Annotated in this window: 55 protein-coding genes (1 of these 55 running past the window's edge); 24 read left to right on the top strand and 31 right to left on the bottom strand. The window is 68.7% G+C overall.

Features of this window, described 5'->3' with window-relative positions:
- Both ACPYN9_RS14550 and ACPYN9_RS14545 read right to left on the bottom strand, forming a co-directional pair.
- Positions 1-396, bottom strand: the beginning of a protein-coding gene (locus ACPYN9_RS14550) for a sugar ABC transporter ATP-binding protein (protein WP_424467275.1). Its footprint begins 1113 nt before the window's first position; 396 of the gene's 1509 nt are visible here — the first part of the coding sequence; it begins with the start codon at positions 394-396; its stop codon lies off the left edge, out of view.
- A gap of 190 nt (positions 397-586) precedes the next feature.
- Positions 587-1210, bottom strand: coding sequence for a TetR/AcrR family transcriptional regulator (locus tag ACPYN9_RS14545; protein WP_424467263.1), 624 nt, complete (start codon positions 1208-1210; stop codon positions 587-589).
- Positions 1211-1383: 173 nt separating this feature from the next.
- Here ACPYN9_RS14545 and ACPYN9_RS14540 point away from each other — a divergent pair, with 173 nt between their 5' ends.
- From ACPYN9_RS14540 to ACPYN9_RS14530, 3 genes are all read left to right on the top strand, one after another.
- Positions 1384-4896, top strand: a complete 3513-nt coding sequence (locus ACPYN9_RS14540) for a glycosyl hydrolase (RefSeq protein WP_424467262.1) — start codon at positions 1384-1386, stop codon at positions 4894-4896.
- A gap of 732 nt (positions 4897-5628) precedes the next feature.
- Positions 5629-6711 carry an NADPH:quinone oxidoreductase family protein gene (locus ACPYN9_RS14535; protein ID WP_424467261.1) on the top strand — a complete coding sequence of 361 codons (1083 nt, stop codon included), beginning with the start codon at positions 5629-5631 and terminating at the stop codon, positions 6709-6711.
- Positions 6712-6825: 114 nt separating this feature from the next.
- Positions 6826-7953, top strand: a complete 1128-nt coding sequence (locus tag ACPYN9_RS14530; RefSeq protein ID WP_424467260.1) for a Gfo/Idh/MocA family protein — start codon at positions 6826-6828, stop codon at positions 7951-7953.
- Between the two features lie 144 nt (positions 7954-8097).
- On the opposite strand, the gene ACPYN9_RS14525 is transcribed toward ACPYN9_RS14530, so the two are convergent.
- The 5 genes from ACPYN9_RS14525 to otnK all read right to left on the bottom strand — a co-directional run bounded on the left by ACPYN9_RS14525 (position 8098) and on the right by otnK (position 12221).
- Positions 8098-8775 carry a hypothetical protein gene (locus ACPYN9_RS14525; protein ID WP_424467259.1) on the bottom strand — a complete coding sequence of 226 codons (678 nt, stop codon included), beginning with the start codon at positions 8773-8775 and terminating at the stop codon, positions 8098-8100.
- An 80-nt stretch (positions 8776-8855) separates the two neighbouring features.
- Positions 8856-9536, bottom strand: coding sequence for a GntR family transcriptional regulator (locus ACPYN9_RS14520; protein ID WP_424467258.1), 681 nt, complete (start codon positions 9534-9536; stop codon positions 8856-8858).
- On the bottom strand, positions 9533-10246 hold the full coding sequence (locus tag ACPYN9_RS14515; protein WP_424467257.1) for a substrate-binding domain-containing protein: 714 nt from the start codon (positions 10244-10246) through the stop codon (positions 9533-9535). Before ACPYN9_RS14515 ends, ACPYN9_RS14520 begins: the two co-directional genes overlap by 4 nt.
- Positions 10243-10896: a class II aldolase/adducin family protein gene (locus tag ACPYN9_RS14510; RefSeq protein WP_424467256.1), complete on the bottom strand. Its 654-nt coding sequence runs from the start codon at positions 10894-10896 to the stop codon at positions 10243-10245. Before ACPYN9_RS14510 ends, ACPYN9_RS14515 begins: the two co-directional genes overlap by 4 nt.
- Positions 10893-12221: a 3-oxo-tetronate kinase gene (gene otnK / locus ACPYN9_RS14505; protein ID WP_424467255.1), complete on the bottom strand. Its 1329-nt coding sequence runs from the start codon at positions 12219-12221 to the stop codon at positions 10893-10895. The genes ACPYN9_RS14510 and otnK overlap by 4 nt, the downstream gene beginning before the upstream one ends.
- A 102-nt stretch (positions 12222-12323) precedes the next feature.
- Between otnK and lhgO the strand changes: the two genes are divergently transcribed.
- Positions 12324-13514: an L-2-hydroxyglutarate oxidase gene (gene lhgO / locus ACPYN9_RS14500; protein WP_424467254.1), complete on the top strand. Its 1191-nt coding sequence runs from the start codon at positions 12324-12326 to the stop codon at positions 13512-13514.
- Complete coding sequence (locus ACPYN9_RS14495; protein ID WP_424467253.1) at positions 13511-14599, top strand: Ldh family oxidoreductase; 1089 nt, start codon at positions 13511-13513, stop codon at positions 14597-14599. The genes lhgO and ACPYN9_RS14495 overlap by 4 nt, the downstream gene beginning before the upstream one ends.
- A 15-nt stretch (positions 14600-14614) precedes the next feature.
- On the opposite strand, the gene ACPYN9_RS14490 is transcribed toward ACPYN9_RS14495, so the two are convergent.
- From ACPYN9_RS14490 to ACPYN9_RS14480, 3 genes are all read right to left on the bottom strand, one after another.
- Entirely contained in the window at positions 14615-15262 is a 648-nt protein-coding gene (locus ACPYN9_RS14490; protein ID WP_424467252.1) for a GntR family transcriptional regulator, read from the bottom strand.
- A 108-nt stretch (positions 15263-15370) separates the two neighbouring features.
- Positions 15371-16774 carry an MFS transporter gene (locus tag ACPYN9_RS14485; RefSeq protein ID WP_424467251.1) on the bottom strand — a complete coding sequence of 468 codons (1404 nt, stop codon included), beginning with the start codon at positions 16772-16774 and terminating at the stop codon, positions 15371-15373.
- A 187-nt stretch (positions 16775-16961) separates the two neighbouring features.
- On the bottom strand, positions 16962-17591 hold the full coding sequence (locus ACPYN9_RS14480) for a TetR/AcrR family transcriptional regulator (RefSeq protein ID WP_424467250.1): 630 nt from the start codon (positions 17589-17591) through the stop codon (positions 16962-16964).
- 75 nt (positions 17592-17666) lie between these two features.
- On the opposite strand from ACPYN9_RS14480, the gene ACPYN9_RS14475 reads away from it, so the two are divergent.
- From ACPYN9_RS14475 to ACPYN9_RS14455, 5 genes are all read left to right on the top strand, one after another.
- Positions 17667-18902: an MFS transporter gene (locus ACPYN9_RS14475; protein WP_424467249.1), complete on the top strand. Its 1236-nt coding sequence runs from the start codon at positions 17667-17669 to the stop codon at positions 18900-18902.
- A 648-nt stretch (positions 18903-19550) separates the two neighbouring features.
- Positions 19551-20297, top strand: a complete 747-nt coding sequence (locus tag ACPYN9_RS14470) for a DUF429 domain-containing protein (RefSeq protein ID WP_424467248.1) — start codon at positions 19551-19553, stop codon at positions 20295-20297.
- Positions 20294-20965 carry an alpha/beta hydrolase gene (locus tag ACPYN9_RS14465; RefSeq protein ID WP_424467247.1) on the top strand — a complete coding sequence of 224 codons (672 nt, stop codon included), beginning with the start codon at positions 20294-20296 and terminating at the stop codon, positions 20963-20965. The genes ACPYN9_RS14470 and ACPYN9_RS14465 overlap by 4 nt, the downstream gene beginning before the upstream one ends.
- A gap of 108 nt (positions 20966-21073) precedes the next feature.
- Positions 21074-21841, top strand: coding sequence for a class I SAM-dependent methyltransferase (locus tag ACPYN9_RS14460; protein ID WP_424467246.1), 768 nt, complete (start codon positions 21074-21076; stop codon positions 21839-21841).
- 47 nt (positions 21842-21888) lie between these two features.
- Positions 21889-22326 (top strand): VOC family protein, encoded by a 438-nt coding sequence (locus ACPYN9_RS14455; protein WP_424467245.1) that lies wholly within the window; start codon positions 21889-21891, stop codon positions 22324-22326.
- Between the two features lie 82 nt (positions 22327-22408).
- Here the strand turns inward: ACPYN9_RS14455 and ACPYN9_RS14450 are convergent, their stop codons facing one another.
- Positions 22409-23260 carry an SDR family oxidoreductase gene (locus tag ACPYN9_RS14450; RefSeq protein ID WP_424467244.1) on the bottom strand — a complete coding sequence of 284 codons (852 nt, stop codon included), beginning with the start codon at positions 23258-23260 and terminating at the stop codon, positions 22409-22411.
- Positions 23257-23628 (bottom strand): winged helix-turn-helix transcriptional regulator, encoded by a 372-nt coding sequence (locus ACPYN9_RS14445; RefSeq protein ID WP_424467243.1) that lies wholly within the window; start codon positions 23626-23628, stop codon positions 23257-23259. Before ACPYN9_RS14445 ends, ACPYN9_RS14450 begins: the two co-directional genes overlap by 4 nt.
- A 210-nt stretch (positions 23629-23838) precedes the next feature.
- On the opposite strand from ACPYN9_RS14445, the gene ACPYN9_RS14440 reads away from it, so the two are divergent.
- Complete coding sequence (locus tag ACPYN9_RS14440; RefSeq protein ID WP_424467242.1) at positions 23839-24483, top strand: NAD(P)-dependent oxidoreductase; 645 nt, start codon at positions 23839-23841, stop codon at positions 24481-24483.
- A 381-nt stretch (positions 24484-24864) separates the two neighbouring features.
- On the opposite strand, the gene ACPYN9_RS14435 is transcribed toward ACPYN9_RS14440, so the two are convergent.
- The 3 genes from ACPYN9_RS14435 to ACPYN9_RS14425 form a co-directional block, all read right to left on the bottom strand.
- Positions 24865-25890, bottom strand: a complete 1026-nt coding sequence (locus ACPYN9_RS14435; RefSeq protein WP_424467241.1) for an NAD(P)-dependent alcohol dehydrogenase — start codon at positions 25888-25890, stop codon at positions 24865-24867.
- 105 nt (positions 25891-25995) lie between these two features.
- On the bottom strand, positions 25996-26496 hold the full coding sequence (locus ACPYN9_RS14430; protein ID WP_424467240.1) for a hypothetical protein: 501 nt from the start codon (positions 26494-26496) through the stop codon (positions 25996-25998).
- 336 nt (positions 26497-26832) lie between these two features.
- Entirely contained in the window at positions 26833-27495 is a 663-nt protein-coding gene (locus ACPYN9_RS14425; RefSeq protein ID WP_424467239.1) for a GAP family protein, read from the bottom strand.
- Between the two features lie 457 nt (positions 27496-27952).
- Here ACPYN9_RS14425 and ACPYN9_RS14420 point away from each other — a divergent pair, with 457 nt between their 5' ends.
- The gene (locus tag ACPYN9_RS14420; RefSeq protein WP_424467238.1) at positions 27953-28111 is read left to right on the top strand and encodes a hypothetical protein; all 159 of its coding nucleotides are present in this window, start codon (positions 27953-27955) and stop codon (positions 28109-28111) included.
- Positions 28112-28119: 8 nt separating this feature from the next.
- Here the strand turns inward: ACPYN9_RS14420 and ACPYN9_RS14415 are convergent, their stop codons facing one another.
- On the bottom strand, positions 28120-29451 hold the full coding sequence (locus ACPYN9_RS14415; protein ID WP_424467237.1) for an aspartate aminotransferase family protein: 1332 nt from the start codon (positions 29449-29451) through the stop codon (positions 28120-28122).
- 233 nt (positions 29452-29684) lie between these two features.
- Here ACPYN9_RS14415 and ACPYN9_RS14410 point away from each other — a divergent pair, with 233 nt between their 5' ends.
- The 3 genes from ACPYN9_RS14410 to ACPYN9_RS14400 all read left to right on the top strand — a co-directional run bounded on the left by ACPYN9_RS14410 (position 29685) and on the right by ACPYN9_RS14400 (position 32645).
- Positions 29685-30734: a phosphotransferase enzyme family protein gene (locus ACPYN9_RS14410; RefSeq protein WP_424467236.1), complete on the top strand. Its 1050-nt coding sequence runs from the start codon at positions 29685-29687 to the stop codon at positions 30732-30734.
- A gap of 185 nt (positions 30735-30919) precedes the next feature.
- The gene (locus tag ACPYN9_RS14405) at positions 30920-32173 is read left to right on the top strand and encodes an ammonium transporter (protein WP_424467235.1); all 1254 of its coding nucleotides are present in this window, start codon (positions 30920-30922) and stop codon (positions 32171-32173) included.
- Positions 32174-32306: 133 nt separating this feature from the next.
- Complete coding sequence (locus ACPYN9_RS14400) at positions 32307-32645, top strand: P-II family nitrogen regulator (RefSeq protein WP_424467234.1); 339 nt, start codon at positions 32307-32309, stop codon at positions 32643-32645.
- A 458-nt stretch (positions 32646-33103) separates the two neighbouring features.
- On the opposite strand, the gene ACPYN9_RS14395 is transcribed toward ACPYN9_RS14400, so the two are convergent.
- Positions 33104-33649, bottom strand: coding sequence for a CGNR zinc finger domain-containing protein (locus tag ACPYN9_RS14395; RefSeq protein WP_424467233.1), 546 nt, complete (start codon positions 33647-33649; stop codon positions 33104-33106).
- Between the two features lie 38 nt (positions 33650-33687).
- On the opposite strand from ACPYN9_RS14395, the gene ACPYN9_RS14390 reads away from it, so the two are divergent.
- A complete protein-coding gene (locus ACPYN9_RS14390) occupies positions 33688-34728 on the top strand; it encodes an EamA family transporter (protein ID WP_424467232.1) in 1041 nt (346 codons plus the stop codon).
- A 107-nt stretch (positions 34729-34835) separates the two neighbouring features.
- Here ACPYN9_RS14390 and ACPYN9_RS14385 read toward each other — a convergent pair whose 3' ends face one another.
- From ACPYN9_RS14385 to ACPYN9_RS14375, 3 genes are read right to left on the bottom strand one after another with little or no spacing between them, the layout of a single operon-like run.
- Positions 34836-35399, bottom strand: coding sequence for a 2'-5' RNA ligase family protein (locus ACPYN9_RS14385; RefSeq protein WP_424467231.1), 564 nt, complete (start codon positions 35397-35399; stop codon positions 34836-34838).
- A 25-nt stretch (positions 35400-35424) separates the two neighbouring features.
- Positions 35425-36324: a dihydrodipicolinate synthase family protein gene (locus tag ACPYN9_RS14380; protein ID WP_424467230.1), complete on the bottom strand. Its 900-nt coding sequence runs from the start codon at positions 36322-36324 to the stop codon at positions 35425-35427.
- Positions 36317-37012 carry an NUDIX domain-containing protein gene (locus ACPYN9_RS14375; RefSeq protein ID WP_424467229.1) on the bottom strand — a complete coding sequence of 232 codons (696 nt, stop codon included), beginning with the start codon at positions 37010-37012 and terminating at the stop codon, positions 36317-36319. The genes ACPYN9_RS14380 and ACPYN9_RS14375 overlap by 8 nt, the downstream gene beginning before the upstream one ends.
- A 145-nt stretch (positions 37013-37157) precedes the next feature.
- Here ACPYN9_RS14375 and ACPYN9_RS14370 point away from each other — a divergent pair, with 145 nt between their 5' ends.
- Both ACPYN9_RS14370 and ACPYN9_RS14365 read left to right on the top strand, forming a co-directional pair.
- Positions 37158-37739, top strand: coding sequence for a nitroreductase family protein (locus tag ACPYN9_RS14370; protein WP_424467228.1), 582 nt, complete (start codon positions 37158-37160; stop codon positions 37737-37739).
- Positions 37740-37899: 160 nt separating this feature from the next.
- Positions 37900-38679 (top strand): isocitrate lyase/PEP mutase family protein, encoded by a 780-nt coding sequence (locus tag ACPYN9_RS14365; RefSeq protein ID WP_424467227.1) that lies wholly within the window; start codon positions 37900-37902, stop codon positions 38677-38679.
- Between the two features lie 126 nt (positions 38680-38805).
- Here ACPYN9_RS14365 and ACPYN9_RS14360 read toward each other — a convergent pair whose 3' ends face one another.
- From ACPYN9_RS14360 to ACPYN9_RS14350, 3 genes are all read right to left on the bottom strand, one after another.
- Positions 38806-40005 (bottom strand): hypothetical protein, encoded by a 1200-nt coding sequence (locus ACPYN9_RS14360; protein ID WP_424467226.1) that lies wholly within the window; start codon positions 40003-40005, stop codon positions 38806-38808.
- Positions 40006-40149: 144 nt separating this feature from the next.
- A complete protein-coding gene (locus ACPYN9_RS14355) occupies positions 40150-40677 on the bottom strand; it encodes a hypothetical protein (protein WP_424467225.1) in 528 nt (175 codons plus the stop codon).
- A 129-nt stretch (positions 40678-40806) separates the two neighbouring features.
- Positions 40807-42978, bottom strand: coding sequence for an ATP-dependent Clp protease ATP-binding subunit (locus tag ACPYN9_RS14350; RefSeq protein ID WP_424467224.1), 2172 nt, complete (start codon positions 42976-42978; stop codon positions 40807-40809).
- A gap of 197 nt (positions 42979-43175) precedes the next feature.
- Between ACPYN9_RS14350 and ACPYN9_RS14345 the strand changes: the two genes are divergently transcribed.
- Both ACPYN9_RS14345 and ACPYN9_RS14340 read left to right on the top strand, forming a co-directional pair.
- The gene (locus ACPYN9_RS14345; protein ID WP_424467223.1) at positions 43176-43745 is read left to right on the top strand and encodes a methylated-DNA--[protein]-cysteine S-methyltransferase; all 570 of its coding nucleotides are present in this window, start codon (positions 43176-43178) and stop codon (positions 43743-43745) included.
- Positions 43746-43880: 135 nt separating this feature from the next.
- Positions 43881-44738: a hypothetical protein gene (locus tag ACPYN9_RS14340; protein WP_424467222.1), complete on the top strand. Its 858-nt coding sequence runs from the start codon at positions 43881-43883 to the stop codon at positions 44736-44738.
- 49 nt (positions 44739-44787) lie between these two features.
- Here the strand turns inward: ACPYN9_RS14340 and ACPYN9_RS14335 are convergent, their stop codons facing one another.
- Positions 44788-45738, bottom strand: coding sequence for a hypothetical protein (locus tag ACPYN9_RS14335; RefSeq protein WP_424467221.1), 951 nt, complete (start codon positions 45736-45738; stop codon positions 44788-44790).
- Between the two features lie 145 nt (positions 45739-45883).
- On the opposite strand from ACPYN9_RS14335, the gene ACPYN9_RS14330 reads away from it, so the two are divergent.
- Entirely contained in the window at positions 45884-46663 is a 780-nt protein-coding gene (locus ACPYN9_RS14330; protein WP_424467220.1) for an L-threonylcarbamoyladenylate synthase, read from the top strand.
- An 87-nt stretch (positions 46664-46750) separates the two neighbouring features.
- Entirely contained in the window at positions 46751-48088 is a 1338-nt protein-coding gene (locus ACPYN9_RS14325) for an alpha/beta hydrolase (protein ID WP_424467219.1), read from the top strand.
- A gap of 117 nt (positions 48089-48205) precedes the next feature.
- Here ACPYN9_RS14325 and ACPYN9_RS14320 read toward each other — a convergent pair whose 3' ends face one another.
- The 6 genes from ACPYN9_RS14320 to ACPYN9_RS14295 form a co-directional block, all read right to left on the bottom strand.
- A complete protein-coding gene (locus ACPYN9_RS14320; RefSeq protein ID WP_424467218.1) occupies positions 48206-49423 on the bottom strand; it encodes a zeta toxin family protein in 1218 nt (405 codons plus the stop codon).
- A 26-nt stretch (positions 49424-49449) separates the two neighbouring features.
- Entirely contained in the window at positions 49450-49716 is a 267-nt protein-coding gene (locus tag ACPYN9_RS14315) for a hypothetical protein (RefSeq protein ID WP_424467217.1), read from the bottom strand.
- On the bottom strand, positions 49713-50159 hold the full coding sequence (locus ACPYN9_RS14310; protein WP_424467216.1) for a hypothetical protein: 447 nt from the start codon (positions 50157-50159) through the stop codon (positions 49713-49715). The genes ACPYN9_RS14315 and ACPYN9_RS14310 overlap by 4 nt, the downstream gene beginning before the upstream one ends.
- A 93-nt stretch (positions 50160-50252) precedes the next feature.
- The gene (locus ACPYN9_RS14305) at positions 50253-51815 is read right to left on the bottom strand and encodes a maltokinase N-terminal cap-like domain-containing protein (RefSeq protein WP_424467215.1); all 1563 of its coding nucleotides are present in this window, start codon (positions 51813-51815) and stop codon (positions 50253-50255) included.
- 103 nt (positions 51816-51918) lie between these two features.
- Positions 51919-53007, bottom strand: coding sequence for a class I SAM-dependent methyltransferase (locus ACPYN9_RS14300; protein WP_424467274.1), 1089 nt, complete (start codon positions 53005-53007; stop codon positions 51919-51921).
- Positions 53008-53039: 32 nt separating this feature from the next.
- A complete protein-coding gene (locus tag ACPYN9_RS14295; RefSeq protein WP_424467214.1) occupies positions 53040-53480 on the bottom strand; it encodes a pyridoxamine 5'-phosphate oxidase family protein in 441 nt (146 codons plus the stop codon).
- 221 nt (positions 53481-53701) lie between these two features.
- Between ACPYN9_RS14295 and ACPYN9_RS14290 the strand changes: the two genes are divergently transcribed.
- Positions 53702-53959, top strand: a complete 258-nt coding sequence (locus ACPYN9_RS14290; RefSeq protein ID WP_424467213.1) for a DUF6458 family protein — start codon at positions 53702-53704, stop codon at positions 53957-53959.
- A 31-nt stretch (positions 53960-53990) separates the two neighbouring features.
- Here the strand turns inward: ACPYN9_RS14290 and ACPYN9_RS14285 are convergent, their stop codons facing one another.
- The gene (locus ACPYN9_RS14285) at positions 53991-55367 is read right to left on the bottom strand and encodes an NAD-dependent succinate-semialdehyde dehydrogenase (protein ID WP_424467212.1); all 1377 of its coding nucleotides are present in this window, start codon (positions 55365-55367) and stop codon (positions 53991-53993) included.
- Positions 55368-55560: 193 nt separating this feature from the next.
- Here ACPYN9_RS14285 and ACPYN9_RS14280 point away from each other — a divergent pair.
- On the top strand, positions 55561-55862 hold a 302-nt coding region (locus tag ACPYN9_RS14280; RefSeq protein ID WP_424467211.1), incomplete at its 3' end, for an aldehyde dehydrogenase family protein.

Raw genomic sequence — 55862 nt, 5'->3', positions numbered from 1 at the left:
GAGTCGGGCGAACAGCGCTTTCGCCTCGTCGCGCATCGCGGCGCGGTTGATGCGGCCGAAGCGGTTCGTGGGCTGGCGGCCCATGAAGATGTTCTCGGTGACCGAGAGGTCGGGGAAGAGCGTCGGCTCCTGGTAGATGACCGCGACGCCCGCGGCCTTCGACTGGGCCGTGGATGTGAAGTTGACGTCTTCGCCGCCGAGCTGGAAGGTGCCGGCGTCGCGCTGGTAGAGGCCAGCGACGATCTTGACGAGCGTGGACTTGCCGGCGCCGTTCTCACCCACGAGTGCGTGGATGGAACCGGACTCGACGGCGATCGTGCCGGATCGGAGTGCGACGACGGATCCGAATGACTTCTGCACATCGCGCAGCTCGAGTACGACTTGCGAACTCGTCACGGTGGCTCCGTTCTCTTCGTTGAGTATTGCGAGGGTGTTGAGGGGATGCTCGGTGGTGAGCGTTGCTGAGCCGCTGGCGATCACCGACTTTGTGAATCGTTTCAAGCGACTGGTTGTGACACTACGCGACGCTCGCAGAAAACGTCAAGCGGAGGATGCGGAGTTGTTATGCGCGGGACCCGGCCGGCACTTAGAGCACCTCGGTCACGTACGACTGCAGGTGCACGCGGAACGCCTCGACGGGGTCGATCTCCGGCGCGAGCAGCCACTGCTGGGTCAGGCCGCTGCGCAGGCCCGCAATCTGGGTTGCGGCGATCTCGAGCGGAATGTGCTCCGCGGCGTACAGCCCTCGCACCTTGAGGTCGGTGAGCGCATCGAAGGCAGTCGACCGCAGAAACTCGTACCAGCGCGCGATCGAAGCGTGCGCCGGATGCGACGGGGCCAGCGCCTCGGCTGCCACGATGCTGAACATCAGCACCCCGTCCGGCTTCGCGACGTCGCGTGCGGCGAGCGCGAGCAGGCCGCGCAGATACGAGAGTCCAGTCGAGAAATCGAGGCCAACATCCGCAGCCGCCCGTTGCCCACGCCGCTCGAGGAGCGTCTCGAGGAGCACCGCCTTGTCGGGGAAGTGGTGCAGCACGCCCGTGTGAGACATGCCCGCCTCGGCGGCGATCTCTCGAATCGAGGCCGCATTGAACCCCTTCACGGTGAACACGCGCGTCGCCGCATCCATGATCTGGTCGCGCCTCGGGTGCGGGGTGACGTCTCGCTGCGAGAACCGCGGAACGTCAGGCTCGGTCGATTCGGGGCGCATGTGAACCATTCTCGCGCCTCGCCCTTGTCGCGATTACCTAACACGTGTTAGGTTCACGCCTGAATCGATTCAATGCCTGTCCGTTCGTCGCGCCGCACCGCATCCCCCTCCAGCGGACCGACACGGAACAGTTCACACCCCGTCATTGGCAAGGAAGCCAGAGAGGTCCAGAAATGAACGATCCACGACAACGAGGGCGGCGCGCGCTTGCGCTCGGCGCGGCCCTCTCGGTCGCCTGCACGCTCGCAGTCGCCGGCCCCGCTCTCGGAGACGAGTTCTCCACAACAACCAGCTCGATCGACCCCACGGAGTTCGCAGAACCGGGCATGGACTTCCGGCCAGGCGTGCGGTGGTGGTGGCCAGGCAACGCGGCCAGCCAAGAGGACCTGCTCGCGCAAGTCGACTACCTGCATGAGAATGGCTTCGGCGCCGTCGAGATCGTCGCCTTCTCGAAGGGGTTCCTTACAGAGGAAGGCATCGCTGGCAACGGCGGCAACGGTGGTTCCATCTACGACGCCGTCCCCGGCTACGACACCAAGGCCATCCTCGGCTACGAGTCGCCCGAGTACTTCGAGAAGCTCGACGCGGTCGTCGCGCGCGCCAACGAGCTCGGCATCACCGTCGACCTCAACATCGGCAGCGGCTACCTGGCGAGCGACGACTCCATCGACCTCGAAGACAGCCAGAACACCATGGCGCTCGGCCGCGCGACCGTCCGAGTGGATGCGGCGGGCGCCATCACGCTCGTGTCCGGCGACGTCGCCGTCCCGTCCGGGTCGGGCAAACTGACGCTCGGCATCCCCGAGGCCGAGGTGAGCCCGTTCTTCGCGTCCGAGAAGTTCGGTTTCGACTTCGGCGAATGGGACCCGGCAAACGTGCACCTGAACTCGGTCATGCTCGCGCCGATCACCGGACAGGGCGCGAAGCTGACCACGGCCAATCAGACACTCACCTCCGACTTCAGCTCCGTCAAGACGTACGAGCAGCAGCCTGTCCTTGACCTCGACGCCGCGCAGCTCTCCTACCCGAGCGACGGGGCGACCTCCTTCGCAGTCGACACGTCGACACTCGCCGAAGGCGACTACGAAATCGTCGCCCTCTACAGCGCGACGACGGGCGCGTACGGCTTCAATTCCATCATCGAGAACACGACGACCGATAAGCGCAACTACGTCGTCGACCACCTCAACCCGGTCGCGATCACGAAGCTCGTCAACGGCTGGCTCGGCGAAGCCGCGCTCAACGACATCGTCGAGTCGCGCGATGTCCGCGCCGCATTCAACGACAGCTACGAGTTCTACACCGACCGCCACTACAACGACCTCATCCAGGCCGCAGCCGAATCGCAGGAGCTGCTCGGCTACGACATCACCCCGTACCTGCCCTCGCTCTACTCCATCTACCAGGACTCGTTCCTCATCGACGGAACCCCGACGGTCAAGCCCGAGTACGCGGCCCTCGGCCTGGAGACACCGGAGGTCAGCCGATTCGGAGGCGGCAGCGGCACGCCACTCCTCGCCAGCAACCTGACCGAGGAGGAGTCGCAGCGCATCGTGCACGACTACGGCGTGCTCCTCAACGACTCGTTCTTGCAGGGCCTCGAGGCGTTCTCCACGACGCTCGGCGAGTACGGCATCGACTATCGCCAGCAGGCGTACAACCCGCCCATCGACACCCTGAAGTCGTCGCAATACGTCGACATCCCAGAAACCGAGGGGCTCGACGAGTACTCGCTGAAGCGCGTCGCGTCCGGCGCACACCTCTACGGCAAGAACCTCGTCACTTCCGAGGTCTACACGCTCGGGTCCGTGCCGTTCCGCATCACGCCAGAGTTCATGAAGCAGGGCTACGACCTCATGGCCACGAGCGGCGTGAACAACTTCTTCTACCACGGCCTCAGCGCCACCTACAGCGGCAACAACGACCCCGCGTTCACCTCCGACGACAACCTCTTCGCCGAAGAAGGCTGGCGTGCGTGGCCGACAATCGGCGTCGAGATGGCCGATACGTCCGGCATCGCCGACTACTACGACTCGATGAACGCCTACGCGTCGCGAGCCAACTACGTCATGCAGTCGGGCACCAACAGCAGCGACGTCGCGATCTACATGCCCCTCTTCGGAGCGCTCGCCAGCGGCGGCGGCTTCGGCGGTGGTTCGACGCCACTCGCATCCATCACCGCAGCCCAGACCAACGGCTGGGCGTGGGATGCGATCAACGACGACACGATCCAAACCGGACTCACCTGGGACGGCACGAATCTCGTCGCGAACGGCGGCAACGCATCCTTCGACGCCATGCTCGTCGAGAGCAGCACCGTGCCGCTCGAGACCATGCAGGCCCTACAGAAGCTGCAGGATGCGGGCGCCCCAATCGTGTTCGTCGGCGCGACGCCCTCGGCGCAGCCCGGCTACGCGGGCGGCGAGTACGCAGCCCTGGATGCGCAGGTGAGCGAGATCGCGGCAGCCATGGGCGGCGCGGTCGATGCCGCCGCGATCCCGTCGGCACTCGCAGCATCGGTCGACGCACCCATCTCCTACGAGCAGAACGCGGACCTCCGCTTCGGCCGCCGCACGCTGCCGACCGGGGGCGAGCTCGCCTACATCCGCAACACCTCCGCGGAGGGGGCGACGGGCGTCACCCTCACCGTGGGCGACGGCCTCGACACCTGCTGGTGGCTCGACCCGGAGACGGGAGAGATCTTCGACGCGGAGGTCAACGGCAACGCCGTCGCGGCGACCCTCGACGCGAGCGGCGCAGTCGTGCTGCTCTGCGAGCCAGCTGGGACCGGCATCGCCGACTCGGCCATCTCGGACGGTGCACCCTCCGTGCTCGACACCACCGAGCGGGGCGTCGCGCACGCCCTCGATCCCTTCACGCTCGAAGTGACCGCCGACAACATCGGCACGAACGCACCAGGCGAGGCGAGGACGTCCGAGTACACCGGCGAGGTGCTCGGAGACTGGAGCGCTGACGGCTTCCTCGGTAACGAGCTGCGCTACGTCACCGATTCAGGCACCTACCGCACTTCAGTCGACGTTCCGGATGCGGCCGACCTGCTGGAGGGTGGCGCCGTGCTCGACCTCGGTACCGTGCACAACGCGGCGACAGTGCGCGTGAACCCCGGCACTGAGCACGAGTTCGTGACACAGCTCTACGCCGCCCCCTACGAAGTCGACATCGCGCCGGCGCTCGTGAACGGATCCAACGTCATCGAGATTGACGTGCAACCCGTGCAGAGCAACCGCCGCGAAGGACTCAAGGAGCTGTACAACAGCGATCCGGTCGCGAACGTGAAGTACCAGGCCTACAACAGCGTGCACGGCGGCTCGGGCCTCGAGCCGGCTGGCCTCGTCGGCCCGGTCACACTGAACAGCGCGGTCGAGAGCATCGCCGAGCCGCAGCCCACTGGCACGGGCACCGCCGAGCCGACTCCGCAGCCCACCTCGACCGACGGCACGGGCGGCACGACCGCGCCGACCTCGACCCCCGGCAACGGCGGCCCCGGTAACGGCAACGGCAACGGCAACGGCGGCTCGGACGCCGGCGGTGACGACGGCGACCTCGCCACGACGGGCGTCGACGGCAGTATCGCGGGCTTCATCGCGCTCCTCGGGGCGTTGCTTGCGGGCACGGGAGCGGCCTTCCTCATCAAGAAGCGCCGAGGAGGCGTGACCAGCGAGTAACCGCAACCCGCACAACGGCCGCGGGGGGGGGGGGGGGGGGGGGCGCGGGCGCGGGCGGGGGGCGCGCCCGGGGCCGCCCCGCCCCCCCCCCCCCCCCCCCCCCCGCCGGCCCGCCCCCCCCCCCCCCCGGGGCGGGGGGCCCCCCCGGCCCCGCGGCCATGTGCACCCTGCACCCTGCACCCTCGCCTGCGCCTCGCCCAACCCCAGCCCCCACCTTCTCCTCGCCACTCTTCCACTCGCCGCGAGTCGCCCCAAAAGGTCGCTCTCAAGCCCTCCAGAACAACCATTCGTGGCATCTCGCGCCCCGAAGAACACGAACAACAACCATTTGCGGCATCTCGCGCCGCGACGACCCCGCACGAAGACCCCACCTCGAGCCAGACCTTCCCGAAACCACGAGTCGCCGCAAAAGGTCGCTCTCAAGCCCTCCAGAACAATCATTTGCGGCATCTCGCGCCCAGAAGAACACGACCAACAACCATTTGTGGCATCTCGCGCCGCACGACCCCGCCCACGAAAGCCCCACCTCACGCCAGACCTTCCCCAAACCACGAGTCGCCCCAAAAGGTCGCTCTCAAGCCCTCCACAACAACCATTCGCGGCATCTCGCGCCCAGAAGAACACGACCAACAACCATTTGCGGCATCTCGCGCCCAGAAGAACACGAACAACAACCATTTGCGGCACCTCGCGCCGCGACGACCCCGATACGCAGCGGCTACCGTGGCAGGCATGTCGGATGCACCGCCAGACCAGCCCACACAGGACCCGACGCATGACGTCGCCCGTGGCCATGCGGGTTCGATGAGGGCGATCGTCAACTCCACCGACGGCGGCCCCCGCAGCCTCGAGCTTCGCGAGCTGCACATCCCGCACCGGCCACCGGGCCACGTGCTCGTCGAGGTGCGCGCGGCCGGGATCGCGTTCCCGGATGTGCTGCAGTCGCGGAGCGAGTACCAGCACCGCATCCCGACGCCGTTTGCGCTCGGCAGCGAGTTCGCCGGCATCGTCGCAGAAGCAGGCGACGACTCAGGCTTCGCAGCAGGCGACCGGGTCTTCGGCGTCGCGAGTCACGGCGCGTTTGCGGACTTCGTCGTCGCGCCCGCCGACCGGGTGCTGCCGCTGCCCGACTCGATCGACTTCGTCGCCGCCGCAGCGCTGCCCATCAATCTCCTCAGCGCCGACTTCGCGCTCCGCGACCGCGGGCGGGTGGAAGCGGGCGAGACCGTGCTCATCCAGGGTGCTGCAGGCGGGCTCGGGGTGGCCCTCATCCAGCAGGCGAAGCTCATCGGCACCACCGTCATCGCCGTCGTCTCAACCGAGGAGAAGGCGACGCTCGCCAGGTCCGTCGGCGCCGACCACACCGTGTTCGCGGCTGACTTCCTCTACGAGGTGCGCCAGCTCACCGACCACCGCGGCGTCGACGTCGTGCTGGACCCCGTCGGCGGCGACCGGTTCACCGACTCGCTTCGTTGCCTCGCGCCCCGCGGCCGACTCGTGGTGCTCGGCTTCACCGGTGGGAGCATCCCCACCGTCAAGACCAACCGCCTCCTCCTCAACAACACCGCCGTCATCGGGGCGGCATGGGAGGGGCTCATGCCCGAGTGCCTCGCCTCACTTCCCGAACAGTGGCGGCGGCTCGCACCGGCCATCGAACGCGGCGGGCTGCGGCCCGTGATCAGCGAGGTCGTCCCGCTCTCGCACGCCCCTGAAGCCGTCGCGAGCCTCGACGATCGACGAGCCCGCGGGAAGATCGTCATCGATCTCAGCCTCGGCGCGCGAGCGAGCCGCACATCTCCGAACCTGTCGCGCTGACTGCAGCCCTCGACGACCGTCGACCACGCTGCCCAAGCGCTCGCGGTGAACGTGCTGCTCTGAACGGCCTTGGCACCCTCGCATCCTCAGCCCACCCGGTGCCAGACTCGGACGATGACCACCCCCGCATCCCCCACGTTCGTCGCCGAACTCCCCGCCCGGATCGCCCGCCTCGCGCAGGGGGTCGAGCTGCTCGATCCAGCGGATGCTCCCCCGTTGCGCTGGGGGATCCTCGGCGCCGGTCACATCGCGCGCAGGTTCGCGCGGGAAGTTCCCCAGCACACCCGGTCGACGATCGCGGCGGTCGGCGCGCGCGAGCTGGCTCGTGCCAAAACCTTCGCCACGGCGCTCGGCGTCGAGCACGCCCACGGCTCCTACGCCGAGCTCATCGCAGATCCGGACGTCGAGGCCATCTACCTCGCGACCATCAACTCCACGCACCACGACCTCGCACTCGAGTGCATCCGCGCGGGCAAGCCGGTGCTCGTCGAGAAGCCGCTCGCGCTCAACACCGACGAGGCCCGCGACATCTTCGCCGCAGCAGCAGAGCATGGGGTGCTCGTCGTCGACGGCATGTGGACGCGCTTCCTCCCCCAATTCACGGTGGCGCGGCAGATCGCCGCCAACGGAATGCTTGGCCGCCTCGTCACCGCCCACGCCAACTTCGCTGGGTTCATGCCTGCGCCCGTCGCCCGCATCGTCGAGGCCGACCAGGGCGGCGGGGCGCTGCTCGACATCGGCGTCTACTCGATCGCCGCGGTTCACGACCTCATGGGCCCGCCCATCGAGGTCGCCGCGGCAGGCAACCTGCTGCCCGGGTACGCCGTCGACGGCTCCGCATCCGTGGTCATGCGCACCGCGAGCGCCGTCGGCACGGCCCGCTGCAGCTTCGAGGGGCGAGCTCCGTCGCGCGCCGAGTTCGTGTTCGAGCGCGGCATCGTGGAGCTACCGCGAGAGTTCTTCGTTCCTGGGATGCTGCGCGTGAGCGAGTTCGACCGCGATGCTTCGGAAGCGGTTCCGGATGCATCGAGTGACGGCGTCAGCGGAGCCGGCGTCAGCGAGTGGGACGCGACCGTCCCAGGCGGGTTCCAGTTCGAGGCGACCGAGTTCGTACGCCTCCTTGCGAGCGGGGCCACGGAGTCGCCGGTCATGCCGTGGCAGGCGTCGGTCGAGATCATGGAGATCCTTGACCGGGCGAGGGCCGCGATCGGCGTCGTCTACCCGGGCGAGGTGCCCGCGTAGCGAGGCACTGCCGGCGACGGGGGCGTAGCTCAGGGCAGCCTGCGAGCCGCGCCCCGGCCCTCGCCCATGGCCCACGCGCGTGCCACGAGATCGCCCGAATGGTCGTTCTGACTTCAGAATGGTGACCGTTCGGGCGATCTCGCGTCAGGATGCGGCAGCGGTGACGAGCTCCGCGAGTCGCTCTCCTGCGGCGCCGGGGGTCGTGAAGACAGGCAGCCCGGTCGCCTGCTCCAGGGCCGGTGCACCGGGTGCGATCGAGTACTGGCCGAGGAGCACCGCGTCGTAGCGAGCATCCAGCCCCTCGACGACGCGCACGAGCAGTTCGCGGAGCGCGACCGTGCCGCGGCTGGCGGCGGCGTGCGCACCGTGCGCGACCGCACCCACGATCTCGAGCTCCTGCCCCGCGGCCTCTGCGGCGGCGGCCAACCTCGCCGTCGAATCGTCGAGTCCCTCCTGAATCGGACTGATCAGCAGCACTCGGTTGATGCCGGAGGCCAGCACGCGGTCGAAGCCGGCGTCGTCCGACGCGAGCACGGGAATCGTCTCCCTGGCGGCGCGGCTGCGCACCGCGTCGCCGTACACGGAGCAGGTCACGAGGATCGCGTCCGCGCCGCCCTCAAGGGCGTGGTCGATGAGGTGATCCATGCGGGCCGCCAGGTCCGGGCCGACCTCGCCGGCGGCTCGCGCTTCCACGAGCAGGCGGTCGTCGAGCAGGTTCCAGACGTCCGCGTCGGGGAGCTGTGACGTGATGGCATCACGGGCCGGGGCGATGCACGAGTCGACGGCACTGATGACGGCGACGCGAGGGGGAGTGACACTCATAGGGGTGGTCCTTTCTGCGGCCGGTGCGGCGCGGGCACGCGTTCGGCACCGGCGATGTGCGCGCGGGTGGCGCGCGGGAATCAGCGGCTGGCGATGAGCCGCTGGCGTGCGCCGTCGATGTGCGCGCGCATGTGTGTGGCCGCGGCTTCGGCGTCGCGGGCGTGGAGCGCGTCGAGCACCCGCCGGTGCTCGACGGCTGCGGCCTCGGATGCGCGCGAGGCGTAGCCGTGGGAGGCGATGACCCGGAAGCGCTGGATATGCGCCCCCATCGAGTCGTAGGCCGTGAAGAGATGCTCGTTGTCGGCCTGCTTGGCGATGAGTCGGTGGAACTCGTCGTCGGACGACCAGTAGGTTCGGAACGACTCCGGGTCCTCCGATCCCGCGGCGCCGGCGACACGCTCGAGGTCAACGACGGTCGACCCGAGCTCGTCGAGGAACTCCGGGGTGACGCGCTGCGCCGCCTCGTGGGCCATCGGCGGTTCGAGCACGAGCCGCGCCTCCATCAGCTTCAGCAGTTCCGCATCCGTGAACAGCGGGGCGACCCGGTAGCCGCGAAGCGCGTGGCGGCGCACGAGGCCGGTGTGCTCGAGACGCGCGAGGGCTTCCCTGATGGGGGTCTGGCTGACCTCGTAGCGTCGCTCGAGCTCGGTGATGCTGAGGACGGCGTCCGGCGCCTGCTCACCGGTCATGAGCTCGTCGAGGATGCGGGCGTAGACCACATCGACACGAGTCTTCCGGGACTCGGCTGCTCGGATCGTCATCGTTCCTCCGTTGCGTCGAAGAGCGGCTCGAGTCCCACCTCCGTGTAGGCAGCGGCCGCTCCGGCGGTGCTCAACGCAGAGTACAGCGCCACCGCGTGCGGGTTCGAGCGAGCCGCGACCGAGAGCAGGTACGAGAACTCGGTCGTGCGCTGCACCTCGTCTGGCAGCGGCCCGACGATCTCGACGCCTGGCACGAACCGGAGTTCGCTGATCTGCTGCACCGCGAGGTCCGCGCGACCGTCGATGACGGCCTCACCGGTGAAGCCCTTCGGCAGTACGGTGGCCTTCGCGTCGACCTCGTCGGCGATGCCGAGGCGGTCGAGCAGCTCCCGGAAATAGATGCCGCTCTGCCCTGTCTTCGAGTAGGCGACGGACCGCGCGCCGCGAAGGGTCTGCACGAGCTCGGAGACGGTGCCAATGGGCGGTTTGGGCGTGCCGGGGGCGACCCCCAGGCCGATCGCCGTTGAGATGAGCGGACGCACCGTCGACAGGTCGAGCAGATGCTCGGGCACCCCCTGCAGCGAGGCGGTCGTGGAGATGAGCACGTCTGGCACCCGTCCCGCCTCGATGTCGGACATGAGGACGGTCGTGGGATCGAAGCGCGCATCGACGCGCGTACCTGACGCCTCGACCGCTGGCAGAACTGATGACTCCAGTGGTCCGCGGACGACGAGGGCGCTCCAGAGCGAGGTGAGGGTTGATTCGGTCATTCGTGTGTTCCTTTCGTACTGCACGAGCAGGGGCTTGGGTTGAGGTCGGTGATCTGGTCGGCGGTCAGCCCCTCGTGGGGGAGGTGTCGAACGTCGAGGAACACGCGCGCCGTCGCCTCGATCTCCTCGATGACGTCGAGCGCGGCCATGACGGATGCGCCCCCGCCGATGGGGCCGTGGTTGCGCAGCAGCAGCGCCGGGTGGCTCTCGGCCGCCCGCTGCGCCACGTCGCCGATGCGCTCGTCGCCAGGTGCCGCGTAGGGCAGGAGGGGCAGGCACCCCACGCGCATGCTGAAGTAGGCGGTCAGTGGCGGAATGGCGCTCTGACCGGCCGGGCTGGCCAGAGTTGAGACGGCCGCCGCCGCGGCGGAGTGCGTGTGGACAACAGCCCTGGCCGTCGGCCGTGCCCGATACATGGCCAAGTGGAGAAAGGTTTCCTTCGACGCCTTGGGGCCGTCGAGGTGGCGCCCTTTCTCGTCGAGCAGCGAGAGCCCGTCCGGGGTGAGCCTACCGAGATTTGAGCCGGTCGGCGTCACGAGGAACCCGTCGTCCGTCCTCGCGGAGATGTTGCCGGTGCTGCCGTGCGAGAGCCCCCGGGCGTAAATGGCGTGCGCCGCCCAGACGATCTCTTCGCGGAGGTCGCTGCTCATGCCACCGCCCCCGAGGGTGCTGCGGCCGCCGCGCGCACCAGCAGGTCGGGGTCGCCGAAGTTACCGCTCTTGAGCAGCACTTCGAGCTCAGTGCTCGTGGGGTAGATCCACGGCACGCCTGGCGCCTCCTCGTCGCCGACGCGGGCGCTGCGGATGTCGAGCGCATCCACGACCGCACCCGAGGTCTCGCCGCCCGCAGCGATGATGCGGCGGACGCCGCGGTCGCGGAGTCCGACTGCGATCTGCCCGATGACGTCCTCGACCCGACGCGCGGCGAGGTCCCGGCCGAGGTCGGCGTGGATGCGCGCGAGCTCGCTCGCGGACGTCGAGGCGAAGAAGAACGGCGCGTCGGCGCGCGGCGTCGCCGCGTCGAACCAGGCCAGCGCCTCCGCGGCGATGTGCTCTGCAGACCCCGTCCTGGGGTCGATCCTGAACCCGTCATGGCCGGCGTCCTTGAGCCGCTCGAGCTGGCCGAGCGTGGCCGTCGAGCAGCTCCCGGCCAGCACGACCGCCGCCGGGGCCTCCGCCGGAACCGACGCGCGAGCATCCGCACGGCCACGCACCGCAACCGAAACGGCGGCTTTCGCGGAAGCCCCCGCAAGCGCCGTCGCGCGTTGGCGAGCGAGCCTGCGACCGATCGCCGCAGCGAAGCCGGCCGCCCCCGCGACGACGGGGAGCCCGGCCGTCGCGGCCGCAATCGCGTCGAGATCAGCCTCGTCGACGGCGTCGGCAATCAGGTGCATCGCACCCTCGCGCCGCCGCTGCTCGATCCGCTCAACGAGCGCCTCTTCCGGGCCCCGAACCTCCTCGAGGTGCAGCGCGGCGACCTCGCTCGACGACTGCTCTGCGAGCAGCGCCACCAGGTCGGACTTCGTCATCGGCGTCACCGGGTGGTGGCGCATGTGCGACTCGGCGAGGGGAACCCCGTCCACGAAGAGTGTGGATGCGGAGACCGTGCGCCCGTGCTGCGGCGTGGCCGGGGTGCCAACGGTGATCGCGGCCTCGGCTTCCTGCCGGAGCAGATCGAGCACCGGTCCGATGTTGCCGTCGCGCGTCGAATCGAAGGTCGAGCAGTACTTGAAGTAGACCTGCTCAGCGTGCCCACGCAACCAGTCGTTGGCCGCACGAACTGCTGCGACCGCCTCGCAAGCGCCGAGCATCCTGCTCTTGAGGGCGATGACCACCGCGTCGTACTCGGCGGGCACCTCGGGGAGTTCGGGATGGTCGAAGCAGAGCAGCACGCGGAGGCCGCTGTTGCCCAGTGCCGCGGCCACGTCGGTGCCGCCTGTGTGGTCGTCGGCGATGACTCCCAGGCTCAACTTCACAATCGCTCCTCTGATCGGTGTGCGGTCGTCGTCATCGACGGCCCACCAGAAATCCTATAGTATTTTCTACAGACGGGAAATATAGAACAACTGGGAGACCTCATGAGCAATCACATCGCCGTGATCGGAGCAGGGATCGTCGGGCTGGCAACGGCCTGCGAACTCGGGAAACGCGGTCACCGCGTGACCGTCCTCGAGAAAGAGGACAAGATCGCCGACCACCAGACCGGAAACAACTCCGGCGTCATCCACTCCGGGCTCTATTACACGCCCGGGAGCCTCAAGGCCAAGTTCGCCGCCGCCGGCGCCGAATCCATGCGAGCCTTCGCCAGCGAGCACGACGTCACCGTCGACATCTGCGGCAAGCTCGTCGTCGCCACCTCGGAATCGCAACGCGGGCGCCTGCAGAACCTCCTCGAACGCGGCCAAGCCAACGGCGTGCCCTGCCGACTCATCTCGGCGGCGGAAGCGAAAGAGTTCGAGCCGCACGTCAACGCCGTCGCAGCCCTGCGCGTCGAATCAACCGGCATCGTCGACTACCGCGGCGTCTGCCAGAAGCTCCGCGAGCTCATCGTCGAGCAAGGCGGCGAGGTGCTGCTCGGCCAAGAGGTGCGCGCCATCCGCTCCTTCCGAGACCGAGTCGTCATCAAAACCGCCACCAAGGAGATCAGCGCCGACAACCTCGTCAACTGCGCAGGACTCCACAGCGACCGAATCGCACGCCTCGCCGGCACCAACCCCAGCGTGCGCATCATCCCCTTCCGCGGCGAGTACTTCGAACTCACCCCCGCCGCCCAGCACCTGGTCCGCGGCCTCATCTACCCCGTGCCGGACCCCGCGTTCCCCTTCCTCGGCGTGCACTTCACCCGCATGTTCGACGGCACCGTCCACGCCGGCCCGAACGCCGTCTTCGCCCTCGCCCGCGAAGGCTACTCGTGGAGCCGCATCAACATCGGCGACGTCATCGATAGCGCACGCTGGCCCGGACTGTGGCGACTCGGCAAGCGGTTCTGGCGCACCGGACTCGACGAAACCGCGCGCTCGCTCTCGAAGCGCAAGTTCCTGGCGAGCCTCAACGAGCTCATCCCCGAGCTCCAACTCGACCAGATCACCCCCACCCACGCCGGCGTCCGCGCCCAGGCGATGCGCCGAGACGGCAGCCTCGTCGACGACTTCCACATCGAACGCGGCCACCGGCAGATCCACGTCCTCAACGCCCCCTCCCCAGCAGCGACCGCAGCCCTCGAAATCGGCCGCTCCATCGCCGACGAACTGGCAGGAGTCGCCGCATGAGCGCATCCATCACCCCGCAGCGCTTCACCGAAGACCAGGTGCGGCAGCAGATCCTCGAGATCCTCACCGCGTGGGGAATGACTGCCGAGGCCGCCGCCATCAGCGCCGAAGTCATGGTCGACACCGACCTCTCCGGCATCGACTCGCACGGCATTTCAATGCTCATGCTCTACGAGAAGCTGGCGCGCACCGGCCGCCTCAACATCAACGCCCGGCCCGAGATCGTGCACGAAGGACCAGCCTTCGCGATCGTCGACGGCCATGACGGTCTCGGCCACCCCACGGCCGTCACCGCGATGCACACCGCCATCGACAAAGCCCGCCGCGAAGGGGTCAGCGTCGTCGCAGCACGCTCCTCGTCACACTTCGGCGCCCTCGGCTACTACGCGCGGCTCGCATCCGACCAAGGCCTCGTCGCGCTCATCACGACAACAACCCGCACCCCAACGACCTCCGCAACCAACGGCACCACGGCGGTGCTCGGTACGAACCCGATCTGCTTCTCCGCACCCCGCGCCGACGGAGCCCCACTCGTCGTCGACATCTCTACGAGCGTCGTCGCCCTCAACAAGGTCAAGACCTACGCGCTCAAAGGCTGGCCGCTGCCCGTCGGCTGGGTCACTGACAGCACCGGGGCAGACCTCGTCGACGCCAAAGTCGCCTACGAGCTCCTCTCCACGGGACGCGCGACCATCAGCCCGCTCGGCGGACCCGGCACCGAATCCGGCGGACACAAGGGCTTCGGACTCAGCCTCATGGTGCAGATCCTCAGCGCGGCGCTCGCAGGCGCATCCGGGGTCGGGCTCGGCGCAGACGCCGACAACCTCGGGCACTTCTTCCTCGTCATCGACCCCGAGCGGCTCAGACCAGACGGCACGATGTCGAGCGCCGTCGAGGAGATCCTCAGCGCAACAAGCGCAGAAGCAGGAGTGCGCGTGCCCGGCGAGCCGGAAGCCGACGAGCGCGCGGCACGCACGGCACACGGCATCCCGCTACCCGCCACCCTGCTCGAACTCCTCGAGGAGATCTGCACCCGCGCCGAAGCGCCATTCCTCCTCGCCCCCACGGTGGCCGCAGTGCACTGACGCCCCAGAACCGAACTACGCAGACACCTCCTGAAGCGCTCGCCCACGCGAGCTCTCCAGGAGGTGCTTCGTCGTCGAAGCCGCCAATTCGGGGTCGCGCGCAGCCAGCGCGTCATACACGGCCCGCAGCTCCGCATCCGTCGCCGCGTGCGACCCGCCCTCATCGCGAAGCTCGATCGCGAGCCGCTGATTCTGGCCAGCGAGCGACGCAGCCGCAGCCCCCAAGAACGGGTTGCCCGACTGCGCCGAGACGAGCGCAAAGAAACGCTCCTCACGCTCCACGCCGAACGACGGCACCTCCCCGCGCCCCTCGATAACCTCCAGCAGCGACTCCAAGAAGTCAGGCGTCACGCGCAGACTCGCCTCCCGAGCGAGCGCCGGCTGCACGACGAGCCTCGCCTCGATGAGCTTCTTCACGTCTCTCGCCGTGAACGGCATGGCCACGAAATAGCCGCGCAGCGCCTCACGGCGCACGAGCCCCGTGTGCTCAAGTCGCGCCAGCGCCTCACGGATCGGGGTCTGGCTAATCTCGAACTCCCGCGCGAGCGACGGGATATTCAAGGGCGCGCCCGGCGCAAGCTCACCACGACTGATCACCTCGACGATGTGCTCGTAGGCGGCATCAGACCGCGTCCTCGCCTGTCTTTTCGTGCTGTTGTTCACCGCTCTGCCTCCCTGCACAGGGTAGACGATGGCGGCTGACGCGAAAGCGGGGGAGGTGGCCGATGCCACCTCCCCCGCCGCCGTCCGCTGGACGCTGGGCGCTGGGCGCTACATGGCGTCTTTCATCGAGTAGAGATCACGGTCGGTCGTGTCACGCATGAACACCGAGGCGATAAACGCCGGCAGCGTGTAGACGATCGTGAGGATCGCGAGCGGAACCCAGCTGTCGCTGTACGCGGCCAGCAGCGCGGCACCGATCGTGGGAACGAGGCCACCGGCGAAGATCGACGGGAGCTCCCTGGAGAGCACGACGCCCGTGTAGCGATGCTGCACGCCGAAGAGCTCCGGGATAGTCGCGCCCTGCAGCGCCAGCCCCGACCACACGCCGACGCCAAGTGCGACGGACATGCTGATGATGATCTCGACGCTGTTGCCGTTGGCGAGCAGCCACCAAATCGGGAAGGCCGCGCAGATCTGGAACAGCGTGCTCACCCGGAACATGGTGCGCCGACCGAAGCGGTCGGACAGTGCTCCCACGATCGGCACGACGACGATGCCGACAGCGGAGGCGATGAGGATCGACAGCGAGACGATCGACGTCGCATCCTCCCGCCCCGAGAGCGCCACACCGGCGACGTAGCTCGCCCCGAGGCTCTTGTAGATCGACGAGCCGGCGCTCTCTGCCGTGCGCAGGCCGATGCCAACAAGCAGCGACTTCTTGCTGTGCTTGAAGACCGACTTCATCGGCGACTTGATGACGTGCTGCTGCTCCTTCATCTTCTCGAAGGTTGGCGAGTCCTTCACCTTGGAGCGCAGGTAGAGGGCGACCACGACGAGCACCGCGCTCGCAATGAACGGGATGCGCCACAGGCCGTCGAGCACCGCGGCATCGCCTGCCGACGAGATCCAGAGGAAGACCAGCGAAGCCAGCGCCGTGCCGGCCACGAGTCCCGAGTATTGCAGCGAGGAGTACCAGCCGCGCTTCCCCTTCGGGGCGAACTCCGTCATCATCGTGCTCGCGCCCGCGGCCTCAGCACCGGCGCCGAAGCCCTGGAAGATGCGGAGCAGAACCAGGATGATGGGCGCCCAGATGCCGATGGTGTCGTACGTGGGCAGCAGGCCGATCGCGAGGCTCGAGACCCCCATGATGAGGATCGTGAGCACGAGGATGTTCTTGCGCCCGATCTTGTCACCGAAGTGGGCGAACACCACGCCACCGACCGGCCGTGCCGCATAGCCCATGAAGAGCGTCACGAAGCTCAGGATGCGCCCCGTCGTGGGGTCGAGGTCGGAGAAGAACAACTGCGCGAAGATCAGCGAGGCCGCGAGCGTGTAGAGGGAGAAGTCGAAGTACTCGAGCATGCTCCCGATGAAGGTGCCGCCTGCGACGCGCCTGAGGTCTTTCTTGGTGACGGGCTCGGGTGGGGCTCCGTCGGATCCTGGCTTTCTGGGGTCGGTCACTGCGGTTGACGTCGGCGACGAGGGTTCCATCTTGACTCCGTTCTTCTCCATTGAAGGGCGATAGGGGATCGGTCGCAAGAACTATACTATTTTTTCGAGGCTAGAGATATAGCCGTGCCAATGCGGCACAATCCGGTGCCGACAGTCACCGCAGAGCGCGCCAAAACGCAGCGCCGAGAATCAGACAGAGCTCACGCCGCACACGGCACCACCGATGGTGTCGCGGGCCCTCGACGGCCTAGACGGAGTCGAACGACTCGGACGACCTGGCTGCCTCGGCTGACGCGGACCTCTCCTCCGCGTCAGCCCCCACCCCGCTGGCCACGATCGCGCGCACCGCGGCGACCACCGCATCCCGATCAATCGCGCCACCACGGAACACCCGGTGGATCGCCCACCCCTCGATGAGCGCATCCAATGCCCGCGCCGTCGGCTCAGGGAAGTGGCGACTCAGGCTCACGAGGCTCACGTCCAGCCACGCCCGCGCCGTCTCGGCAGCCGCGCTGTTGTGGTTGCCGTACGCGTACATCTCAAACAGCAGCGACACCCGCTCGTCGTCGGCGTACGCCTCCCCGGCGATGAGCTCGACCACAGCCGCCTGCGCCTCCGCCGGCGACGTCGCCGCCTCGAGCATGTCTCGGTACTGCTCCGCCATGCGGTCGGCGAGCATCGCGAACGCCTCAGCGATCAACTCATCCTTGCCCGCGAAGTAGTACGTCAGCGACCCGAGCGGAACACCTGCTCGCTTCGCCACGGACCGGTAAGTCAGCGCCGCCGTTCCCGCCTCGACAATGCCTCCGAGCGCAGCATCGAGGATTCTCTGCCTGCGGTTGGGGTCGTTGGGGACCTCTTTGCGAGAGCCACTCATCAGACCTCCTCCCGTCGACGCCTGCAAAGTGTGTACGCTTGAACACACTTCCCCTTCTCCGAGACGGATCCTCTCATGCGCACCACACCCCAACGTCGCCGCGTCGCGCTCTTCGTGCTCTTCTTCCTCCCAGGCCTCACCATCGCATCCTGGGTCACGCGCACCCCCGACGTCCGCGACGCGCTCGGCGCCTCGACCGCAGAGATGGGCCTCATCCTCTTCGGGCTCTCCGTCGGATCCATGGCGGGCATCCTCAGCTCGGGACGACTCGTGAGCAGGTGGGGCGCACGCCCCGTGATCGCCGTCGGCATGACCCTCGTAGCACTCAGCGCCCTCACCATCGGCAGCGGAGCCGCCACCACCTCGAGCGTGCTCGTCGGCGTCGGCCTCGGCCTCTTCGGGCTCGGCATGGGCGGAGCCGAAGTCGCCCTCAACATCGAGGGCGCCGACGTCGAACGACAACTCGGCAAATCGACGCTGCCGGCCATGCACGGCTTCTTCAGCCTCGGCACCACCATCGGCGCCGTCGGCGGCATGATCGCCACCGCCACCGCCTTCCCCATCCTCGCGCACCTCAGCGTCGCAGCCGTCGCCGTGACCATCGGCCTCATCGCGTCAATCCGACTCCTGCCGCCCGCCACCGGGCAGACCTCCCGCGCCGCATCCGACGACAGCGCACCCGCCGCGAGCAGCCCGCTCTGGCGAGACAAAACCCTGCTGCTCATCGGGCTCGTCGTGCTCGCCCTCGCCATGGCCGAAGGCAGCGCCAACGACTGGCTGCCCCTCGTCATGGTCGACGGCCACGGATTCGACGCCGCCTGGGGGTCCGGCATCTTCGCCGTCTTCGCACTGTCGATGACAATCGGACGCTTCATCGGCGGGGCCTTCGTCGACCGCTTCGGACGCATGAAAGTGCTCTGCACCAGCGCACTCATCGGTGGGGCAGGCATCGCGCTCATCATCTTCGTCGACAACCAAGCGGTCGCAGCTGCCGCCGCCATCCTCTGGGGTGTCGGCACGGCGCTCGGATTCCCCGTGGCGCTGTCAGCCGCTGGCGCCTCCGGCGATCGGCCAGATGCGCGGGTCGCCTTCGCCGCCACGCTCGGCTACATCGCCTTCCTCGTCGGGCCGCCCGCACTCGGGTTCCTCGGCGAGGACTTCGGCCTCAGGCCTGCGCTTGGCGTTGTACTGGCACTCGTGGCCCTGGCAGCCGTTGCGAGCTGGGCGGCAGGCCGGCGGGAGGCGAGGACGCCGGCGCGGGCACCCGAGGCGATTGCTTCGGAGACGCACGTCAGCGCGCCCGTCGACTGACACGCAGCCCCGACCGGCGGGCCGGCACGGCGGGGCTTGGGGCCGGCGTGAGCGGCGGAAGCGGCGTGAGCCGGCGCCGGCCACACGGCGCCGCCAGCTGCGCGCAATCAGCGTGACGACAGCGCTGAAAACCCTCCGCCCGCGACCGAAACCGCCATGACGTCACTCTGAGTGTCAGCAGCGCGAGCAGCAGGCACGGCGCGAGCGGGCAGCCGACAGGCACGGCGCGAGGGGCAGCCGACGGGCACGGCGCGAGGGGCAGCCGACAGGCACGGCGCGAGCAGGACGCCCGGCCACACGGCACCGCCAGCTGCGCGCAGTCAGCGTGACGACAACGCTTGACGCCCTCCGCCCGCGACCGAAACCGCCCTGACGTCACTCTGAGTGTCAGCAGCGCGCGCGGCCCGGCACGGCGCGGCGCGGCTCGGCGGGCCGGGCCGGGCCGGGCCGGGCGCGAGTCGGCAAGCACGGCACACGGCACCGCCAGCTGCGCGCAGTCAGCGTGACGACAACGCTGGACACCCTCCGCCCGCGACCGAAACCGCCCTGACGTCACTCTGAGTGCCAGCAACGCGAGCGGCAGCGCGAGCCGACCCAGCCGTGTGTGAGCTGATCGCCTCGCCAAGCGCGTCGCGTAGCGTTGCGCGGGTGAGAACCGTTGGCGTCGACCTGGCCGCCGAGCCCACGCGCACCGCGTTTGCCGCCATCGAGTGGGGCACCGGCGAGGCGCAGCTCGCGCACCTGCAGCTCGGCATTACCGACCAGGAGATCGTCGCGCGATCAACGCAGGCGACGGCCGTTGGCATCGACTGCGCGTTCGGCTGGCCCATCGAGTTCGTGGAGTTCGTGTCGGCACATGCCCGCCAGTCGCCCAGCGAGCGCGAGCACTCGGGCATCGACCTCCGGCGTCGACTCGCGTATCGCCACACCGACCGCGTCGTCCGCGAGCACACCGGTCGGTGGCCGCTCAGCGTGTCGACCGACCGCCTCGGCATGACGGCGATCCGTTGCGCCGAGCTGCTCGACACCTTCGCCGACGCGGGCGAGCGCGTCGACCGTTCAGGCGGCGGACGCCTCGCCGAGGTGTACCCCGCGGCGGCGCTCCGGGCCTGGGGGCTCCTCACTCCGGGCTACAAGACCAAGCCCGAGGCGCGCGCAACGGCCGCCCGCGCCGTGCTCGACGCGCTCCCCCACCTCGCAACCACCGCCGAACAGCGTGCGCTCCTCGCACGCTCCGACGACGCACTCGATGCGCTCGCCGCGTCGCTGATCGCGCGAGCTCACGCGCTCGGCAAGACGCTGCCCGTCCCGGCCGAGCTACTCGAGGCGGCACAGATAGAGGGGTGGGTCGCGCTACCGACGTGCTCGATCGACGAACTGGCCGGCGCGGCATGATCCGGCGAACTCTTCGACGCCTCTGGTGGTGGACCCTCGACTACGCCTACGTCGTCGCCCAGCAGGCCAAGGCGGCTCTCGACCGCACCGACCCCTCCACGTTCCTCAGCGGCGACCGCCAGCCCGTCGTCGTGATCCCGGGCGTCTACGAGCCGTGGCGCTTCATGCTGCCGCTCATTCGGCGCATCCACGCGATGGGACACCCCGTGCACGTCCTCGACCCGCTCGGGTTCAACCGAAAGCCCGTGCCCGACGCGGCGCAGCACCTCGTCGACTCCCTTGAGCGCCACAACCTCGAGGAGGTGATCGTCGTCGCGCACAGCAAGGGCGGCCTCGTCGGCAAGCACGCCATGACTCAGGGGCTCGCGGTTCCGCGCATCCGCTCGATGCTCGCCGTCGCGACGCCGTTCGGCGGGTCCAGCTACGCACGCGTGCTCTTCATGCCGAGCCTCCGCATTTTCTCGCCGCGCGATCGCACGATCCTCGCGCTCTCGCGCGAGCTCGACGTGAACTCGCGCATCGTGTCGGTCTACGGGACCTTCGACCCGCACATCCCGAAGGGCAGCTCACTCACGGGTGCGGTGAACGTGGAGTTGCCGACCGGCGGGCACTTCCGCGTGCTGGAGCATCCCCGCGTCGTCGCGGAGTTCGAGCGCCTCGCCGCGTAGGCCGGGCGCTGGCGCGAGCGCGTAGGCCGAGCGCTGGCGCGAGCGCGTAGGCCGAGCGCTGGCGCGAGCGCTGGCGTGCCGCACAGCCGGTACCCCTAGCATCGCCGCATGGCTCAGACGGATGCGCGCAACTGGTTCGACGAGGGCGGGCGGGCGTACTCGCAGTTCCGGCCGAGCTACCCTGGCACCCTCGCGGCCCGCCTCGCCGAGCTCGCACCGTCGACCGATCTCGCGATCGACGTCGGCTGCGGCACCGGACAGTTCACAACGACGCTCGGCGACACCTTCGAGCGCGTCGTAGGCCTCGACCCGAGCGGTGAGCAGATCGCGAACGCCGCCCCGCATGCGCATGTCGAATATCGACGGTCGGCTGCGGAGTCGCTGCCCGCGAGCATCCGCGACCATTCCGCGGGACTCGTCAGCGCCGCGCAGGCTGCACACTGGTTCGACCTTGACACGTTCTATGGAGAAGCCGCCCGCGTCAGCGTTGACGGTGGCATCGTGGCGTTGCTCTGCTACGGCATCCTGCACATCGACAACCCAGGGATCGACGAGCGAGCCCAGCAGTTTTATGCCGAGGACCTCGATGCGTACTGGCCGCCGTCGCGCCGCCTCGTCGAGCGGGAGTACCGCGACCTCCCGTTCCCGTTCGAGGAGCTCGAGTTCCACGCCCCGAGCATCCAGAAGCGGCTCACGCTGGATGCCCTGCTCGGCTACTTCTCGACCTGGTCAGCGGTGCGCGCCGCGCGCGAGGCCGGCCGAGCGGGGCTGCTCGAGGATGTCGGTCGCGACCTCGCCGCGCTCTGGGGCGACCCCGCCACCGAACGCGTCACCACCTGGCCCATCGGCGGAAGGGTCGGGCGCATTCGGGCCTGACCACGTTCCCGTTCCGCTCCCGGGCCAGCGTGGGTAGCATGCGAGACATGCCCATCAGACTCGAGAACGTCGGCATCGCCGTCCGCGACCTCGACGCCGCGATCGCCTTCTTCACCGACCTCGGCCTCACCGTCCTCGGGCGCGACGAAGTGAGCGGCGAGTGGGCGTCCACGGCGGTCGGGCTCGACGGCAACCACGCGAAGATCGCCGTCCTGCAGACCCCCGACGGGCACGGCCAGCTCGAGCTGTTCGAGTACCTCCACCCAGACGCGATCGAGACCGAGCCGACGCTGCCGAACGAGATCGGCATGCACCGCGTCGCGTTCTCGGTCGACGACATCGACGAATCCCTAGCGATCGCCGCGAAGCACGGCTGCCACCCGCTGCGCGGAGTCGCCAACTACCAGGACGTCTACAAGCTCGCGTATCTGCGCGGTCCGAGCGGCATCCTCGTGATGCTCGCGCAGGACCTCACAAAGGGCTGACACGGATAGCGGGTAGCGGGTAGCTGGTAGCTGGTAGCTGGTAGCTGGTAGCTGGTAGCTGGTAGCTGGTAGCTGACGCTAGCTACTCGCCCGCCAGGTACGCCGCGAACATCAGCGGCGCTCGCCCCGTGACGCGCTCGACGTCGCCGGTCACCCGCGACAGCTCGCCGCTCGCGATCGCCGTGTACGTGCTCACCCAGGCGTCGTTCTGCCAGGCGGGCGCATCCCACTTCCTCCGCGACTCGTAGGCCTCCTCGAGCGTCTCGTCATGGAAGGTGACGGCGGTGCCTCGGGATGCGGCGATCGCCGCCGCGATGTCGGTTGCGGTGAGCGCCTCCGGCCCCGTCAGGTCGTACGTCGCCCCCTGGTGCGCATCCGGTGCACGCAGCACGGCCGTCGCGACCGCCGCCACGTCGGCGCGGCTCACGATCGAGACCCTGCCATCACCCGCCAGCCCGCGCAGCACGCCGTCGTCGCCAACGAACATGGGCATGACGTCCATGTAGAAGTTGTCGCGCAGGAAGGTCCACCTCATGCCGGACGCCTTGAGGTACTCCTCTGTCGCGAAGTGGTCGCGGGCGAGCGTGAACGTCGCGTCGGGCGACGCGCCGAAGAACGATGTGTACACGACCTGCTCGACACCGGCGGCCACCGCCGCGTCGATGAACGCCCGGTGGTCATCCAGCCGCGACTCGCTCTCGGCCGCCGACACCATGAAGAGCGTCCGGGTTCCTCGGAGTGCGGCGGTGGATGCTTCGCGGTCGGCGTAGCTGAACGGCGCGACCACGCATCCGGGCAGCTGCGGCGCGTTCGCCGGGGTGCGCGCGAGGAGGAGCTGCGAGGCTCCGGCTGCCGCGAGCTGGCGCGCGACGAGGCCGCCGACGGCGCCAGTGCTGCCCGTCACGGCGATGCGCGCGGTCTGGGATTCGCTCATGCTGCCCTGCTCTCGTCATAGTGGCGCTGCGCGTCCGCGACGCCGGACATGTGCTCGGTCGCCCACTCCGTGAGGATGCGCAGCGGGCCGAGCAGGCTGCGCCCGACGTCCGTCAGCTCGTAGTCGACACGGGGCGGCACCTGCGGGAACACGGTGCGGGTCACAAGCCCGTCGCGCTCCAGTCCGCGGAGCGTCTGCGTGAGCATCTTCTGCGAGACCCCATCGACCGTGGCCTGGATCTCCGAGAATCGCTTCGGGCCGTCATGCAGCGTGCCGACGACGAGCACCGTCCACCGGTCGCCGATGCGATCGAGCAGGCGACGCGACGGGCAGTCGCGGTTGTACGGGTCCCACAGCGGCTCAGTCATGCGCGCTTCCGTTCTTTGGTCTTTGGTCTTTGGTCTTTGGGTTCCTGGGTAACTGCACGGTACTGAGTCACCGACAGATACTCAAGCGACGCCCAAGAGGCACTTTTCGGTAACCAACGCCCCGCAAAGTGCCTTCTTCCCCTCCTCGCCGTCGGTCTCTTACGGTGACTGTCGGCGTCCGAGACCGGGTGCCTCGACGAAAGGACCACCATGGCCAAGATCACCATCCTCGGCGGAAACGGATACGCCGGCAGCAACCTCGTCACAGCCGCCGCAGCCGCCGGACACGATGTGACCTCGTTCAGCCGCTCACTGCCAGAGGAACAGGTTGCGGGCGTCACCTACGAAACCGGCAGCGTGCTGGACGACCGCACGATCGAGCGCGCCTTCGATGGCGCCGAGGTCGTCGTCTCGACCCTCTCGCCGCGCGGCGAACTTGAGGGCCGCACGCGCGGAGTCCTCGAATCCGCAGCAGCACTCGCCGCCACCAAGGGCGTGCGATTCGGAGTCGTCGGCGGTGCCGGCTCACTGCTCGTCGCCGAGGGCGGGCCGCGCCTCGCCGACACCGACGGCTTCCCCGACCCGGTCAAGCCGGAGGCCGCAGAGATGGCCGGCGTGCTCGACGACCTCCGCGCATCCACCCCCGAGCTCGACTGGTTCTACGTGAGCCCCGCCGCAGCCTTCGGCGCGTGGGCCCCCGGAGAAGCGACCGGCCAGTACCGCATCGGCGGCGACGTGCTCCTCACCGACGACAACGGCGACTCCAACATCTCCGGCGCAGACTTCGCGGCCGCGATCGTCGCCGAGATCGAGCACCCAGCGCACCACCGCGCACGCTTCACGGTCGCGTACTGACTCGCGCCTGGCCGCCTATCTGACGGCTCGCCTACCGGCCTGCCTGCCTGCTCTCCTGCCTACCTCTCTCGCCTTCTCGTTCCCTCGATCCCTCTCTCAATTCCTCGTGCATCCACACCCACCCCCACACCCACATCCACATCCACACCCACACGAGGAATGCATGCTCGTTTCGAAAAGAGCATGTATTCCCCGTGTGGATGCACGCGGCAAGGGGCAAGGAGATGGAGGCAGGAGGCGCGAGAGCGGCAGGGCGAGAGCGGCAGGGCGAGACCGGCACGGCGAGACCGGCAGGGAGACAGAGCAGGGAGACGGGGCAGAGAGCTTCAGACGGGGTCGGGGAGCTTCAGACGGTGGCAGGCAGGATCGGGCTCGTGGCGGCTACGGAACGATGACCGCGCGCCCGCGGATCTCGCCAGCGTGCAACTTCTCGTAAGCGGCGGGAGCCTCGTCGAGGGAGAACCGCTCGACATGGATGTCGATCTTGCCGCGCTTCGCGAGCTCGACGACCTCCATCAGCTCAGTCCTTGAGCCCCAGTTGATGGCGCGACCCGTGACGTCAAGCGGCACCGTCGTCTGCCCGATCGGGACGGCACCGCTGGCGACGCCCACCACCACAACCGAGCCCGCTGCGGCGACCATCTTCGCCGACAGGTCCGCCGTCGGCTGAATACCGACGAAATCGAAGACCACCGTCGCGCCGAGGCCCCGCGTGAGCTCCTTCACGGCGGGAACAGCGTCGGGGTTCGACAGGAACGTGTGGTCCGCGCCGACCGTACGCGCAAGCTCAAGCTGTGCCTCACCAACATCGAGCACGACGACCGTCGCAGCCGACAGCGCCTTGAGCAGCTGGATGGCGACGTGGCCGAGCCCACCAGAGCCGATCACAACAGCGGTCGATCCGGGCACGAGCTTGGGCAGCGCCGACTTCACGGCTCGGTACGGGGTGAGCCCCGCGTCGGTGAGCGACACGTTCTTGACGGGGTCGAGGTCACCGATCGGCACCAAATGGCGGGCGTCGTCGACGATCATGTACTCGGCCATGCCGCCGTCGCTGAAGATGCCCGGCGCGCGCATCCCCTTCTCGCAGTTCTGCTCGGCACCGCTCGCGCAGTGGTAGCAGCGGCCGCACCCCCACGGCCCGTAGACGATGACCGACTCGCCGACCTCGACGTCGCGCACGCCGTTGCCGAGCGACTCGACGACGCCAGCAACCTCATGACCGAGCGTCAGCGGCAGCGGCTTGAAGTAGTAGTCATCCTCCGAGGCGCCCATGATGAACTCGTCGGAGTGGCAGGCACCGGCCGCCGTCACCCTGAGGAGGATCTCGCCGGGACCGGGCGTCGGGGTGTCGATCTCGACGAGCTCTGGTCGCGATCCGATCGCGCGGTACTGCAGTGCTTTCATGGCGCTGCCTCTCTCCGGGCGGGATGACGGCCCGGCTTCACTGAGCGGCGCTGGGCGCCGCGGTATGGGGTTCCTTCCCGATGCTACGCCTCGCTATGTGCAGAGTCAGCGGATGCTCGGCTCGCCAACGCGCGCCCGCCGCGCGGCCGCACCCCGCACCGCAGGGCGCACCGCGGCCTCGACCGCCAGCACGGCGAGGGCCAACAACGCGCATCCACTCGCCCCGAACAGCACGGACGACCAGCTCGAATGGTCACCACCGGAAGTGCCGAACGCGTCCGCGATCGCCATCCCGATCGAAAACGAAGCCACGAAGTACGCGGGCGTGCCGAGCATCAACGCCAGCAACGCGAACACGGCGGTGCCACGCCACGTCGCACCCCCACGAAGCGCGAACGCCAGACCGCCGACGCTGAGCGCCGCCCCCATGAGCGCGAACGCCACGACCCATCCCACCGCAAACGGCTCGTTCGCAGCCGCCGCGTCGCGGTAGATGTCAGGGAGAGGGCGGCCGGGAACAGCCGCCAGCGGATTCAGCACCAGGATCTGCAACGAACCGAGCACCGCGAAGGCGACGAGCAGCACCGAACCGACGCACCCCACCACGACGGCCGGGCCGACCGCGGCAACTTCTCAGAGTCCATGAAAGCGAGACTAGCGAGCGCCCCGGCCGGTTCGGCTCCACGCCTGCGCACGCTCGAGTGCGGGTGGCCTGGTCGCCAGGTCGCCAGGCGATCCGCTCGCCAGGTGGTCCGGTCGCCAGTGATCTCGTCGCCAGGTGGTCCGGTCGCCGTGCGATCTGGTCGCCAGGTGGTCCGGTCGCCGGGCGATCTGCTCGCCAGATGGTCCGGTCGCCAGTGCGTCCAGATGCCCCAAAGGGTCGTCATACTACGCGCTGAGCGACCGTGTGCGGCATCTCGCGGCACCGCAGCGATCCGACGCTCAGACCACGAACGCCGCAACGACGAAGCAAGCCGCCGCGAGGACGAAGTGCAGCGCGGCCATCGGGCGACTCGCCTTGACCTCTCCGCCGGTGAGACGGTCGTACACCTCGCGGAAGCGGTCGCGCGGTCGGCCCTTGAAGACGATGCCAAGCACCAGCGCGAGCACCGTCGGAACGGCGTAGATCACGGTGTAGCCCGCGAGCGCAGCGACCGCCGTCGGGGCCGCCACCTCGGCGTCGATGAGCCGCTCGACGGCGAAGAACATCGGGAACGCGTTCGGCAGGTCTGCGATCGTCGCCACGACGCCCAGCGGGAACGCGGAGAGCGGGTTCACCCAGCGCAGCAACGGGTAGCCGCGTCGTTCGCGCGTTCGGAACCGTCGCACGCCGAAGACGACGAACAACATCCCGAAGCCGACGAAGATGATGCGACGCATCCACGAAGCGAGGTCCTCGACCAGCGTGCCGGCGAAGCTCGCCCCGAAGTAGACGAGCATCGTCAGACCGAAAAACGTGACCACGGCGCCGGCGGCATAGACCCAACCCGTCGCGACGGGGCGCTGCACGGTGAGCAGGATGAGAATGACGACGGCGATCGTCGACAGGTTCAGCGAGTCGACGACCGCGAGACCGACAAGCGCCGCGATCAGACCGCCGCTCACCTCTCGCGCTCCCGCATGCCGTGGACTCTACCGGGCGCGGGCGACGTGAACGCGGCGGCGGGCGCGCAACCGCTGCCGACGCGGCACCAAGCAGCACCGCTGGGACGGTTTCCGGCTGACCCTCACACTCAGAGTGACGTGAGGCCGCCACGGCGTCGGAAACCGAACCGAACGAGGACTACGTCACTCTGACTGTCAGCAGCAGAGACCAACTATCAGCACCGGAGACCAACTGCCGGTTCTCGGGGCCACCTGCAGCGCCCAGGACCAACTACCGACAACTGGGACCGCGGACCGGGATTGGCGGCTGACCGGCAGCTCCCCGTAGTCCCTCAGGCACGAATAGACCGAACACCTCAACCGGCCCACCGAACCGCACGCCCACCCCGCCACGCCTCGCCCCGGGCTGCAGCACGCGTTCTTTGCGCCCTCCCCGGCGGCGGTGCTCGTGTACGTCGTGGCGTTCACCGTGTGGGGGCTCGGCGCTGCGCTGATCGTGCGCTGGCAGCGGCGGCTGGTTCCGGTGACGATCGCGCACTTCATGGTCAACTTCATGACGAGCTTGCCGGCTGTCGTTTTCCCGGCGCTGCAGCTGGGCGGTGTCGTTCCGGTGTGACGGCGGCGCTACCTGACCGGTACGTCCGCGAGCGCCGCGGCGAGCGCGTCCGTGAACCGCTCGATGTCTCGCTCCTGGAATGAGAGCGGCGGGCGAACCTTGAGCACGTTGTTGTTCGGCCCGGCGGTCGAGGTGAGTACGCGGTGCTCGCGGAGCGCGTTGACGAGCGCGAGGGCCGTCTGTCCGTCTGCCGTCTTTGCCGCGGGATCCGACACGATCTCGACGCCGGTGAACTGCCCTGCTCCGCGCACATCCCCGATGCGCGCATCCCCGACCGAGCGAATCGCGGCACGCAGCTGATCGCCGACCACGGCCGCACGCTCGGGCAGCCCCTCGTCTCGCAGCACGTTGAGCACCGCCTGCGCCGCCGAGATCGCGACCGGGTTGCCGCCGAAGGTGTTGAAGTACGGGATGCCCGTGGCGAAGGGCTCGAGCACCTCGGGTCGCACGGCCATGCCGGACACGGGGATGCCGTTGCCCATGGGCTTCCCCATGGTGACGATGTCGGGCACGAGGTCGTGCCGCGCGAAGCCCCACATGCGGGGCCCGAGGCGGCCAAAGCCCGGCTGCACCTCGTCTGCGATCCAGACGCCGCCCGCCTCGTGGATGGCGTCGAACGCGGGCTTGAGGAAGCCTGCTGGGTCGGCAGCGACTCCGTCTGAGGAGAACACCGAGTCGGCGAGGAACGCAGAGAACGTCACGCCGTGCTTGGCGAGGTCGGCGATGGCGGCGCGGATGTCGGCGGCGAGCTTCTCGCCCACCAGCTCAGGCGACGTCCGGTAGGTGTCTGGCCCCGGGACGGTGCGCACCTCGAGCCCAAGCGTCTGCCCACTCCCGAGCGCTGGCGAGACGGCCGAGGTGAGCCCGGACGTGCCGTGGTACGCCTCGCTGGTGACGATGACGCCGGTGCCGCCCGTGTAGGCGGCGGCGACGCGCAGCGCGAGATCGTTTGCTTCCGATCCGGTGCACTGGTACATGACCTGCCCGATCTCGGCGGGCATCGTCGAGAGCAGGTCCTCGGTGTAGTCGAGGATCGCCTCGTGCAGGTAGCGCGTGTGCGTGTTGAGCGTGGCGGCCTGCGCGGCCATGGCCTCCACGACTCGTGGATGCGCGTGGCCGAGGCTCGCGACGTTGTTGTACATGTCGAGGTACTCGACGCCGTCGCTGTCATAGAGGTAGGTGCCGTTGCCGCGCACGAGGTGCACGGGGTTCGAGTAAAAGAGCCGGTAGGACGGCCCGAGCAGCCTGGAGCGCCGCTCGACCATGGCTTCGGTCTCGGCCGCCGCTGAGGACTCCCCCACCCGGTAGCTGTTGCCGTCCATGATCGTGGATCTGCTCACGTGACGTGTCCTCTCCCGCGGGCGCACTTCGCCCGTCCGGCGCTTCGATCTTGTCGACCCGAAGCGAGCACACTGTTTCCTCCCGGTAAATCGTGTGTAACGAGTGTGGCGAGAAGCCGCATCCACAGCGAATCAGCACCTAGACATGGATCACCCCGCACGCAGCCGGCACCACCAGAGCAGCCGCGATTCGCGCATCCACCGCCGAATCGCCCCAGCCCGAGGAGACGACCATGATCGAGGCACCGCCGAAGCAACCCGTTTCCGGACTTCGCGTCTTCGACGTCCTCGTCAAGGGCGAGGCCGCCCCTGCGTGGCTGCACGAAGGGATGCTCGCGGCGTTCGGCATCGCACCCCACGCGACGACGACCCTGATCTCGGTGTCGGAGAACGCCTCCTACCTCGTCGAAATCGAGGGCAGGCCCGCGGGCGTCGTGCGGCTGCAGCAGCCCGGCTACCAGGAAGGCGACGCGCAGCTCCGCTCCGAGATGCGGTGGGTCGAGGCGATCAGAGACTGTGGATGCGCGGAAGTTCCGTCCCCGATCCCGGGCGCGGACGGGCAAGTGACGCAGAGCATCCAGTCGCCAGACGGCCTCGCACTGAAGGCGGTGTTCTTCGAGCACGTTCGCGGGTCGATCCTGCAGGATGTCGACGACGCCGCGCCCTGGTTCGGCGAACTCGGGCAGATCACCGCCCGACTCCACGACCACGCGCGCAGCTGGCGTCGACCCGCGGACTTCGACCGCTTCACGTGGGGGCTGCCCGACCTCCTCGGCTCGAGCGCACGGTGGGGTGACTGGCGCCGCGCATCCCTGACCCCGGCCCAGCTCGACCACCTCGAACGCGCCGAGTCGGCCGCCGTCGCAACCGTGCAGGCGGCGCCCGCCGGGTGGCAGGACTGGGGACTCGTGCACTCCGACCTGCGGCCGACCAACGTCATCCGTGACGGTGAGCGACTCATCGTCATCGACTTCGACGACTCCGGCTTCAGCTGGTTTCTCTACGACTTCGCGTCGGCGCTGACCTTCCAGGAGCACACGCCCGACGCGCGAACGATGGCCCGGAACTGGATCGATGGGTATCGATCCGAGGGCACGCTAACGGATGCGCAGCTCGAGCTCGGATGCGCGCTGTCGATGGTGCGCACCCTCACCATGCTCGGCTGGAGCACCACCCACCGAGACGAAGCCCTCCCTCCCGACCTGCAGGGCGGAGGCGTCACCGACGCCGCCATCTTCGCCGCCGACCAGTTCCACGCGTCGCCGACCTGGCTCGTCGAATGACCTCATCGATCGAGATGCGCCCGGCCGCGACTGCGCGACCGCACGCCTGACCACACCCCGCGACGCCGCCCGCCGTTCCTCGCGCAGGCCCGAGCGCCCGCCCCGAGCGCCCGCCGCGCCCCCTGACCGTTCCACCCGTGCATCCCGCACGCCCTCCCTCATGCCCCCAACGCAAGGAGCACTGCATGCCCGCTGCTGATCTCGCCTGGATGCTCGCCGCATTCGGCCTCGTCCTCTTGATGTTCCCCGGAATCTCGTTCTTCTACGGAGGAATGCTGGGCAGCAAGAACATGCTCAACATGGCGATGATGGTCTTCGGATCCATGGCCGTCGTCGCCGTCATCTACGTGCTGTTCGTGCACGGCATGGTGCTCGGCGATTCGGTCGGCGGCGCCGGCATCATCGGCGACCCGCTCGCGTTCGTCGGCATGGAGTCGTTCATGACCGACTCGTCCGAAGGCGACATCATCGCCGTCGACGCCTACTGGGGCGCGTTCTACATCCTGTTCGCCGCCATCAGCATCGCGATCGTCGCATCCGGTGCCGCCGGCCGCATGAAGTACTGGGCGTGGCTGATCTTCGCCGCCCTGTGGACCATCCTCGTGTACGCGCCCCTCGCGCACTGGGTGTTCGCGTTCACGAGCGACGACGGTGAGACCGTCGGCGGGTGGATGCGCAACGTGCTCGGCCTGCACGACTACGCGGGAGGCACGGCCGTGCACATGAACGCCGGCGCTTCGGCCGTGGCCCTCGCGATCGTGCTCGGTCGACGCAAGAACACGGAGATGCGTCCGCACAACATGCCGCTCGTCCTCCTCGGCGCCGGACTTCTCTTCTTCGGCTGGATCGGCTTCAACGGCGGCACCGCGGCGGGCGCAAACTTCCTCGCCGGGTACGTCGTGCTCACCACGACACTCTCCGCACTCACCGGTGCCCTCGGCTACCTGCTCATCGAGCGCATCCGCGACAAGCACGCCACCACGCTCGGCATGGCGACCGGCATGATCTCCGGCCTCGTCGGCATCACCCCGGCAGCGGATGCGGTGACCCCGCTCGGCGCCCTCGCGCTCGGCTTCGTCTCGGGTGCGGTCGTCGCCCTCTGTATCGGCTGGAAGAACCGCGCCAAGATCGACGACGCACTCGATGCCTTCTCGGTGCACGGCATCGGCGGCATCGTCGGTGCACTCTTCGTGGTGTTCCTCGGCGCCGCCGCCGCCCCGGCCGGAATCGCGGGCGTCTTCTTCGGCGGCGACCCCAGCCTCCTGTGGGGCGAACTCGTCGCTATCGTCGTGACCTGCGCGTACGCCTTCGGCGTGACGTTCCTCATCGCCTGGGTTATGAACAAGATCGTGCCGATCCGCGTCCCAGACGACGTGGAGTCCGTGGGCCTCGACCGGGGCATCCACGCCGAAAGCGCCTACGAGCTCGAGCCGCGCTGACCATGATGGATGCACGCAGCGGCGCCGACCGACGGACGCAGTTCACGCCGCGCGACCAGAACGCGCAAACCCCGCGCGCACCCCACGACCAAAACGCACAGACCACGCCAGCACAGAAGAGGAGCGCGCGACGATGAAGCTCGTGACCGCAGTGATTCAGCCCACGAAGGTCGATGACGTGAAGGACGCCCTCGAGGCGGCAGGCTTCACGGGCCTCACCATCACCGAGGTGGAGGGACACGGCCACCAGAAGGGCCGCACCGAGTACTACCGGGGACAGGCCGTGAAGGTTTCGTTCCGAGCGAAAACCCGCATCGAGGTGCTCGTCGCCGACGAGACCCTCGACACGGCCATCGAGGTTGTCGTTGCGGCGGCCCGCACCGGCAACGTCGGCGACGGCAAGGTGTGGGTCACCGATGTGAGCCATGTCATCCGCGTCCGCACCGGGGAGTCCGGTCCGGCCGCCGTGTAGCGCGCGGCGGCCGCGCGGGCGCCGGCTCCGGCTCGGGCTCGGGCTCGGGCGAAAGCGTTGTGGCATGTTGCTGTTCCCGGCACTGGGAACAGCAACATGCCACAACTTTGTGCGTCGAGCCGTGCTGGCTTGCGCGTCGAGCGGTGCGAAGCGGAGCTGAGCGGAGCGGAAACTGCGCCCGCGCCGCGACCTGCCCCAAAAGGTCGCTCCCCCGCGCTCAGAACGACCTTTTGGGGAATCTCGCGGACGACAGCGAGCGACGAACTCGCGGGGAACCACCCTGGAACGCTGTGGAGTCCTCGCGGATGTGCGCGGCGCAGGCGTGCGGGTGCTCTGGGATCAGCCGTGCTGCTAACGGCGCGGATACTCCGGCCTCAGACGTGCGGATGCTCGCGGCGCGGATGCTCCGGGCTCAGACGTGCGGAAGCTCGCGGCGGCGGTCCGTGGATGCTCTGAGCTCAGGCGGGCGGATGCTCGCGGCGGCGAGCGCGGTAGGCCGCGACTGCGGAGCGGTTCGCGCATCGGGTGGAGCAGAAGCGTTTGGTGCGGTTGCGGGTCAGGTCGATGACGATTCCGTCGCAGCCGTCGGCGTCGCAGGTGCCGAGCCGTGACATCTCGTCAGCGCGGATGAGGTCGATGACCGCGAGCGCTGTCTCGACGGTGATGCGTTCGTCGAGGGGCCGGTCGGCGTCGACCGCGTGGAGGTGCCAGTCGTGGCTGTCGTGGCGCACGAGTTGCGGGGTGGCGTTGTGCTCGGCGAGTGCGTCGTTGACGAGTTTGGCGGCCGAATCCCGGTCGGCAGTGAGGAGTTCGCGGAGCCGTGGCCGGATCGCGCGGACCCGCTCGAACTCTGCCTGGTCGCCGTCGAAGCGTCCCGTGTAGCTGTGGTCGCGGAAGAACTCGGCGAGCTCGGCGCGAGTGCGCAGCGTGGGTGGCTCGACGTTGCTGTTCACGAGCGCCGCAGCCGCGACGAGCGCCTCCTCGGTGTCATTGGTGAAAAGCACCTTTGCAGATTACCAAAGTCGAGCTAGTGTCATGTTCTATGAAGGCTAACGCCAATGACATCGGACTCGCCGGAGCCACCGCGAGCGCACCCCTGCCGCACACACCCCTGCCGCACGCGGCCACGCTCGCGACGCCCGCATCCGCTGCCACGCCGCGTCTCGCATCCGGCCTCGCCTTCGCCCTCCTCTCGGCGGCGGCTTTCGCCCTGTCGGGACCGTTCGCACGCGGCCTGCTCGAAGCTGGGTGGACGCCCGGCGCCGCAGTCACAGCCCGGGTCTCGCTCGCTGCACTAGCTCTCGCACCCGTCGCGCTCCTGGCACTGCGGGGCCGTTGGCGGCTGCTCGCCAACCGCGGCAACCTCGTGCGGCTCGCCGTCTACGGCGCGATCGCCGTCGCCGGCACACAGCTCGCCTACTTCACGGCCGTCGCGACGCTGCAGGTGGGTGTCGCGCTGCTCATCGAATACACGGCCCCGGCCATCGTCGTGCTGTGGATGTGGATGCGTCACCGCCAGCGCCCGCACGCGCTCACGCTTGTCGGCGCGGCCATCGCGGCAGGCGGGCTCCTGCTGGTGCTGCAGATCTTCGGCGGCGTGCAGCTCGACGTCGGCGGCGTGCTGTGGGCGCTGGGCGCGATGCTCGGCGTCGCCTTCTACTTCGTCATGTCAGCCGACACCGAGACTGAGCTCCCTGCGACCGTGCTCGCCGGCGGAGGGCTGCTCGTGGGCGCCGTGGTGCTCAGCCTCGCGGGGCTCGTTGGCGTGTTGCCGATGAGGTTCACGGATGCGCCCGTCGAGTTGGGCGGGGCGTCCATGCCGTGGTGGGTGGCGGTGCTGGTCCTGGGACTTGTCACCGCTGCGGGTGCCTACGTCACGGGGATCGCCGCCGCGCGTCGCCTCGGACCTCGGCTGACGTCGTTTGTCGGGCTCTCCGAAGTCATCGGCGCAGTGCTCTTCGCGTGGCTGTTGCTCGGGGAGCTGCCCAACCCGGTGCAGCTTGTGGGCGGCGCACTCATCCTTATTGGTGTGGTTGTCGTGCGGCTCGGTGAGGCGCGCATCTCGCGACAGCTCCAGGCCTGACCGGGCCCGACCGGGCCCGACTCGACCCGACCCGACCAATCACAGTGCAATTCCGGGCCAAAATCGCGGAAAACGACTCCGCCGCCGCAGATCTGCACTGTTACTGGTCAGCCTTGGCGGAGTCGTTCGACCGTTGCGGTCCGCGCGTCCCAGAGTCGCAGCTCGGTGGCGAGCGCGTGCAGCGGTTCGACGTCGAGCGCGGCGATCGCCCGCTCCAGGTCGGCGAGTTTGAGGCGCCTGGCCAGTGTGACGTGCGGCGTCCAGCTGCCAGGCGTCGTGTGCGGCAGGTCGACTGCAACTTCCTCGCTGCCGGCCAGCCGGTGCAGTTCTGTGTGGAACTCGAGGAGGCTGACCGACGGCACGACGCTCCGCGCTAGAACGGTGCGGTCGCCGTGCCTGAACAGTTGCGGACCGCCGAGGGTGAGGGGCATCGGCAACCTGCCCGCCGCATCCCGAACGGCGTCGAGGTCGAGGAGTGACGGCTCGGCCTCGGACGACGACGAGTGCGACAACGACGAGCGCACGAGCAGCGACAGGTGGGGGCGGTTGCTGTTCGACGTGTGCGCGCCCATGCTCGAGACCCCGAGCGCCTGCAGTGTCGCCCACTCACCGCGAATGCGCGCCTCGGTGGCGTCGTCGAAGAGGAGCTCGAGGCTGACGATGTCGCTCACGGGTCGCGCCGCGTCACGATGGCCCTCACCGCGAGATCGCACGGAGGGCGGCCGCGACCGCGCGCTGGCCTGCCGCATCCAGTTCGTGGACGGGCCTCGGAAGGTTGACGGTCGGCACGAGTCCGAGCTGTGCGGCGATGGCGGATGCGACGCGGTAGCTGCCGTGGGCGCGGAACAGCTCCCAGAGCGGGTCGAGCCGCGCGGATAGGCGCAGCGCGAGCTGGGCCTCGCCCGCGAGCGCCGCCCGCGTGATCGCGAGGCATTCCTCGGGCAGCACTCCGGCGAGCACGGAGTACCAGACGTCGCAGCCGCCGAGCAGCCCGGCAGCTGCGTACGGGTCGCCGCTGATGCCGACGGAGATGGGGGTGCCGACCTCGTCGCGCAGGGCGGTGACGCGCTCACTGACTTGGGCGACATCGAGCGACGCGGGCGGGATTTTGATCGATCTGACGAGGTCGAGCCCGGCGATGCGGGCGTGGAGGGCATCGCTCACGACGATGCCGGTCGTGGTGGGGTTGTCATACACGATGATCGGGAGGCTCGTGGTCGCGGCAACATCCTCGTAGAGGCCGTAGACCTCGTCCTCCGTGAGCGGCTGGTATGACACCGGCGCGAGCAGCACGGCCGAGGCTCCGGCGTCCTCGGCGGCTCGGAGGTTCTCGAGCACATCGCGTGTGCGCAGCGCTCCGATGCCGATGATGACGGGCACCGGGCCGGCGTGGCGCACGGTGAGCTTGGCGACGGATGCGCGTTCGGCGGGGTCGAGGTAGGCGTAGCTGCCGGTTGAGCCGAGGGCGCTGATCGAGTCGACACCGGCGGCCTGCAGCCGTTCGACCAGACCGGCGTAGCTTCCTGCATCGATGCCCGTCGATGTGATGGGGGTGAGCGGGAAGGCACTGACGCCCTCGAAGAGCGGCTCAGGCATCGGAGGCTCCCCGGGTGCGCCACGGCAGGTTGAGAGCCGCCCATTGCAGAAGCAGCACGGTCTTCGCGTCCTGAATCTCTCCGCTCGCGATCATACGAAGCGCCTCGTCGAAGTCGAGCGCGACCGACTCGATCTCCTCGCCTTCCTCCTCGACGCCGCCCCCGCCGGAGATGGCGTCTGCCGCCGACCAGGGGGCCGCGAAGAAGTGGATGCTCTCGGTCACCGACCCGGGGCTCATGTAGAGCTCGAAGACTGGGGTCACCTCGCCCACGACGACGCCGAGCTCTTCCTCGGCCTCGCGCCGAATCGCGTCTTCCGGCGAGTCACCGTCGAGCAGGCCGGCTGCGGTTTCGAGGAGCATGCCGTCGTCGTGTCCGTTGACGTAGACGGGGTAGCGGAACTGCCGCCCGAGCAGCACCTGCCGACTGTCGAGGTCGTAGAGCAGGATCGTGGCGCCGTTGCCGCGGTCGTAGGTCTCGCGCTGCTGCGTCGCCCACTCTCCGTCGCGCCCCCGGTACCGGAAGGTGGTGCGACGCAGCACGTGCCAGCCGTCGGAGGTGACCTCGACGTTCTCGACCTCGACGTTCGGGTTGCGGGTCAGGTCACGCCCGGCCTGGTCGAGCCCCGTGCGCCCGCGGCTGTCGGGCACGTCGACGCCGAGGTGGCCGTGGGTGTGTGGATGCGACATGCCCCCAAGATACGCACGGCCACCGGGAGGCGCATCCGGAAATACGCCGTAATCCTGGACACCACGATCAGCCGACCGGAATAGCTTGCACCTACAAGTGGTTGTTCCCCGCAGACCACACGCACCACGCTTTGAACGGAGCCCCATGACCGAGCAGCTGACTGTCCGCAACGAGACATCCGTCCCCATCCTCGACGCGCTCTCCGACCGCTGGAGCCCCCGGGGCTTCGACGCTGACCACGCGATCTCCGAGGAAGACCTCACGGCACTCTTCGAAGCCGGCCGTTGGGCTCCTTCCGCGAGCAACACGCAGCCCACGACGCTCGTCGCGGGCGTTCGCGGCACGGCGACGTTCGACAAGATCTACGGCACGCTGATGGACTTCAACCTCGCGTGGGCTGACCGCGCCTCGCTCCTCATCGCCGTCACCGTCGAGCACGAACGCGATGGCAAGCCGCTCCGCTGGGCCGAGTACGACGCCGGCCAGGTCGCCGCGCACCTCACCATCGAGGGCCAGTCGCGCGGCCTGCACACGCACCAGATGGGTGGTATCCACGTGGATGCGCTCGCCGAGGCGCTCGAGCTGCCGGCGGGGCGCACACCCATCACGGTCATCGCCGTGGGTCAGTACGACGATTCCGACGCGGTGAGCGAGAAGATCCGCGCCCGCGACACGTCGCCGCGCACGCGCCGCGAGCTCAGCGACTTCGTCACCATCGAGCGCTAACCCCCACGGCCGGGCGCGACCCCGCAAGACCTCAGCCCGGTGGCGTATACACGGTGACGGCGGCCGCACTGCCGCAGGCCGGCACTGAACCCGCGGCATACAGAACGCACGCACGCGGGCGCCACTCCAGCTCACGACAACAGAAGCAGAGGACAGCACGATGACAGACGTCAACACAGCAGACCGCGCCAACCGCCTGGCAGAGCTCCACCAGGCCCCCGAGATTCTCCGAGTCGTGAACGTGTGGGATGCGATCAGCGCCCAGACCGTCGCGAACCTCCCCGAAACGAAGGCAATCGCGACGGCCGGACACTCGATCGCGGCCTCCTACGGCTACGCCGACGGGGGCATGCCGCTCGACGTGGCCCTGGCTGGCGCGAAGGTGATCGTGGATGCGGTCAACCTGCCGGTCACCGCCGACCTCGACGACGGCTACGACGACCCGGCCGAGACCATCCGCCGCGCAATCGGGCTCGGCATCGTCGGCGCGAACGTCGAGGACCGCCTGCGTCCCTTCGACGAGTCGGTCGCCCGCGTCGCGGCCATCGTCGCCGCCGCGCAGGCAGAGGGCGTCAACTTCCAGCTGAACGCCCGCACCGACGCGATCGCGCGCGGCGGCGAGCGACCCATCACCGAGAGCATCGACGACGCGATCGCCCGCGGCCGCGCGTTCCTCGACGCTGGCGCATCCCTCGTCTTCGTGCCCGGCGCCATCAACCGCGAGACCGTCGAGCCGCTCGTCGAGGGCCTCGGAGCCGGGAAGCTGTCCGTCATCGGCCTCCCGGGCGCGCTCACCGCAGCCGAGTTCCAGGACCTCGGGGTCGCCCGCGTCTCCTACGGCCCGCTCACGCAGCGCGTCGCACTCCGCGCGCTTCGCGACCTCGCCACCAACCTCTACGGCAACGGAGTGGTGCCGGAGGACACACCCGCCCTCAACTGAGCGCATGCCTCCACCCTCCCCTGAGGAGACCACGAGCGGCCTCGCGGACGTCGAACCCAGGTTCGACACCGCGAGGCCGCTCGTGGTCTCCTCGACGAGCCGCCGCACGGCGGGGAGGCTGGCTCGCTACGTCCCCGGCACGACCACACCCGGAACGACCGGCGGAGGGGCATCGACTGCTGCCGCGGCCGCCACCAGGTCGGGGTGGCCCGCCAGTCCCCGCTCCCCGTGCATCGAGTAGGTCGCCATGACGATGGCGAGCGGCACGTGCTCGCCGATGAGCATGAGCGGCTCCGCGTCGCCGAACTGCAGCGTCAGCGAGCGATCGCGCATCGAGGGGTAGCTCACGACGACGCCCGAATACCAGAACGAGAGCCACCGCCCGCCGGCGAAGCAGACGAGCCGCTGGTTCGAGACCAGCACACGAGCCGTCTGCCACTCGCGCCACTGCTCGGCGGCCTCGCGCTCGGCCCGCGACTTCGCGGAGGCGTTGCCCATGGCGGTGACCGCGAGGCCTGCGACGACGAAGGCAGGGTTGCCGAAGAAGAAGCCGGACGTTGTCGAGTAGGAGACGTCGCGCCCGTAGTACCTGCCATAGGTGGCCGGGGCGTCTTGGAAGAAAACTTCACCGTCGGCAGCCCGGAAGTCCCAGACATCGATGGTCTGCGGCAAACGCTTCGACAGCAGCTCATCGCGGAATCGCAGCGCCACCGCGAGGCGCTCCTGCGAGGAACGCTGCACCTCGATCTGCGCACGCTCCTTACGCGTGAATTTGCCCCGACGGTGCCTACTCTCGCGTCGATTCTGCGCTACGCCGCGGAGGGCCGCACGGCCGAGTGCGATCGTGAGGATCACGCAGGTGAGGATGCTCGCCCAGAGCAGTGATGAGAGCCCGAGCCCTCTGAACGGCCCGGCGATCGCGCCGTCGCCCTGCTGGCTCTCGGAGCCCCTCATGCAGAGGGCGATGATGATGGCGGCAATCGCCGCCGCGGCAAGCAGCAGCGGGAGCAGCCAGCGCCCGCGCCCGCGCAGCCGTTCCTCGCCGTCGCCTCGCGCCCTCGCCATCGAAGCCCACCTCGTTTCGACGGCGCGCAGCAGATCGACTCGCACCACGTAGCTCCCGAGGATGGCGGTGGCGAGCAGCGAGGCGAGGAGGATCAGGCAGGCGCCGAGCGTTGCGTGGCTCGCTGCGGCCTCGCCACCCTCCGGCCTCGCTCCCAGCTCTTCGAGCAGCCCGGGGGCTGCGACGAGGAGGAAGACCACCAGCGCGATGAGCAGCACAAGCCAGATGAAGCGGCCGATCTGTGAGCTTCGTGGAGACGTCATCCCACGAAGCTAGAGCTGACCACCGACACTCGGCCAGGTCAGTTCTCCCCACCGTTCCGAGAAGCCTCAGCAGCCCGAGCCTCTGCGGCTTTCACCCCGCATCCGCCGACTGAACACGCCGCCTTCGTCGGCGGCCGCTCCCAATCACGCGGCGACGCCCACCTCGCCCGTCTTCGGCGCCGCATCCACGGCCCGCTTGCTGGCGCGCGTGCCGAGCGTCGCGCGGAACCACAGCGCACCCGAGACCGCGAGGCAGACGATGAACGCACCGAGGGCGCTCACGACGGGGACCAGCGCCTCGCTCGGGCCGGCAACGAAGGGCATGAACGCGACGAGGAAGAACACGACGACCGCGATGGCGGGCGAGAAGAGCAGCGGCAGCGTCCAGGTCTTGAACAGGGGGGCCTCGCGCAGCTGGATCCACCCGAATGTCGTGCCGACGGCGTACACCGCGTAGGCGATGAGGCCGACGATCAGGAGGAGCAGCACGAGGGGCACCAGCGTGCCGAGGAAGAACTGGTAGGCGTCGCGGCCGAACAGCACCATCACGTCGTCACTCGCGACGGGTGCGGACGTCAGCCTGCGCAGCGACAGGGTGATGACGCCGACGATGCCCAGCACGGCCACGACGGGTGCGGCAAAGAGAGGCAGTATCCAGCGCAGGTGCTCCATGCCGCTCAAGATAAGCGCGGCTCGGGATGCACGGGGCGCGCGACGCGCCCGAGTTACGCATCAGAGATGTTCGGCCACTGCGGAGGCGCCTCTCTTGGCGCCTCCGCAGACACCTCTGCCCTCTCCTACCTACTCCACGGCCGGGCTGTGCGGCGTCGTCGACTGGACGGTCAGCGAGTCGCCATCGCTGGCCACGACCACCGAGACGGTGTCGCCGTCGCGGATCGTGCCCGCGAGCAGTGCCCGCGCGAGGCGGTCATCGATCTCGCGCTGCATGAGGCGCCGCAACGGCCTGGCCCCGTAGATGGGGTCGTATCCGCGCTCGGCGAGCCAGGCGCGGGCGTCGTCGTCGACCTTGATCGTGAGGCGTCGCTCGCCGAGCCTGCGCTGCAAGCGGTCGATGTAGAGCGCGACGATCTGCGCGAGCTCGTCCTGCGAGAGCGCGCTGAACACGACGATGTCGTCGAGGCGGTTCACGAACTCGGGCTTGAACGACTTCCGGACGGCGGCCATGACGCGATCCTCGCGGTCCTCTGGAGTGAGGAGCGGGTCGATGAGGAACTGCGAGCCCAGGTTCGAGGTGAGGATGAGGATGACGTTGCGGAAGTCGACCGTGCGGCCCTGACCGTCGGTGAGTCGCCCGTCGTCGAGCACCTGCAACAGGATGTCGAAGACCTCCGGATGCGCCTTCTCGACCTCGTCGAACAGCACCACCGAGTACGGCCTGCGCCGCACGGCTTCGGTGAGCTGCCCGCCCTGTTCGTAGCCGACGTAACCGGGAGGGGCGCCGACGAGCCGGGCGACGGAGTGCTTCTCCCCGTACTCGGACATGTCGATGCGGATCATCGCCTTCTCGTCGTCGAAGAGCAGCTCGGCGAGGGCACGCGCGAGCTCGGTCTTGCCGACGCCCGTCGGGCCGAGGAAGAGGAACGAGCCGGTGGGCCGGTCTGGGTCGGCGATGCCTGCTCGGGTGCGACGGATCGCATCGGCCACCGTCGCCGCCGCCTTCTCCTGGCCCACGAGACGCTTGCCGAGCTCCGATTCGAGGTGGAGGAGTTTCTCCATCTCGCCTTGCAACAGTCTGCCGACAGGAATGCCCGTCCAGGCGGCCACGACGCCAGCGATGTCCTCCGCCGTGACGTGGTCGTTGACGAGCTTCGGCCCGCCGTCTTCCGTTGCCTCGGCTTCGTGCAGCTGCTTCTGAATGCCGGGGAGCTCGCCATAGAGGAGGCGCGACGCGAGCTCGAGGTTGCCTTCGCGCTGCGCACGGTCGGCGCGCATGCGGATGTTGTCGAGCTGCTCGCGCAGCTCGCCGATGCGGTTGAGGGATGCGCGTTCGACGTTCCAACGCTCCTTCAGCTCACCGAGGCGAGCGTTTTTCGCATCGAGGTCGGCGCGGAGGGCAGCCAGTCGCTGCCTGGATGCGTCGTCGTGCTCTTTCTTGAGCGCGAGTTCCTCGAGCCGAAGCCGGTCGACCTGCCGCTGCAGCGTGTCGACCTCGACGGGTGAGGAGTCGATCTCCATGCGAAGCCTCGAGGCGGCTTCGTCGATGAGGTCGATCGCCTTGTCTGGCAGCTTGCGGCCCGTGATGTAGCGGTTGGAGAGTGCTGCCGCCGCGACGAGCGCCTGGTCTGCGATCGACACCTTGTGGTGCGCCTCGTACCGTTCCTTGAGGCCGCGGAGGATCGCGATCGAGTCCTCGACACTCGGTTCGCCGACGAACACCTGCTGGAAGCGACGCTCCAGTGCGGCGTCCGACTCGATGAACTGCCGGTACTCGTCGAGGGTCGTCGCGCCGATGAGGCGCAGCTCGCCGCGGGCGAGCATCGGCTTGAGCATGTTCGCGGCGGAGACGCTCGACTCGCCACCACCGGCGCCCATGAGCGTGTGCAGCTCGTCGATGAACGTGATGATGCGGCCGTCGGATTCGGTGATCTCCTTGAGCACGGCCTTGAGGCGCTCTTCGAAGTCGCCTCGGTACTTGGCGCCGGCGATGAGCGCCGACATGTCGAGGCTCACGAGTTCCTTGTCTTTCAGCGACTCGGCGACGTCGCCGGCGACGATGCGCTGAGCAAGCCCTTCGACGACCGAGGTCTTGCCGACGCCGGGCTCGCCGATGAGCACTGGGTTGTTCTTGGTCCGGCGGGTCAGTACCTGGCTGACGCGGCGGATCTCGGAGTCACGACCGATAACGGGGTCGAGCTTGCCCGAGCGGGCGATGTCGGTGAGGTTGATTCCGTACTGTTCGAGTGCGCTCTTGGCCTCTTCGTCTGGTGCCTGAGCGCCTTGCATGTTTGCCATGGGGCTCCTTTATAAGTGTCGTTCGACCCACAAGAACCTAAAGTTGAGTCGATATGGCTCAAGTTTAGGTCGGACAGGCCGCGGCCGCTACCGTTCTCCCCACACTTCGGCAGATTCTCAGCGTTTCGTGTATTCGCAGAATGCCCCGGTCGGCCGCAGATTCGGACGATGGCGGATGCGCGTGGCAGAGTGCTCCTGTGCCCGATGTTCTCGACGACCGCAGCCCCGCAGCCGGAGCCCCGCACGCCATCAGGGCGGGCAGCGTCGAGCTGCTCGGCGAGCGATTCTCGATCGTGAAGGCTGGCGACTCGGACGTCGTCCGCGCTGCGGGCTTCGGCAGCCCCCGGTCACTGGCGTACGCAGTCTTCGGCCGCCAGTCGGAGCTGATCGACGTGCATCCCCTCAGCGGCGACGACGCCGCTCTGGTCGCCGTCCGCGCCTACGACGACGGCGATCCCGCGCCACTCGACGCCGTCGAGGTGCACCAGGACGGCACCGAGCTGCGCCGAGCCATGTGGCGCGCGGCGAGGCTCGTCGAGCCCGGAACGCTCGCGAGCTACGGCGACGTCGCGGCGATCGCCGGGCATCCACGGGCCGCCCGTGCGGCCGCGAGCGCCTGCGGAGCGTGCCTCGTGAGCCTCTTCGTGCCCGTGCACCGCATCGTCCGCTCGAACGGGAAACTCGCCGGTCACGCTGACGACGTGGCCGTGCGCCAGGCGCTCGTCGACCACGAGCGAGCGATGGGGATGCGCGGGGCCGGCGGCTGAGTCGACGTGTGCGCACGCAGACCTCAGGATGTGTGTGGGTGCGACCACTACGTTGGGCTGTGACCTAGCGACTGAGCAGCCCGGTCGGCCGGAAGATCTGCGCGGCCGGCCGCACTGCGACCGACGAGGGGGCCCATGCCGAAGCAGCGCGACCGCAACCGCATGGGCACGATCGCCGTCATCGCAAGCCTCGTGCTCCTCATCGCCATCGTGGCCGCGGCGGCGCTCCTTGGAGTTCCGACGGGATGGGTCATCTTCATCGCACTCGTCGGCACCCCGCTCGTGCTGGCACCGGCCGCCCTCCTCGGGCTCCGCTGGGGCGACGCCAGGATGGCGAAGGCAGGTCCGGGCGTCCTGACCGCCCTCGGGCCGGGCGAGATCCGAGAGGTGGCTGCGAGCACCACGCCCATCGCGACCCTCGGCTGGCGGGCAAGTCTGGAGCACCTTCCGCCCCTGTTTCCTCCCGCACGCATCCGCACCCTCACAATTGCGGGGGCCATGGGCGCCATTGCGGGAGCATGGTTGTCGGTGAAGTTTGCGGAGGCCTCGGAGCCATGGCAGACGTGGCTCGGCGCCGGCCTCTTCGGCGTATGTGGCGCTGCGATTTCGTCGCTCGTGCTCTGCCTCGCCTGGCTGGCGATCGCCCACCGAGACTCACCGCTGGAACGCAACACGCGCCGGCTGCTCGAGCAGTCGATCAACCCCGCGAACGATCGCATCCGCATCAACCTAGCCAGAGTCCACGAGCTGCAGGAGGCTATCGAGCAGCGGCGTGCCGTCTACCCCCTCTTTCTCCCCGTCGCGGGGAGCGCAACCATCGCTCTGCTCACGGCGATGACTGCCGAGCTGGTGCTCTCCGGCGGAGATTTTCCGCGTCTCGCGTCCTTCGCGTCGATGGCGATCATGCTCTGGATGGGACACACGACGCTTGGGAGGGTCGAGCAGATCGCGATCGCGCTGCGCGAGGTGCAGTCCTCAGCCGAGGAGGGTTGAGCTACGGCAGGAGTCCACGAGCTGCAGCGATCGAGCAGGCGGAACCGGGCTACCGGTATTCGAGCTGCAGCCGCAGGCGCTCGCCGACCTCGAACTGCGCGTCGACGAGCTTCAGCGGATCGAGCTGCAGGTCGCGGAGGTCGATCGGGTCCTTCAGCTCGTCACGGATCTGGCCGCGGACAGCGAGCAGCAGCAGGCCAATGAGCGGATTCCGGCTCGTGAGGCGCGGCTTGATGAGCTGCAGCTTCAGGTCGTCGCCGAGCTGCGCCTCCACTCTGAAGAGCAAGCTCGCGCGCAAGAACCCTCGCCTGACCTTGGCCGCCGCGCGCAGGTGGGCGCCGCGCTGCCCCGCCTGGGTGAGCGTGAGATCGACGTTCGAGAGGTGGATGCCCTGGGCCGCGCCCGCGTCCGTCGCCATCGCGATCAGCGCATCCGCCACCTCCCGCTGCTGCGCGGCGACCTCCACGAGCAGGGTGTCGACGGGAAAGATCGTTACGTCCTCGCCGCCGGACGTGCCCTTCCGGAGCGCGAGAGCCAGCTGACCGAGATCGTCTTCCGCCCAGTCGACGTGCACACCCCGCGCCGTGAGGCTCGCCTCGACGTCTGCGCCCTGGATGCGCGCCGGAACGGCACGCACCCGCACTTCCGCGAGCTGCGCATCCGCCCGAGACACCTCGGTGCCAAACTCGGGGAACTCCGGGGGCGGCGGCACCTCTTCGACCGTGGCGTCGAAGGTCACGTCGAGGCCCGTCAGGTCGATGTCGAGCCCGAGGAGCTCGCCAGCCAGCGGATGCGCGGTGACGCGTGCGCGGTCGAGGCCGCGCACCTCCATGGTGTTGTCGGCGTCGAAGATCGGCGGCGGCACCTCGCGGACAAAGCGCTCCAGCACACCCGCAACCGCATCGGGGGTGGTCGGACGGGGACCGGACGCGACGACCAGCGCCTCGGGCGCATCCTCCGAAGACGAACCGCTGTCTGGGGCCTGCTGGGGAGTCTCCATGCCGACAACCCTACGGGCGCGGCCCCTCCCGACCCTGGCCGCCTGCCAACACCAAGTAGGATCGATGCTCGACGCGACCCCAGCGGACGCGACAGTTCACTCCGGCTCGACGAGCCCGAGCACCATTCTCGAGAGAAACGCAGCTATGGACAGCAAATTGATCGCGTGGAACGGCGACGTGCAGCCAGAAGCCGTCGACATCCTCACCGGAGACGGCGGACTCGTCGTCGTCCCGACGAAGGTCGGCTACATCATCATGACATCCGACAAGGAGGGACTCGAGCGCAAGTTCGAGGCGAAGGAACGCAACCGGAACAAGCCGGGCGTCGTGCTCTGCGGCTCGCTCGAGCAGCTGCGCGAGCTCGCGCAGCTCAACCCGGAGATCGACGCGTTCTACGAGCGCCACTGGAACGACGACATCCTCCTCGGCTGCATCCTCCCCTGGAAGGAAGAGGCCATCGCGGCACTTCCGGACGACGGCACCAAGGAGCTGATGATGGACGGACGCGGCACGAGCTGCTTCGTCATCAAGTTCGGTGTGCCCGGCGAGAAGCTTGCGAAGGAGCTCTACGAGAACCACGGCCGTTTCGCGTTCGCGAGCTCCGCGAACCCGTCGGGCAAGGGCAACCGTGGCCTCGTCGAGGGCATCGGCGAGCGCATCCACGACCGCGCCGACCTCATCATCGAGGCGAACGACTACGTCGCATCGATCCAGCCCGACGCGACGACCGAGACGCGCCACGAGCAGGGCGTCATGATCTCGATGGTCGACGCCGACGGCACACTCATCCCCGAGCAGGGCGGCCAGCGCTCCATCTCGCCGGCGCCCGTCGTGATCCGCAAGGGCCTCGACATCAACCGCATCATGGCGATCCTCGCCGAGTCGTTCAACAGCTGGGACTTCCGCCAGGGCGAGTACTACTGATTCACACCGGGCGCGGGCCCCGACCCGCGCAGGCAAGCACGGCCAGCTGAGCCGCGCATTGTCGGACGGGCTCGCTACGCTGTGCGCGTGCGAGCCCGTTCTTCATCTGCCGACCTCACCCGCCTCATCGAGTCGCGACCCATCTCGCGCGGGCGACTCCGGCGGGTCCTGAACGCACCCCCATCCGCCGCCACGACTCGGGAATGGTGGGGTTCGCTGCCTGCCGCCGAGCGCGAGCGGCTCCTGCGGCAGGTTCCGCTGCTCGTCGGCAACCTCGACGGCATCCCCTGGGCCGTGCGCGTGCGTGCGAACCACGAATCGCTGGGGCGCGCGATCAACGCACTCGAGTCGGGAGCATCCATAGGACGCGCACTGGGCAGCGCGAGCGCGTTCGCGGGCGGCGAGGTCAAGAGCATCTTGGCGGATGCGAGCCGCGGCGAGCTGCGCGACCGCGAGCGCCTGGTGCATCAGCTCAAGGAGCTGCACAGCGGTCGCGGCTTCGTCGATCGCGGTGGCAGGCCTCGCTTCGTGCTGGCGTTCGACCCCGAACGCGACTCGATTGTCGAGTACGTGGGCGCTGCGATCTCTGAAACGGAGGACCCGCTGGCCTCGCCGTTTGCCGACGGGGTCGCCGTGGTCGGCGTCTTCGTGCCCGGCAACGAAGCCAGACTGCTCGACTTCGAAGGCAAGGCCCACACCATGTCGGAGCTGCTGAAGCTCGCGCCGGCAGGCAAGGCTGGGCTTGTCGTGTGGCAGGGCGGCTGGTTCCCTCGAGGCCCGCTGGCGCTCTCTGCGGCGATGGCCGACGGACTGGCCCGCAAGCTGGGTGCATTCGTGAACTCGATCCCCCGAGACGGCGCAGTGACGCTGACCGCGTTCGGCTTCAGCTTCGGCGGCGGGGTGACGGGGCGCGCCATGTCGCTCGGGATGCGCGTCGACCGCGTCGTGCACGTGTCGAGCGCGGGGCTCGGGCACGGGGTTTCGTCGCTGGATGACCTGCCACCGTCGGCGAGAGTGCCGCACTACTCGCTGCTCGCCCCGATCGATCCTTCGGTTGGCCCGATCCTCGGCATCAACGTCCATCTCCCCTTCCTGGGCCGGGCTGGCCACTTCGGCCACGGCGCCGACCCAGCGCACACGCCCGGTGTGGTGAGGTTGGAGACCGGAGTGCTCGGCTCCGCGCAGGCCAAGCGCGCGGCGGACACAACGCTCTCGCTCGGCGACCTGCTGACGGGGCACACGACGATCCTCGAGCAGTGGGGAACGACGGCCAAGCAGAACATGGCGGCCGTCCTCGTCGGCGACGGGGCGGAAGTGGAGCTCGCGCCCCCGACCGGCGCTCTGGCCAGGCTCGCTCAGCGCTTCGTCCTGCCCTACGCGCCGTTCCTCAAGGTGAAGCACCGGGAACTGCAGCGCGTCGGGTGATGCTGCCGCGCAGGTGCAGTTCCGGTTGACGTCGACCGCGTCTGGCGCTGCGGTGATGCTGCACTGTCACGTTCGCTTGTGCCGATGCGGCGTCGCGGCGGGGTCGACGCGCTATGGTCAGCGGTCGAGGGAGTCTGTTTCGCGAGCGCCGCGCGCGCTCGACGCCGGGCCGCGTTGCGGTGGGCGACTCTCAAGGCTGGTGTTGAGGCGGGAGCCCAGTCGGGATGCGACTCCTGGGTCCAAGGTGCGCCCGGCATTTTCGATTGGACCTCGGGAGGGGAACGGCGGACTGCCTGCGCGGTCTTGCGCGGCGTCGAGGACCGGGCGTTGCGCTTCGGTGCCCCGTCCCTGAGCCTGAGGGCCGAGGGCTTGCGTTTGCACTTGCTGCGCCTGATGTTGCAGGTGGTCGCGCGCGGCCGAGGTTCGGACTCCGAGGACCGCAAGGTCTGCTTCTGCTCTGGCCAGGCTCGGGCTGTCGCGCGCGTAGGCGATGGCTGCGACCTGGCCGGCGTCGCGGCGGAGGTCGTCGATGGTGGCGAGCACGTCGCTGCCGATGTCGGCGCGGTCGAGGACGAAGTTCGCGTCTCGGTCGAGCGTGCCGACCCAGGACCTCGCTGTCGTCTCGTCGAGGCGTTCGAGGCGCCTGCCGGCTTTGACGGCGGCTCGGGCGTCGGCCCCGTCGCGGGCACCGGGCGCGCTCGCCGCGGCGGTGTCGATGTCGGCCGTGTAGAGCGTGCGACCCGGGCGGTCGACGACCAGCACCCGGTCGACGTGCCCTTCGGCGATCACCCGTTCCAGCGACTTCGGCATCTGCTCCGCGGCAACGTCGTGGAACGATTGCGGCGTCCAACGCCCGGCGCCCTGGTCCCGCACCTGCTCGGCGTAGCGAGACAAGACCCCGAGCCGCGACACCGCTTCAGGCACGGCGAGCGCCCGCACCTCGACACGGTAGCCCGCGTCCCGGAACTCCTTCGCAGTCGCCACCACCGCATCAGGTTGCCGGAACGTGGTCTCGAACACCACCGACGCGCCTCGCTCACGCAAGTAGTCGCTTGACATGCGCGCCCACGCACCAGCGGCCTGGGCGGTCACCTCGGGCATGCGGAGCGGATCCTCGCGCATGACCTGGCCGTAGTCGGGATGGAACCGCCGGAGGTCATCGCCCACGACGGTCACGGCGGCGCCAGTCTCCTGACTGGCCCTCGAAACCGCCCGTGTCTTCCCCGCACCAGGCTGGGCCCCGACGAGAACGAGCGTTGGTAGTCCCGGGGTAGCTCGAGAGAGTCGAGCATCGACCCAGGGCCGGATCGCGTCATTGAAGATCCGGGAAACCACGGCCGGATCCAAGGACCGGCCGCCGGTCACGCGACACCATCCTCAGCGCGGAACCTCCGAACGAACTCGGCCCGCTTCGCCTGCACCTCGTCCAGCGAGTAGCTGTCGACTGCATCCGCTTCGATGCTCACCGCGATGTTCTTCTGGAGCCATAAGTCGCGTTCTTCGGATGTCTTCGCCAGGTGCCAGCGCTCCATGTAGAGGCCGCCGAGCCGGTTCGCCGCCTCGCGCATGGCGTCGTAGATCATCGGGTCGTAGTCGTCGGCGGGCTGGTTCGCGGGCGCGTCGTTCATGGTCGTCCTCTCGTGATCTGTGTCTTCCCTGCTCGATCGGCTGCGGAGGCGAAGCCGGAGTGCAGGCCGCGCGCAGAGCCAGGCTCGGACCCCAGACCGCGGCCGGGGCCTTGGCGCCTTCCGGGTCCGCCTGCCGATCCGGGCCCCTCGCTGCCGCGCACCTCCGCGTGGTAGCGGTCGATGAGCTCATTGCGTTTCCCGACGACACTCACGTTCGACTCCGCGTCGACCTCGGCGATTTCCTCGCGGAGAGCGGCGAGCTTGTTGAGCCACCGGTTCTGCTCAGGGGTGCTGCGAGCTCTCGACGCACTCGCCGCGTAGAAAGCGGCAAGGCGACCGCCAGCGTCGAGCAGCAGGTCGTAGACCTCCGGCGAATAACCGCCGGAGGCCGGCACCCCTCCGGGATCTGCTGGGGAACGGTTGAAAGAGTCGTTGCTCGGCACGGGCGTCCTTCCGATTGGGTACTCGCGAAGGTAGTCGCGCGGCAGCCACCGGAACGGTGTCCTGAGAAATCTGTGGATAACCTCGCCGGCCGTTTACGCCAGAATCCGCTGCACGGCCCGCACCGGGATTCGCAGCCACGCGGGCCTCTGCGACGCCTCGTAGATCACCTCGTACAGGGCCTTGTCGAGCTCGAACACCCTGATCAACGCAGCCGCCTCCGCGGCACTCAGCGGCTCGTTCCCCGAATCGCCCCTGCTCGACACCGAACCGTCAGGGTCTCCCGCGTCGTCCCCGCGAGCCGCGTCGCCCCTGGCGTCCCGAGCATCCTGTGCCTGTCGTCGAGCCGCCCGGCCGTCGAGGGTGATCGCGCCCGTGTGCCGCCCGACGTGCGACTCCCCGCTCACGGCGGCGGCATAGCCGTTCAGGAACGACTGACGCGCGCGCGCAGCCCAGTCGCCGGCGATGTTGCGCCCGCTCGTCATCTCGAGCGACCCCGCCACGTAGTCGAACGACCGCAAGATGCCCGCGATGTCTCGCTGCGGCGCATCCGCGGTGTTGCGCTGCTCGATGCTGCGCAGCGGCTCACCTTCGAAGTCGAGGAAAACCCAACCGCGGCCCTCGACCGCCAGCACCTGCCCCAGGTGCAGGTCGCCGTGCACACGCTGCAACCGCGGCCAGTGCATCCCCGCCGCCCGCTCGTACACTTCCTCGGCAGCTGCACGCAGACTCTCGAGCGACGGCGCAACCGCGATCGCTGCATCCAACCGCTGCCGCATCGCCGCGACCTCGGCCTGCACCTTCAGCTGCGTCGACTCGGCGCTCGGCAGCACCTCGCGCAACGTTCGGTGCACCTCGGCGGTCGCTTCGCCCAACGTGTAGGCGGCATCGCCGAAATCATCGCCGGTCTCGGCGGCCCTCAGCGCAACCCGCCACGCATCCTCGACCCCGGGCAGGAACTCCTGCGCGAACACGAAGTTGCCGGATGCGCGGCCACTCTCGGCGCGCGGGTCCGGCCAGAACCCGGACAGGTGGCCGACCGCGGGCGGCACACGCACGGAACCTGCCGCGGTGAGCGCCGACTGCAGCGTCACCTCGGGATTCTCACCGTCGTGCAACATGCGGAAGACCTTGAGGATCAACGGAGGCGCCGCCACACCATCAGGCAGGCGCATCTCGCAGATGATCGACGTGTTCGACTGCTCCCCCGAAAGCACGCGGCTCGTCACGAACGTGCCCAGCACCGCCCCGGGCATCGGCAAGCCGTAGGCGGCGATATCGGAGCGCCCCCCAGCCCCGACCGCGTGCCCCTCCCGCTCGAGTATCGAGAGCAGCGCCTTCGCGAAGGCGATGTCGTGCGGGCCGTCCACGACGGCGCTCACCCGCCCCGCAGCGTTGCTGATCGACCCGATGTAGCCGAGAGCCGGCACCCGCGCATCCACCTCGCGCAGCACGATGGGAACCTGATAGACGACGGGCTGATCGCCGGAAGTGTCGAGAATGCACGGCACCGTCACCAGGTGCACGCCGGCCTCACCGTTCGGGTTGGCCAGCACGTAACTGCCGAGGTGGGTGAGCTGCGGCGTGCGCCCCTCCCCGCCCGAGTACCAGCGCTGCTTCGGCATCCATTCGCGAAGCATGTGGATGAGATCGGTCATTGCGCCTCCGGGTCAGAGCACCAGCCTACCGACCGGAGGCCCAGCGAACGGCGTGAATTTGGACCGACTCCAACCGGACCCACCACGCGCGTCGCAGCGAGCGTCACTCGCGTCGTCGGCTGAGCACGACCGTGAACTTCGCGCCCCGCGCGAGCTGCCTGCTCGGCCCGACGATCCGCTCGAGCGCCGCCCTGTGGGCGAGGCCAGAATTGAACACCGTCACCATGCTCGCGCCCGGCTTCAGCATGCGAGCCGCCTGCTCGAAGAGCGGATGCGCCATGTCCTCGACCACCTCGTGGCGGTCATGGAACGGCGGGTTGAGCAGCACCACGTCGACCGAATCGGTTTCAATGCTCGACCCGGCGTCCTCACGGCGCACCTCAACCCGATCCCCGACGCCCGCAAGCCGAACCGTCTCGCGCGCTGAGGCAGCGGCGGCCCAGGAGCGGTCGCTCGCAATGACCTCGAGCCCCGGCCTGAGGCGAGCCAGTGAGACGGCGAGCACGCCGGTGCCGCAGCCGAGGTCGACCGCCACTCCAGTCTCCGGCAGCGCGTCGACGGGCACATCTCGAAGCGCCGCGAGCAGCTCCCTCGTGCCCAGATCAAGCCGTGGACCCGCGAAAGCTCCCCCGTGGCTCGCGATCGCGAACCCGAGCTCATCGGAGCTCTGCACGATCGGATACACCGCGGCCGCGCCACGCAGCTCAGCCTTCGGAAGGCTCGCGTGCAGCACCCTCGACTTCTGCCTGCCCAAGCTCGCCGCGACGCTGTCAAACGAGCGCTCCAGCGTCTCGTTCATGCCACGGCTCATGTGCTTGATGCGTCCACCGGCCACGATGCGCACGTCCGGATGCGCGTGGGCGGCGACAAGGCGAACGATCTCGTCGAGCTCCGCCAACGACTTCGGGAGGCGCAGCAGCACGAGGCGCACCCCGTCAAATAGCGCCGGCTCGAGCCCGAAGCGCACCGCCTTGAGGGAACGGAAGCTCGCGCGCACCGCCGCATCACTGGCGCGCTCCTCAGTGACCGCGTCATGGAACGTGCGAACGGTGTCCAGATCGAAGCGCTCCGCGGCCGCAACCGCCAGCGCGCCCGTCGCGTCGCCGACCACCGCGAGCGGCGCATCCGCACCACCCAGCTCGGCCGCTTCGTCGAGCATCAGCCGGTCGACGGGATCGGGCACTGCACCCATCGGCGCGGCACCAGGCGAGGACTCGCCCACGACTAGGCGACGGTGTCGATGAGCGGCTCTGGTTCCTCGCCCGTGATGTAGCGGCGGCCCGAGACCTCGGCGACCGTAATCGCCACGTACTCGTTCTTTGGCGTCGCGATGAGCGGGCGCACGTCGAGCTCATCCGCTCGCTCCAGCTCAGCCTCCGTGCTCAGCACCCGAGCCTGCCCCCTGGCCACGAGACTGGTCGCGAAACCATCGCCGACCGCATCCGCCTGGAACACGACCTCCTTGGCGATCGACGCCCCAGCCAGCTTGAAGCCCGGCGCAGACTTGAAGACGATCTCGCCGTCGCTCTCGCTGAACACGATATTGAGCGGGTAGATCTCGACGCGGCCGTTCACAGCGAACGCGATACGGCCGAACGACGTCGCCCGCAGCAGCTCGCGGCTTTCCTCGTCGGTCAGGACGGTGATGAGGTGCTCGTCTTCCATGCCTCCATAATGACCGCTCGACGCGCAGCACGCGCACCTTTCCACCAGCACGCGAAGCAATCGGTCTTACGCGGGCACGCTGTGCGGCCGCTTCCGCGCAGGGACGGACCGCCCCGAGCACCGCGCTTGCCGATATCCGTGGCGCCGCGCCCCACGCAGTGCCACACTGGGTTCATCCCCCGCCGAGCGACCCGCGCTCGGCCCTACCCGGAGGAACACTCATGGGCTACGGAGGCGGCATCGCCCTCATCGTTATCGGCGCCATTCTGGCGTTCGCCATCAACATCGACACCGATGGATTCGTCGACCTCAGCGTCATCGGGTACATCCTGATGGCCGCCGGTGCCGTCGTCTTCATCATCGCCATCATCACGTCCTTCCGCCGCCGCCAGACGACCTCGACGACGCGCACCTCCATCGACCCGAACACCGGCCAGGAGTTCGTGCAGCGCACGAACCGCACCAACGGACCCGTCTGACGGACCCCGCATCCTCCGAACGCGCGGCGACTCAGGCTGAGACGAAGAACAGCCGCTTGTTGGCGAACTCCCCAATGCCAATGGGCCCCATCTCGCGGCCGAACCCGGAATTCTTGACCCCACCGAAAGGCAGCTCGGCAGCCTCGGCCGCGATCGTGTTGACGTGCGCCATCCCCACCTCGAGGCGCTGCGCCACCCGTGTCGCACGGGCCTCGTCCGTCGAGAAGACGGACCCGCCGAGACCGAGCGCGCAGTCATTCGCGAGCTCGAGCGCCTCCTCGTCGCTGGAGACTCGGTAGACGGTCGCCACCGGGCCGAACATCTCGACGCCGTAGGACTCCGAATCGCGCGGAACCCCCGTCAACACCGCCGGCGAGTAGAACGCGCCAGGCCCCTCGGAAAGGACACCGCCGACCTCGAGCGTCGCGCCCTCGGCAACCGCCTTCTGCACCTGGGCGTGCACCGTCTCGGCCGCCGACCGGCTCGACATCGGCGCGAACGCTCCGTCTTCGAGGTTCAGCTGGTCGCCCGGCGTTAGGCCCGCCGCCAGCTTCTTCAGCTCCTCGACGAACTCGTCGTAGATGTCGTCCATCACGATGAGGCGCTTGTTGGAGTTGCAGACCTGGCCGACGTTGTAGACCCGGAACTCCCACGCCTGCCTCGCGACCGCCGCCACATCGTCGGCATCGAGCACCACCATCGGGTCGATGCCCCCGAGCTCCAGCACGCACTTCTTCAGGTTGCTGCCCGCCTGGGCGCCGATGATGGCACCCGCCCGCTCGGACCCGGTGAGCGAGATGCCCTGCACTCGGTCGTCGGCGATGAGCGTCGCGATCTGATCGTGCGAGGCGAAGACGTTCTGGTAGCCACCAACCGGCACCCCCGCCTGCTCCATGATTTCCTGGATGGTCAGGGCCGACCGCGCGCAGATGTCAGCGTGCTTCAGCAGGATGGTGTTGCCGAGCACAAGGTTCGGGGCCGCGAATCGAGCGACCTGGTAGTAGGGGAAGTTCCACGGCATCACGCCGAGCAGCACCCCGACGGGCCGGTGCTCGATGCGTGCCTTCCCGGGGATCGTGCTTGGGATCTCGTAGTCGGTGATGAGGCTCGGGCCGTGCACGCCGTAGTAGTCAATGATCGACGCGGCGAACTCGACCTCGTCGATCGACTCCTGGATGGACTTGCCCATCTCGACCGAGATCAGTCGCGCAAGCTCGTCCTTGCGCTCAAGGAAGATCTCCGCGACGCGCCGCACGACAGCCGCGCGGTCCTGGACGCTGCGCGCACGCCACTCGCGGTAGACCGAGTCCGCGGCGGCGACGGCCTGCTCGATCTGCGCATCCGTCGCGTCGTCGAAGGTCTCGATGATCTCGCCCGTCGCAGGATTCTGGACTCGGTACTTGGACATTTCGCTCCTCGGCTCGGCCGTTCCGTCGCACCCAGTCTGGCCCAAAACTCGTTGCCAGTTTGGTTGAATCTGGCCCCCACCATCTACAAAGTCGCCACTCGAGCGTCGGTGGCCGTCCGTAGTCTGACCATGCTTCTGTGCCAGTGACACAGGCAGCCCCATCAGCCCGCTCAGCAAGCCCGAGGAGTATCACGTGGACTCTGCACTTCCCACGATCCAGCATTGGATCAACGGCGCCCCCACCGCCGAGACGCCAGCGCGCACGGCCCCCGTCTTCAATCCGGCCCTCGGCGTTGCTACCAAGCGGGTCGCACTCGCCGAGCAGGCGGAGATCGATGCGGCCGTCGCGGCTGCGAAAGCGGCGTTTCCAGGCTGGTCGAACGCATCCGTCGCCAAGCGGCAGAGCGTGCTGTTCCGATTCCGTGAGTTGTTGAACGAGCGGAAGTTGGAGCTCGCGCAGATCATCACGTCCGAGCACGGGAAGGTCGTGTCTGA

Source organism: Pseudoclavibacter helvolus, assembly GCF_049707175.1.
GTDB classification, from domain to species: Bacteria; Actinomycetota; Actinomycetes; order Actinomycetales; family Microbacteriaceae; genus Pseudoclavibacter; species Pseudoclavibacter helvolus_A.
This window is presented reverse-complemented; position numbering and strand designations above follow the sequence as displayed.

Coding starts and splice junctions, on each gene's coding strand:
- ACPYN9_RS14545 (WP_424467263.1), bottom strand. CDS start 1,210: ATGCGCCCCGAATCGACCGAGCCTGACGTTCCGCGGTTCTCGCAGCGA.
- ACPYN9_RS14540 (WP_424467262.1), top strand. CDS start 1,384: ATGAACGATCCACGACAACGAGGGCGGCGCGCGCTTGCGCTCGGCGCG.
- ACPYN9_RS14535 (WP_424467261.1), top strand. CDS start 5,629: ATGTCGGATGCACCGCCAGACCAGCCCACACAGGACCCGACGCATGAC.
- ACPYN9_RS14530 (WP_424467260.1), top strand. CDS start 6,826: ATGACCACCCCCGCATCCCCCACGTTCGTCGCCGAACTCCCCGCCCGG.
- ACPYN9_RS14525 (WP_424467259.1), bottom strand. CDS start 8,775: ATGAGTGTCACTCCCCCTCGCGTCGCCGTCATCAGTGCCGTCGACTCG.
- ACPYN9_RS14520 (WP_424467258.1), bottom strand. CDS start 9,536: ATGACGATCCGAGCAGCCGAGTCCCGGAAGACTCGTGTCGATGTGGTC.
- ACPYN9_RS14515 (WP_424467257.1), bottom strand. CDS start 10,246: ATGACCGAATCAACCCTCACCTCGCTCTGGAGCGCCCTCGTCGTCCGC.
- ACPYN9_RS14510 (WP_424467256.1), bottom strand. CDS start 10,896: ATGAGCAGCGACCTCCGCGAAGAGATCGTCTGGGCGGCGCACGCCATT.
- lhgO (WP_424467254.1), top strand. CDS start 12,324: ATGAGCAATCACATCGCCGTGATCGGAGCAGGGATCGTCGGGCTGGCA.
- ACPYN9_RS14495 (WP_424467253.1), top strand. CDS start 13,511: ATGAGCGCATCCATCACCCCGCAGCGCTTCACCGAAGACCAGGTGCGG.
- ACPYN9_RS14485 (WP_424467251.1), bottom strand. CDS start 16,774: ATGGAGAAGAACGGAGTCAAGATGGAACCCTCGTCGCCGACGTCAACC.
- ACPYN9_RS14480 (WP_424467250.1), bottom strand. CDS start 17,591: ATGAGTGGCTCTCGCAAAGAGGTCCCCAACGACCCCAACCGCAGGCAG.
- ACPYN9_RS14475 (WP_424467249.1), top strand. CDS start 17,667: ATGCGCACCACACCCCAACGTCGCCGCGTCGCGCTCTTCGTGCTCTTC.
- ACPYN9_RS14465 (WP_424467247.1), top strand. CDS start 20,294: ATGATCCGGCGAACTCTTCGACGCCTCTGGTGGTGGACCCTCGACTAC.
- ACPYN9_RS14460 (WP_424467246.1), top strand. CDS start 21,074: ATGGCTCAGACGGATGCGCGCAACTGGTTCGACGAGGGCGGGCGGGCG.
- ACPYN9_RS14455 (WP_424467245.1), top strand. CDS start 21,889: ATGCCCATCAGACTCGAGAACGTCGGCATCGCCGTCCGCGACCTCGAC.
- ACPYN9_RS14450 (WP_424467244.1), bottom strand. CDS start 23,260: ATGAGCGAATCCCAGACCGCGCGCATCGCCGTGACGGGCAGCACTGGC.
- ACPYN9_RS14445 (WP_424467243.1), bottom strand. CDS start 23,628: ATGACTGAGCCGCTGTGGGACCCGTACAACCGCGACTGCCCGTCGCGT.
- ACPYN9_RS14440 (WP_424467242.1), top strand. CDS start 23,839: ATGGCCAAGATCACCATCCTCGGCGGAAACGGATACGCCGGCAGCAAC.
- ACPYN9_RS14435 (WP_424467241.1), bottom strand. CDS start 25,890: ATGAAAGCACTGCAGTACCGCGCGATCGGATCGCGACCAGAGCTCGTC.
- ACPYN9_RS14410 (WP_424467236.1), top strand. CDS start 29,685: ATGATCGAGGCACCGCCGAAGCAACCCGTTTCCGGACTTCGCGTCTTC.
- ACPYN9_RS14405 (WP_424467235.1), top strand. CDS start 30,920: ATGCCCGCTGCTGATCTCGCCTGGATGCTCGCCGCATTCGGCCTCGTC.
- ACPYN9_RS14400 (WP_424467234.1), top strand. CDS start 32,307: ATGAAGCTCGTGACCGCAGTGATTCAGCCCACGAAGGTCGATGACGTG.
- ACPYN9_RS14390 (WP_424467232.1), top strand. CDS start 33,688: ATGAAGGCTAACGCCAATGACATCGGACTCGCCGGAGCCACCGCGAGC.
- ACPYN9_RS14380 (WP_424467230.1), bottom strand. CDS start 36,324: ATGCCTGAGCCGCTCTTCGAGGGCGTCAGTGCCTTCCCGCTCACCCCC.
- ACPYN9_RS14375 (WP_424467229.1), bottom strand. CDS start 37,012: ATGTCGCATCCACACACCCACGGCCACCTCGGCGTCGACGTGCCCGAC.
- ACPYN9_RS14370 (WP_424467228.1), top strand. CDS start 37,158: ATGACCGAGCAGCTGACTGTCCGCAACGAGACATCCGTCCCCATCCTC.
- ACPYN9_RS14365 (WP_424467227.1), top strand. CDS start 37,900: ATGACAGACGTCAACACAGCAGACCGCGCCAACCGCCTGGCAGAGCTC.
- ACPYN9_RS14360 (WP_424467226.1), bottom strand. CDS start 40,005: ATGACGTCTCCACGAAGCTCACAGATCGGCCGCTTCATCTGGCTTGTG.
- ACPYN9_RS14355 (WP_424467225.1), bottom strand. CDS start 40,677: ATGGAGCACCTGCGCTGGATACTGCCTCTCTTTGCCGCACCCGTCGTG.
- ACPYN9_RS14350 (WP_424467224.1), bottom strand. CDS start 42,978: ATGGCAAACATGCAAGGCGCTCAGGCACCAGACGAAGAGGCCAAGAGC.
- ACPYN9_RS14340 (WP_424467222.1), top strand. CDS start 43,881: ATGCCGAAGCAGCGCGACCGCAACCGCATGGGCACGATCGCCGTCATC.
- ACPYN9_RS14335 (WP_424467221.1), bottom strand. CDS start 45,738: ATGGAGACTCCCCAGCAGGCCCCAGACAGCGGTTCGTCTTCGGAGGAT.
- ACPYN9_RS14330 (WP_424467220.1), top strand. CDS start 45,884: ATGGACAGCAAATTGATCGCGTGGAACGGCGACGTGCAGCCAGAAGCC.
- ACPYN9_RS14315 (WP_424467217.1), bottom strand. CDS start 49,716: ATGAACGACGCGCCCGCGAACCAGCCCGCCGACGACTACGACCCGATG.
- ACPYN9_RS14305 (WP_424467215.1), bottom strand. CDS start 51,815: ATGACCGATCTCATCCACATGCTTCGCGAATGGATGCCGAAGCAGCGC.
- ACPYN9_RS14300 (WP_424467274.1), bottom strand. CDS start 53,007: ATGGGTGCAGTGCCCGATCCCGTCGACCGGCTGATGCTCGACGAAGCG.
- ACPYN9_RS14295 (WP_424467214.1), bottom strand. CDS start 53,480: ATGGAAGACGAGCACCTCATCACCGTCCTGACCGACGAGGAAAGCCGC.
- ACPYN9_RS14290 (WP_424467213.1), top strand. CDS start 53,702: ATGGGCTACGGAGGCGGCATCGCCCTCATCGTTATCGGCGCCATTCTG.
- ACPYN9_RS14285 (WP_424467212.1), bottom strand. CDS start 55,367: ATGTCCAAGTACCGAGTCCAGAATCCTGCGACGGGCGAGATCATCGAG.